52 protein-coding genes (2 of these 52 cut by a window edge) are annotated in these 55,989 nt (G+C 64.7%); 29 read left to right on the top strand and 23 right to left on the bottom strand.

The window, feature by feature from the left end:
• The 3 genes from ACWAT4_RS23765 to ACWAT4_RS23755 all read left to right on the top strand — a co-directional run.
• A protein-coding gene (locus ACWAT4_RS23765; protein ID WP_212425782.1) for a MaoC family dehydratase crosses the window boundary here: on the top strand, positions 1–446 show its 3' portion. 34 nt of this gene lie to the left of the window's left edge; 446 of the gene's 480 nt are visible here — the last part of the coding sequence; its start codon lies beyond the left edge, outside the window; the stop codon is at positions 444–446.
• Positions 447–672: 226 nt separating this feature from the next.
• Positions 673–1,590, top strand: a complete 918-nt coding sequence (locus ACWAT4_RS23760) for an SDR family NAD(P)-dependent oxidoreductase (RefSeq protein ID WP_212299278.1) — start codon at positions 673–675, stop codon at positions 1,588–1,590.
• Between the two features lie 234 nt (positions 1,591–1,824).
• Positions 1,825–3,003, top strand: coding sequence for a TIGR03862 family flavoprotein (locus ACWAT4_RS23755; RefSeq protein WP_449731251.1), 1,179 nt, complete (start codon positions 1,825–1,827; stop codon positions 3,001–3,003).
• 168 nt (positions 3,004–3,171) lie between these two features.
• On the opposite strand, the gene ACWAT4_RS23750 is transcribed toward ACWAT4_RS23755, so the two are convergent.
• The 3 genes from ACWAT4_RS23750 to ACWAT4_RS23740 form a co-directional block, all read right to left on the bottom strand.
• Positions 3,172–4,251, bottom strand: a complete 1,080-nt coding sequence (locus ACWAT4_RS23750; protein ID WP_449728203.1) for a D-TA family PLP-dependent enzyme — start codon at positions 4,249–4,251, stop codon at positions 3,172–3,174.
• Positions 4,252–4,315: 64 nt separating this feature from the next.
• Entirely contained in the window at positions 4,316–6,127 is a 1,812-nt protein-coding gene (locus ACWAT4_RS23745; protein ID WP_449728202.1) for an ABC-F family ATP-binding cassette domain-containing protein, read from the bottom strand.
• A 2-nt stretch (positions 6,128–6,129) separates the two neighbouring features.
• On the bottom strand, positions 6,130–6,621 hold the full coding sequence (locus ACWAT4_RS23740; RefSeq protein WP_212299282.1) for a YaiI/YqxD family protein: 492 nt from the start codon (positions 6,619–6,621) through the stop codon (positions 6,130–6,132).
• Between the two features lie 106 nt (positions 6,622–6,727).
• Between ACWAT4_RS23740 and ACWAT4_RS23735 the strand changes: the two genes are divergently transcribed.
• Positions 6,728–7,528: a hypothetical protein gene (locus tag ACWAT4_RS23735; protein WP_449728201.1), complete on the top strand. Its 801-nt coding sequence runs from the start codon at positions 6,728–6,730 to the stop codon at positions 7,526–7,528.
• A 100-nt stretch (positions 7,529–7,628) separates the two neighbouring features.
• On the opposite strand, the gene ACWAT4_RS23730 is transcribed toward ACWAT4_RS23735, so the two are convergent.
• Entirely contained in the window at positions 7,629–9,998 is a 2,370-nt protein-coding gene (locus ACWAT4_RS23730) for a xanthine dehydrogenase family protein molybdopterin-binding subunit (protein WP_449728200.1), read from the bottom strand.
• A gap of 208 nt (positions 9,999–10,206) precedes the next feature.
• On the opposite strand from ACWAT4_RS23730, the gene ACWAT4_RS23725 reads away from it, so the two are divergent.
• Both ACWAT4_RS23725 and ACWAT4_RS23720 read left to right on the top strand, forming a co-directional pair.
• Positions 10,207–11,280: a Ppx/GppA phosphatase family protein gene (locus ACWAT4_RS23725; RefSeq protein WP_212299285.1), complete on the top strand. Its 1,074-nt coding sequence runs from the start codon at positions 10,207–10,209 to the stop codon at positions 11,278–11,280.
• Between the two features lies 1 nt (position 11,281).
• Positions 11,282–11,971: an RlmE family RNA methyltransferase gene (locus ACWAT4_RS23720; protein ID WP_449728199.1), complete on the top strand. Its 690-nt coding sequence runs from the start codon at positions 11,282–11,284 to the stop codon at positions 11,969–11,971.
• Positions 11,972–12,034: 63 nt separating this feature from the next.
• Here the strand turns inward: ACWAT4_RS23720 and ACWAT4_RS23715 are convergent, their stop codons facing one another.
• Positions 12,035–13,525: an MFS transporter gene (locus ACWAT4_RS23715; RefSeq protein WP_449728198.1), complete on the bottom strand. Its 1,491-nt coding sequence runs from the start codon at positions 13,523–13,525 to the stop codon at positions 12,035–12,037.
• Between the two features lie 372 nt (positions 13,526–13,897).
• Between ACWAT4_RS23715 and guaB the strand changes: the two genes are divergently transcribed.
• Positions 13,898–15,391 (top strand): IMP dehydrogenase, encoded by a 1,494-nt coding sequence (gene guaB / locus ACWAT4_RS23710; protein WP_212299288.1) that lies wholly within the window; start codon positions 13,898–13,900, stop codon positions 15,389–15,391.
• A gap of 112 nt (positions 15,392–15,503) precedes the next feature.
• Here the strand turns inward: guaB and ACWAT4_RS23705 are convergent, their stop codons facing one another.
• Positions 15,504–17,633: a methyl-accepting chemotaxis protein gene (locus tag ACWAT4_RS23705; RefSeq protein WP_449728197.1), complete on the bottom strand. Its 2,130-nt coding sequence runs from the start codon at positions 17,631–17,633 to the stop codon at positions 15,504–15,506.
• Positions 17,634–17,768: 135 nt separating this feature from the next.
• On the opposite strand from ACWAT4_RS23705, the gene ACWAT4_RS23700 reads away from it, so the two are divergent.
• Together ACWAT4_RS23700 and ACWAT4_RS23695 are read left to right on the top strand one after the other, a co-directional pair.
• Positions 17,769–18,791 (top strand): NADP-dependent oxidoreductase, encoded by a 1,023-nt coding sequence (locus ACWAT4_RS23700; RefSeq protein WP_449728196.1) that lies wholly within the window; start codon positions 17,769–17,771, stop codon positions 18,789–18,791.
• A gap of 194 nt (positions 18,792–18,985) precedes the next feature.
• Positions 18,986–19,285, top strand: coding sequence for a hypothetical protein (locus ACWAT4_RS23695; RefSeq protein WP_449728195.1), 300 nt, complete (start codon positions 18,986–18,988; stop codon positions 19,283–19,285).
• Between the two features lie 6 nt (positions 19,286–19,291).
• Here ACWAT4_RS23695 and ACWAT4_RS23690 read toward each other — a convergent pair whose 3' ends face one another.
• The 3 genes from ACWAT4_RS23690 to ACWAT4_RS23680 all read right to left on the bottom strand — a co-directional run bounded on the left by ACWAT4_RS23690 (position 19,292) and on the right by ACWAT4_RS23680 (position 22,017).
• Positions 19,292–20,134 (bottom strand): metallophosphoesterase family protein, encoded by an 843-nt coding sequence (locus tag ACWAT4_RS23690; protein ID WP_449728194.1) that lies wholly within the window; start codon positions 20,132–20,134, stop codon positions 19,292–19,294.
• 68 nt (positions 20,135–20,202) lie between these two features.
• Complete coding sequence (locus ACWAT4_RS23685) at positions 20,203–20,820, bottom strand: acriflavin resistance protein (RefSeq protein WP_449728193.1); 618 nt, start codon at positions 20,818–20,820, stop codon at positions 20,203–20,205.
• Positions 20,821–21,021: 201 nt separating this feature from the next.
• Positions 21,022–22,017 (bottom strand): radical SAM protein, encoded by a 996-nt coding sequence (locus ACWAT4_RS23680; protein ID WP_449728192.1) that lies wholly within the window; start codon positions 22,015–22,017, stop codon positions 21,022–21,024.
• A gap of 129 nt (positions 22,018–22,146) precedes the next feature.
• Here ACWAT4_RS23680 and ACWAT4_RS23675 point away from each other — a divergent pair, with 129 nt between their 5' ends.
• From ACWAT4_RS23675 to ACWAT4_RS23665, 3 genes are read left to right on the top strand one after another with little or no spacing between them, the layout of a single operon-like run.
• A complete protein-coding gene (locus tag ACWAT4_RS23675; protein ID WP_449728191.1) occupies positions 22,147–22,812 on the top strand; it encodes an NUDIX hydrolase in 666 nt (221 codons plus the stop codon).
• A 47-nt stretch (positions 22,813–22,859) separates the two neighbouring features.
• Entirely contained in the window at positions 22,860–23,282 is a 423-nt protein-coding gene (locus tag ACWAT4_RS23670) for an MAPEG family protein (protein WP_212299295.1), read from the top strand.
• Positions 23,283–23,317: 35 nt separating this feature from the next.
• Complete coding sequence (locus tag ACWAT4_RS23665) at positions 23,318–24,619, top strand: RsmB/NOP family class I SAM-dependent RNA methyltransferase (RefSeq protein ID WP_449728190.1); 1,302 nt, start codon at positions 23,318–23,320, stop codon at positions 24,617–24,619.
• 155 nt (positions 24,620–24,774) lie between these two features.
• Here the strand turns inward: ACWAT4_RS23665 and ACWAT4_RS23660 are convergent, their stop codons facing one another.
• From ACWAT4_RS23660 to ACWAT4_RS23650, 3 genes are all read right to left on the bottom strand, one after another.
• Positions 24,775–24,984, bottom strand: a complete 210-nt coding sequence (locus ACWAT4_RS23660; RefSeq protein ID WP_027532363.1) for a cold-shock protein — start codon at positions 24,982–24,984, stop codon at positions 24,775–24,777.
• Between the two features lie 264 nt (positions 24,985–25,248).
• Positions 25,249–25,581 (bottom strand): DHCW motif cupin fold protein, encoded by a 333-nt coding sequence (locus ACWAT4_RS23655; protein WP_212427941.1) that lies wholly within the window; start codon positions 25,579–25,581, stop codon positions 25,249–25,251.
• Between the two features lie 158 nt (positions 25,582–25,739).
• Entirely contained in the window at positions 25,740–26,111 is a 372-nt protein-coding gene (locus tag ACWAT4_RS23650; protein WP_449728189.1) for a nuclear transport factor 2 family protein, read from the bottom strand.
• 150 nt (positions 26,112–26,261) lie between these two features.
• On the opposite strand from ACWAT4_RS23650, the gene guaA reads away from it, so the two are divergent.
• The 6 genes from guaA (at position 26,262) to ACWAT4_RS23620 (ending at position 32,509) form a co-directional block, all read left to right on the top strand.
• Complete coding sequence (gene guaA / locus ACWAT4_RS23645; protein ID WP_449731250.1) at positions 26,262–27,860, top strand: glutamine-hydrolyzing GMP synthase; 1,599 nt, start codon at positions 26,262–26,264, stop codon at positions 27,858–27,860.
• Positions 27,861–27,974: 114 nt separating this feature from the next.
• Positions 27,975–28,937 (top strand): ABC-three component system protein, encoded by a 963-nt coding sequence (locus ACWAT4_RS23640; protein WP_449728188.1) that lies wholly within the window; start codon positions 27,975–27,977, stop codon positions 28,935–28,937.
• Positions 28,924–29,172 (top strand): ABC-three component system middle component 8, encoded by a 249-nt coding sequence (locus ACWAT4_RS23635; RefSeq protein WP_449728187.1) that lies wholly within the window; start codon positions 28,924–28,926, stop codon positions 29,170–29,172. The genes ACWAT4_RS23640 and ACWAT4_RS23635 overlap by 14 nt, the downstream gene beginning before the upstream one ends.
• Complete coding sequence (locus ACWAT4_RS23630; protein ID WP_449728186.1) at positions 29,159–30,952, top strand: DUF2326 domain-containing protein; 1,794 nt, start codon at positions 29,159–29,161, stop codon at positions 30,950–30,952. Before ACWAT4_RS23635 ends, ACWAT4_RS23630 begins: the two co-directional genes overlap by 14 nt.
• A gap of 102 nt (positions 30,953–31,054) precedes the next feature.
• Positions 31,055–31,540, top strand: a complete 486-nt coding sequence (locus tag ACWAT4_RS23625; RefSeq protein ID WP_449728185.1) for a hypothetical protein — start codon at positions 31,055–31,057, stop codon at positions 31,538–31,540.
• Between the two features lie 87 nt (positions 31,541–31,627).
• Positions 31,628–32,509 carry an AraC family transcriptional regulator gene (locus ACWAT4_RS23620; RefSeq protein WP_449728184.1) on the top strand — a complete coding sequence of 294 codons (882 nt, stop codon included), beginning with the start codon at positions 31,628–31,630 and terminating at the stop codon, positions 32,507–32,509.
• A gap of 128 nt (positions 32,510–32,637) precedes the next feature.
• Here the strand turns inward: ACWAT4_RS23620 and ACWAT4_RS23615 are convergent, their stop codons facing one another.
• The gene (locus ACWAT4_RS23615; protein WP_449728183.1) at positions 32,638–33,135 is read right to left on the bottom strand and encodes a peptide deformylase; all 498 of its coding nucleotides are present in this window, start codon (positions 33,133–33,135) and stop codon (positions 32,638–32,640) included.
• A 10-nt stretch (positions 33,136–33,145) separates the two neighbouring features.
• A complete protein-coding gene (locus ACWAT4_RS23610; protein ID WP_449728182.1) occupies positions 33,146–33,622 on the bottom strand; it encodes an Lrp/AsnC family transcriptional regulator in 477 nt (158 codons plus the stop codon).
• A gap of 110 nt (positions 33,623–33,732) precedes the next feature.
• On the opposite strand from ACWAT4_RS23610, the gene ACWAT4_RS23605 reads away from it, so the two are divergent.
• Together ACWAT4_RS23605 and ACWAT4_RS23600 are read left to right on the top strand one after the other, a co-directional pair.
• Positions 33,733–34,266 carry an RBBP9/YdeN family alpha/beta hydrolase gene (locus ACWAT4_RS23605; protein WP_449728181.1) on the top strand — a complete coding sequence of 178 codons (534 nt, stop codon included), beginning with the start codon at positions 33,733–33,735 and terminating at the stop codon, positions 34,264–34,266.
• A gap of 109 nt (positions 34,267–34,375) precedes the next feature.
• Entirely contained in the window at positions 34,376–37,714 is a 3,339-nt protein-coding gene (locus ACWAT4_RS23600) for a DEAD/DEAH box helicase (protein ID WP_449728180.1), read from the top strand.
• A gap of 270 nt (positions 37,715–37,984) precedes the next feature.
• Here ACWAT4_RS23600 and ACWAT4_RS23595 read toward each other — a convergent pair whose 3' ends face one another.
• Complete coding sequence (locus tag ACWAT4_RS23595) at positions 37,985–38,299, bottom strand: hypothetical protein (RefSeq protein ID WP_212427950.1); 315 nt, start codon at positions 38,297–38,299, stop codon at positions 37,985–37,987.
• Positions 38,300–38,424: 125 nt separating this feature from the next.
• On the opposite strand from ACWAT4_RS23595, the gene ACWAT4_RS23590 reads away from it, so the two are divergent.
• The gene (locus ACWAT4_RS23590; RefSeq protein ID WP_449728179.1) at positions 38,425–38,835 is read left to right on the top strand and encodes a hypothetical protein; all 411 of its coding nucleotides are present in this window, start codon (positions 38,425–38,427) and stop codon (positions 38,833–38,835) included.
• A 238-nt stretch (positions 38,836–39,073) separates the two neighbouring features.
• Positions 39,074–40,300, top strand: a complete 1,227-nt coding sequence (locus ACWAT4_RS23585) for an MFS transporter (RefSeq protein ID WP_449728178.1) — start codon at positions 39,074–39,076, stop codon at positions 40,298–40,300.
• 6 nt (positions 40,301–40,306) lie between these two features.
• Here ACWAT4_RS23585 and ACWAT4_RS23580 read toward each other — a convergent pair whose 3' ends face one another.
• From ACWAT4_RS23580 to ACWAT4_RS23550, 7 genes are all read right to left on the bottom strand, one after another.
• Positions 40,307–41,185 carry a bifunctional helix-turn-helix transcriptional regulator/GNAT family N-acetyltransferase gene (locus ACWAT4_RS23580; RefSeq protein ID WP_212299309.1) on the bottom strand — a complete coding sequence of 293 codons (879 nt, stop codon included), beginning with the start codon at positions 41,183–41,185 and terminating at the stop codon, positions 40,307–40,309.
• Between the two features lie 124 nt (positions 41,186–41,309).
• Positions 41,310–42,491, bottom strand: coding sequence for a VWA domain-containing protein (locus ACWAT4_RS23575; RefSeq protein ID WP_449728177.1), 1,182 nt, complete (start codon positions 42,489–42,491; stop codon positions 41,310–41,312).
• Positions 42,488–44,713 (bottom strand): DUF5682 family protein, encoded by a 2,226-nt coding sequence (locus ACWAT4_RS23570; RefSeq protein ID WP_449728176.1) that lies wholly within the window; start codon positions 44,711–44,713, stop codon positions 42,488–42,490. Before ACWAT4_RS23570 ends, ACWAT4_RS23575 begins: the two co-directional genes overlap by 4 nt.
• A 4-nt stretch (positions 44,714–44,717) precedes the next feature.
• Positions 44,718–45,794: an ATP-binding protein gene (locus ACWAT4_RS23565; RefSeq protein WP_449728175.1), complete on the bottom strand. Its 1,077-nt coding sequence runs from the start codon at positions 45,792–45,794 to the stop codon at positions 44,718–44,720.
• A complete protein-coding gene (locus ACWAT4_RS23560) occupies positions 45,791–47,221 on the bottom strand; it encodes a DUF5691 domain-containing protein (RefSeq protein WP_449728174.1) in 1,431 nt (476 codons plus the stop codon). Before ACWAT4_RS23560 ends, ACWAT4_RS23565 begins: the two co-directional genes overlap by 4 nt.
• Positions 47,214–48,602, bottom strand: a complete 1,389-nt coding sequence (locus tag ACWAT4_RS23555) for an SWIM zinc finger family protein (protein ID WP_449728173.1) — start codon at positions 48,600–48,602, stop codon at positions 47,214–47,216. The genes ACWAT4_RS23560 and ACWAT4_RS23555 overlap by 8 nt, the downstream gene beginning before the upstream one ends.
• Before the next feature lie 98 nt (positions 48,603–48,700).
• The gene (locus ACWAT4_RS23550) at positions 48,701–49,075 is read right to left on the bottom strand and encodes an MmcQ/YjbR family DNA-binding protein (protein ID WP_449728172.1); all 375 of its coding nucleotides are present in this window, start codon (positions 49,073–49,075) and stop codon (positions 48,701–48,703) included.
• A 75-nt stretch (positions 49,076–49,150) separates the two neighbouring features.
• On the opposite strand from ACWAT4_RS23550, the gene ACWAT4_RS23545 reads away from it, so the two are divergent.
• From ACWAT4_RS23545 to ACWAT4_RS23515, 7 genes are all read left to right on the top strand, one after another.
• Positions 49,151–49,702, top strand: a complete 552-nt coding sequence (locus ACWAT4_RS23545; protein ID WP_449728171.1) for a carboxymuconolactone decarboxylase family protein — start codon at positions 49,151–49,153, stop codon at positions 49,700–49,702.
• A 112-nt stretch (positions 49,703–49,814) separates the two neighbouring features.
• Positions 49,815–50,441, top strand: a complete 627-nt coding sequence (locus tag ACWAT4_RS23540; RefSeq protein ID WP_449728170.1) for a PadR family transcriptional regulator — start codon at positions 49,815–49,817, stop codon at positions 50,439–50,441.
• 10 nt (positions 50,442–50,451) lie between these two features.
• Positions 50,452–51,096 carry an O-methyltransferase gene (locus ACWAT4_RS23535; protein WP_449728169.1) on the top strand — a complete coding sequence of 215 codons (645 nt, stop codon included), beginning with the start codon at positions 50,452–50,454 and terminating at the stop codon, positions 51,094–51,096.
• A gap of 178 nt (positions 51,097–51,274) precedes the next feature.
• A complete protein-coding gene (locus ACWAT4_RS23530) occupies positions 51,275–52,930 on the top strand; it encodes an acetolactate synthase large subunit (RefSeq protein ID WP_212299319.1) in 1,656 nt (551 codons plus the stop codon).
• 107 nt (positions 52,931–53,037) lie between these two features.
• Positions 53,038–54,864, top strand: coding sequence for a chloride channel protein (locus tag ACWAT4_RS23525; RefSeq protein ID WP_449728168.1), 1,827 nt, complete (start codon positions 53,038–53,040; stop codon positions 54,862–54,864).
• Between the two features lie 24 nt (positions 54,865–54,888).
• Positions 54,889–55,236 carry a Lin0512 family protein gene (locus ACWAT4_RS23520; RefSeq protein ID WP_212427962.1) on the top strand — a complete coding sequence of 116 codons (348 nt, stop codon included), beginning with the start codon at positions 54,889–54,891 and terminating at the stop codon, positions 55,234–55,236.
• A 4-nt stretch (positions 55,237–55,240) separates the two neighbouring features.
• A complete protein-coding gene (locus ACWAT4_RS23515) occupies positions 55,241–55,930 on the top strand; it encodes a GNAT family N-acetyltransferase (RefSeq protein ID WP_449728167.1) in 690 nt (229 codons plus the stop codon).
• 31 nt (positions 55,931–55,961) lie between these two features.
• Here ACWAT4_RS23515 and ACWAT4_RS23510 read toward each other — a convergent pair whose 3' ends face one another.
• On the bottom strand, positions 55,962–55,989 hold the 3' portion of the coding sequence (locus ACWAT4_RS23510; protein ID WP_212299323.1) for a hypothetical protein. It continues 521 nt past the right edge of the window; only the last 28 of its 549 coding nucleotides appear in the window; the start codon falls outside the window, past its right edge; its stop codon occupies positions 55,962–55,964.

The following is a 55,989-nucleotide window of genomic DNA, read 5'->3' as shown; positions in this document are numbered from 1 at the left end:
TCGAAGCCTATCAAGCCATGGTCGGCAAGGAGATCGGCGTCTCGTCCTGGCACCTGATCGACCAGCCTCGCATCGATACCTTTGCCGATGTGACCGACGATCGCCAGTTCATCCATGTCGATCCCGAAAGGGCGAAGACCGAGACGGCGTTCGGCACCACCATCGCGCATGGTTTCCTGACGATGTCGATGTTGTCGGTGATGTCCTACGAAGTGATGCCGGCGATTGCGGGCACCACGATGGGCGTCAATTACGGCTTCGACAAGCTGCGCTTCATCTCGCCGGTGCGCTCGGGCAGGCGCATCCGCGGCCGGTTTGTGCTCGCGGAAGCCAAGCTGCGCAAGGCAGGCGAATTGCAGTCGCGCACCAATGTGACGGTGGAGATCGAAGGCGAGGACAAGCCCGCGCTGGTCGCGGATTGGCTCGGTCTGATCTACTTCGCCTGAACTGGGCCGATTTGGCCGGGCTTGACCCGGCCAGCCATCGCTGCTCAAAAGCTGACGAATTTTCGCGGATTTTACCCTCTCCCCCTGTGGGAGAGGGTGGCTTCGCGGGACCGCGAAGCCGGGTGAGGGGTATCTCTCCACGAACTCGGCTGCCGAGAGATACCCCTCATCCGGCGCTCGCGCGCCACCTTCTCCCACAAGGGAAGAAGGAAGAAAGGAAACATAAATGGCAATCAGGTTCGACGGACGCGTCGCCATCGTCACAGGCGCGGGCAATGGTCTCGGCAAGGCACATGCGCTCGGCCTGGCGAGCCGCGGCGCGAAGGTCGTGGTCAACGATTTCGGCGGCGCGCGCGACGGCACCGGTGCTTCGCTTTCGCCGGCCGAAGCCGTGGTCGAGGAGATTCGTAAAGCGGGCGGCACGGCGATGGCCGACGGCGCCGACGTGTCGAATTTCGAACAGGTCACGGCCATGGTCGAGCGCGCCACCAAGGAATGGGGCAGCGTCGACATCATGTGCGCCAATGCCGGCATTCTGCGCGACAAGTCGTTCGGCAAGATGGAAGCGGCCGATTTCCAGAAGGTGCTCGATGTGCATCTCGTCGGCACCTTCTATTGCTGCAAGGCGGTCTGGGCCGGCATGCGCGACCGCAACTACGGCCGCATCGTGCTGACGACCTCGTCCTCCGGCCTCTACGGCAATTTCGGCCAGGCCAATTACGGCGCGGCCAAGTCCGGCATGGTCGGCCTGATGAACGTGCTCGCGGAAGAGGGCCGCAAGACCAACATCCGTGTCAACATCATCTCGCCGACAGCGGCGACCCGTATGACGGAAGAGCTCTTGCCGCCGCAGGCGCTGCAGCTGATGAAGCCGAATGCGATCACGCCGGCAGTCGAGTACATGCTGAGCGAGGACGCGCCGACCCGCACCATCATGGGTGCCGGTGCCGGTTCGTTTGCCGTGATCAAGATCCTGGAGAGCGAAGGCATCAACCTGCCGGAAGCCGAATGGACCCCGGATGCGATCGCCGCGCATTTCGCTGAGATCAGCGACATGTCGAAGGCCAGGGCGTTGCAGGGGGCGTTCGAGCAGACCCAGAAGTATGTCGCACAGGCCGCGGCGCGGGCGGGGATCAAGCTCTAGCAGCGCCGTCATTCCGGGGCATGCGTGGCGCAAGGCCGGAACCGTACTCTCCCCGTCGTGGCCGGGCTTGTCCCGGCCATCCGCGTGTTTGGGATTGCGCGTTTGGCTTTCGTGGATGCCCGGGACAAGTCCGGGCATGACGACCTATGTCGCAGAACCGGCCTGCTATAAATTCGTACGATGACCTCACTCGACACCCACATTGCCGTCATCGGTGCCGGTCCCGCCGGGTTGATGGCGGCGGAGGTGCTGGCGCAGGGCGGCGGCCGCGTCACCGTCTACGACGCGATGCCGTCCGCAGGCCGTAAATTCCTGATGGCGGGCAGGGGTGGGCTCAATCTCACCCATAGCGAGCCGTTGCCGGATTTCCTCGCCCGCTACCGTGAGGCGATGCCGCATCTGCGCGCCGCGGTCGAGGCGTTTCCGCCCGATGCGCTGCGCGACTGGAGCGCAGGCCTGGGACAGCTGACCTTCGTCGGCAGCAGCGGGCGGGTGTTTCCAAAAACGTTCAAGGCCTCGCCCTTGCTGCGCGCCTGGCTGCGGCGGCTCGATGCGGCCGGCGTGCAATTCGCGTTTCGGCATCGCTGGACGGGATGGAACGCGGACGGGCGGCTGCAGTTTCAAACGCCCGATGGTGGGCTTGCCATCGCCGCCGGCGCAACCGTGCTCGCGCTGGGTGGCGCGAGCTGGCCGCGGCTCGGCTCGGACGGCGCGTGGGTCGATTGCCTTGCCGCCGAGGGCATTGTCATCTCAAAGCTTCGCCCCGCGAACTCCGGCTTCACAGTCGCATGGTCCGACGTCTTCCGAGATCGCTTCGAGGGCCAGCCACTCAAGGGCGTGGCGCTAACGGTCGGTGCGCACACGGTGCGTGGCGAAGCCATGATCACCCGTAGCGGAATCGAGGGCGGCGCGATCTACGCGCTGTCGGCCGAATTGCGCGAGGCGGTGCTGGGGATCGGGCAGGCAACGCTGACAATCGCATTGCGGCCCGATCTCGATGCCGACGCGCTGACCGCGCGTCTGTCGGGCACGCGCGGCAAGCAGTCGCTGGCGAACTTCCTGCGCAAGGCGGCGCAAGTGTCGCCGGTCGGCATTGGCTTGATGCAGGAGGCGGCGATCGCATCCGGCCGGCCGTTGGTATCGTTCTCGCCGGCGGAGCTTGCGCATCTGGTCAACGCAATCCCGGTTCAGCTCACCGGTGTTGCTCCGATCGATCGCGCCATCTCGACCGCGGGCGGGATTTCGTTCGATGAGCTCGACGACCACTTCATGCTGCGCAAATTGCCCGGCGTATTTGCCGCAGGCGAGATGCTGGATTGGGAAGCCCCGACCGGCGGCTATCTGCTGCAGGCCTCGTTCGCGACGGGAGCGGCGGCGGGCAGGGGAGCGTTGCAGTGGCTGAAGCGCTTCTAGAATACCGTCGCCCTTCGAGGGCCGCTGAAGAGGCAGTCACCTCAGGGTGACGGCTACGAGGGAGCGCCGCCCTGAATACGTCGCAGAAAGAGCGCCGTCATGAGGTGCGAGTGGCGCGATGCAAAGCATCGCGCCGGCAGCCTCGAAGGATGCGCGGGCGTTGAACCGCTACCGCAGCTTCCCGCGCGCCGCCACCGGCAGCGTGCCGATGATCTCCTCGCCGCGGACCATCACCACCTCATCCATCATGTTGACGACGACGCAGACATGGTTCGGGACGATCCGGACGACGTCGCCGACGTTCGGCCGCGTGTTGCTGCGGGAGAGGTCGAGAAAGCCGTGCTCCTCGGCAAATTTCGCGATCTTGGCTTCGGGATGCTCCAGGATCAGGCCGTGGCCGTCGAGCCCACCGGTATCGGTCGTCAGCGTCTTCGAGCCGGCGTCCAGGATGCCGCGCTCGGGCGCGGCGCGGCTCACCACAGTCGAGTAGATCTGCAGCGCGCAGTCGTCCCAGGTGGCGGAGCCGGCTGCGACCTGCATGCGGTCGTTGTAAATGTAGGTGCCAAAGCGGTGCTCGGTGCCACCCTTGAGCTTGCCGATGTTGATGAGGTTCGGCGTGCCGCCGGTCGAGACGATCTTTGCGTCCAGCCCGTGTGCGCGCACGCCGGCAAGCGCCTCGTCAAAGAACTTCTGCGCATCGCCCCAGCCGGTCTCGGTGGGGTAGAGCATGAAGCCGGCGAACTGCAATCCCTTCGATCCCGCGATCTCGCGCGCCAGCGCAATCGCTTCCGCCGGCGTCTCGACGCCCGCGCGCTTGCGGCCCGTATCGCACTCGACCACGACGGAGAGCGGACGGCCGGATGCCGCGGCCGCCTTTGGCAGGCCGGCAACGACGGTCGAATTGTCGGCGGCCACCGTCATGTTGGCCTTGGCCTGCAGCGCGCCGAGGCGTGCCATCTTCTCTTCACCCAGCAGATTATAGCTGATCAGGATGTCGTCGATGCCGGCATTGGCCATGATCTCGGCCTCGCCGAGCTTCTGGCAGGTGATGCCCTTGGCGCCGGCCGCGACCTGCATTTTCGCAAGGGTCGGATTCTTGTGGGTCTTGATGTGCGGGCGGTTGGCAACGCCGGCATCATCGCAGGCCTTCTGGATCCGCGCGATGTTGCGCTCGACCTTATCCATGTCGATGACGGCGCAGGGCGTGCCGTATTCGCGGGCGATCTTGGCGGCGAGGATGGTTGTCATGGAAGTCTCTTAGTTGGCGCGCATTCTGATCGCAAAACCGGGACCCACTTTTGCGGAATGTGCGCTAGGCCTGTTCGATTTCTTCGCGGAGCATTTCAAGTTCGAGCCAGCGCTCTTCGGCGGCTGACAGTGCTTCATGCGCCTTGGCGATGGCGGCGGAGGCGTCGTCGAATTTCTTGCGATCTTTGGCATAGAGATTGGGATCGTCGAGCACGCGCTGCAGTTTGGCAATATCCGCCTGCAGCGTTTCCATCTTCCGCGGCAGCGTTTCCAGCGCGTGTTTTTCGTTGAAGCTCAGCTTCCGCTTGGATGTGGAGACGGGGGCGGAGGTGCGCTCCTCTTTCTTTTCCGCCACCGGCTGCGTCTTCGCCGTCTCGCGCTTCAAATCCGCACCGCGCTGCGCCAGCATGTCGCTGTAGCCGCCGGCATACTCGATCCACTTGCCGTTACCTTCGGGCGCGATCACGGAGGTGACGACGCGGTCGAGGAAATCGCGGTCATGGCTGATCAGGATGACCGTGCCGTCGTAGTCACCGAGCATCTCCTCGAGCACGTCGAGGGTCTCGAGATCGAGATCGTTGGTCGGCTCGTCCAGCACAAGGAGATTCGACGGCTTTGCCAGCGCACGCGCCAGCATCAGCCGGCCGCGCTCGCCGCCAGAGAGCACCTCCACGGGCGTGCCGCGCTGCTCCTGTGCGAACAAAAAGTCCTTCATGTAGCCGACCACATGCTTCGGCTTGCCGCCGACCATGATCTGGTCGCCACGGCCGCCGGTCAGCGCCTCGGCCAGCGTCGACTTGGGATCAAGGCTTTCGCGATGCTGGTCGAGCGTGGCCGTCTCCAGGTTCGCCCCGAGCCGCACGATGCCTGAATCCGGCTGCGCGCCGCCGGTCAGCAGATTGACCAGCGTGGTCTTGCCGGCCCCGTTCGGACCGATGATGCCGAGCCGGTCGCCGCGCTGGATGCGGGTGGAGAAATTGTCGACGATCACGCGATCGCCATAGGCCTTGGTGATGCCCTTCGCCTCGATCACCAGCTTGCCGGATTGCTCGGCCTCCGCGGCCGCCAGACTGGCGGTGCCCGCTGTGCCGCGATAATTGCGGCGCTGGTCGCGCAGCGCGTGCAGATTGGCGAGCCTCTTGACGTTGCGCTTGCGCCGGCCGGAAACGCCATGGCGCAGCCAGTGCTCCTCGTCGACGATCTTGCGGTCGAGCTTGTGCTGGTCGCGCTCTTCCTCCGCCAGCACCTCGTCGCGCCAGCTCTCGAACGAGGCAAAGCCGCGGTCGATCTGCTTGATCCTGCCGCGGTCGAGCCATGCGGTGGAGCGCGAGAGGTTGGTGAGGAAGCGGCGGTCGTGGCTGATGATGACCAGCGCGCTACGGCGGCGGTCGAGCTCCTGTTCCAGCCATTCGATGGTGGCGAGATCGAGATGGTTGGTCGGCTCGTCCAGCAGCAATATGTCGGGCGAGGGCGCGAGCACATAGGCCAGCGCCGCGCGACGGGCCTCGCCGCCGGAGAGGTGATGCGGGTTCTCCTCGCCGGTGAGGCCGAGCTGCTCCAGCAGATAGCGGGCCTGGTGCTGGTCGTCGCCGGGCGCGAGCCCGGACTCGACATAGGCAAGCGTAGTCTTGTGCTCGCCGAAGTCGGGCTCCTGCGGCAGATAGCGGACGGTGGCGCCGGGCTGCACGAAGCGCGTGCCGCCGTCGGGTTCGACGAGCCCGGCCGCGATCTTCAGCAGCGTCGACTTGCCGGAGCCGTTGCGGCCGATCAGGCAGACGCGCTCGGATGGTGCAACGTTGAGCTCGACACCCGACAGCAGCGGTGTGCCGCCGAAAGTGAGCTTGATGTCTTTGAGTTGGATCAGCGGCGGTGCCATGGTCAGCTCTGGCTCGTCGCAGCTTGATCGGCGCGGCGGCGCTGAATCCGGCGCAGCGTCTGGTCGAGCGCCGAGAGGAAGGCGGAGCGGTCGCGCGGCGCGAACGAGCGCGGGCCACCGGTGACTTCGCCGGCCGAGCGCAGATCCGTCATCAGATTGCGCACCGCCAGCGTCATGCCGATCGACTCCTCCGTAAACGGTTTGCCGTTCGGCGCGATCACGTCGGCGCCCGCTTTCACGCAGCGGCTCGCCAGCGGAATGTCGGAGGTGATGACCACGTCGCCTGGCTTGGCCCGCTCCGCGATCCAGTCGTCGGCCGCATCCATGCCGGAGCCGGCGGCGATGCGCTCGATCAGCGGGTCCTGCGGCACGCGGATAAAGTTGCCGGCGACCACGCTGACGGGCACGCCGTGGCGGAGCGCGACGCGGTAGATTTCGTCCTTCACCGGGCAGGCGTCGGCGTCGACATAGATGCGGGTGGGGATGTCAGTCATTCGCCGCGTGGTACCCCATTCGGGCCGCAAAGGCGAGGGGATTGACCGCTGTTCCCCGGGGCCTACGATCGGCCGTGAAACAACAAAAGCACAGGGAAGGCCCGTCATGCCGAACCGGCTCGAAACTTACCGCGTCGCGGCCTACAACACCGCAAAGCAGTCCGAAAACAAGATGCACGACGACACGGTGGCGCGCCGCTTCGGCTTTTCCGGTGGGCTGGTCCCCGGCGTCGATGTTTTCGCCTACATGATGCACGTGCCGGTGGCGCGCTGGGGCCGCGATTTCCTCAGCCGCGGGCTGGTCGAGGCGCGCTTCATCAAGCCGGTCTATGACGGCGAGACCGCCGATGTCGATGCAACCGAGCACAACGGCCTGCTGACGATCGAGGTGTTCAGTCGCACCGCACTGTGCGCTACGGGCACGGCGTCGCTGCCGGCGGCGGCGCCTGCGGTGTCGCTGAGCGACTACGTCCAAGTGGCTCCAGTTGCCGAGCGCAAGCCGGTGGGTCCGGCGACCTTTGAGGTCGGCAAATGGCTCGGCACGATACCGCGCCGCTGGGCCGGGCAGGACGGCGCCGATTATCTCGCTGATGTCCGGGAGGCCGATCCGATTTTCGCGCGCGAGGGGCTCGGCCATCCCGGCCTGATCCAGCGCGTCATGAACCGCGTGCTGGTCGACAACACGATTCTGGGCCCGTGGATCCATGTCGGCAGCCATATGCAGCTCCTGTCCGCCGCGCGCGCCGGAGACGAGATCGCCGCGCGGGCAAAAGTCACTGCGAATTACGAGAAGAAGGGCCACCGCTTCGTCGAGCTCGACGCACTCGTCGTCGCCAACGGCACGACGCCGATTGCACACTGCCAGCACACCGCGATCTACCAGCCGCGCGAGCAGGCGGCGGCGTAGCGGCCAGCACCGTCATTCCGGGGCGGTCCGCAGGACCGAACCTGGAATCTCAAGGTTCCGGGTTCGATGCTTTGCATCGCCCCGGAACGACGAACGCCGTTTACACCGCCCCCTTCGCGTCCTGGATCGCGCGCCACACGCGCTCCGGCGTCAGCGGCATGTCGATGTGCTTGATGCCGTAGTCCGAGAGCGCGTCGAGCACCGCGTTCACCACCGTCGACAGGCTGCCGGCACAGCCGGCTTCGCCGCAGCCCTTGCTGCCGAGCGGATTGGTCGTGGCCGGCACCGGGTGGTCACCGACCGTCATGCTGGGCACATCTTCCGCGCGAGGCAGAGCATAGTCCATCAGCGAGCCCGTGATCGGCTGGCCGCTCTCGTCGTAGCGGACGTGCTCCATCAGCGCCTGGCCGATGCCCTGCACGACGCCGCCATGAAGCTGGCCGGCGACCAGCAGCGGGTTGATCACCGTGCCGAAATCGTTGACCGCGCTGTAGCGCACAATCTGCACCACGCCGGTCTCGGGATCGATCTCGACCTCGGCGACGTGGCAGCCGTTCGGAAACGCTGACGGCACCGGCTCGCTGGTGTGGTCGACGTCGAGACTATCAGGCACGCCGTCCGGCACCTTGCCGTCATGCAGGCGCTTGGCGAGCTCCATGATGTCGATGCTGCGGTCGGTGCCGGCGATGGTAAAGCTGCCGTCCGCGAACTCGATGTCGGCCTCGGACGCCTCGAGCATGTGTGCGGCGGCGCGCTTGCCTTTTTCGATGACGAGCTTGGCAGCGCCCACGATCGCCATGCCGCTCGCAGTGATCGAGCGTGAGCCGCCGGTGCCGTTGCCGGTGTGGACGATGTCGCTGTCGCCCTGCACCAGCTTCACGCTCTCGAAGGGAACCCCCAACTGGGCGCACAGCACCTGGGCGAACGGCGTGGCGTGGCCCTGGCCGTAGTCGAGCGTGCCGGTGATGAGCTGCACGGTACCATCGGCATCGAACACGATTTTGCCGAGCTCGGGGCTTGGCGGCGCGGTGACCTCGAGATAGGAGCCGACCGCGATGCCGCGCAGCTTGCCGGCCTTCCTGCTCTCCTTCTTGCGCTTGGCGAAGTTCTCGTGGTCGGAGATGTCGAGCGCCTTGGCGAAGACGGCCTGAAAGTCGCCGCTGTCATAGGTGACGCCGGAGGAGGCCGCGAACGGCATCTGGTTCGGCTTGATGAAGTTGCGCTTGCGCATTGTCAGCCGGTTGATGCCCATCTCGTCGGCGGCGCGGTCGATCAGCCGCTCCATGTAGTAGTTGGCCTCGGGCCGGCCGGCGCCGCGATAGGCGCCCATCAGCGTGGTGTTGGTCAGCACCGTCTTGATGTCGATGCCCATCAGGGGCGTGCGGTAGACGCTGGAGAAGTTCTTGCCGGTGTTGAGCGAGAGCGGGCCGGGCGCAACGCCGGTGATGTAGGCGCCGAGATTACCGTAGCCCGAAAGCTTCGCCGCGAGGAAATGTCCCTCGGCGTCGAGCGCGAGCTCGGCATGGATCTTTTGCGCACGGCCGTGGCTGTCGGAGAGGAAGCTGGTCGAGCGCTCGTCGAGCCACTTCACCGGGCGTCCCAGCGCCTTCGCCGCGTACAGGATGCACATGTATTCGGGATAGTTGACGTTCTTCATGCCGAAGGAACCACCGACATTGGCGGTGAGGACGCGCACTTTCTCGTTCGGCACCTTGAGGTTCTTGGCAAGGTTGGCGCGGTTGCCCGCCACCCCCTGCGTCGGCATCTGGATGGTGTAGCGCTCGGTGGCCTTGTCGTAGGAGGCAAGTCCGACGCGCGGCTCCATCGACACCACGGCGACGCGGGTGTTCTCGATGTCGACCTTGGTGACATGGGCGGCGCTGGCGAAGGCCGCGTTGACCTTCTCCATGTCGCCATAATGATAGTCGAGCGCGACGTTGTTCGGGATGTGGTCGTAAAGTTGTGGCGCGCCGGGCTTGGTGGCCTCCTCGGGATCGGTCACCGCGGGCAGGGGCTCGATGTCGAGCTCGACGGCCTCGGCCGCATCGCGCGCCTGCGCCAGCGTGTCGGCCACCACGAAGGCGACGGGGTCGCCGACGAAGCGAACTTTGTCGGTGGCGAGTGGCTGGCGGTTGGTCTGGAGCAGGGGCGAGCCGTCGCGGCTCTTCAGCGGCAGGCCGCAGGTGAAAGGGCCATAGCCGGCGGCATCGAGGTCCTTGCCGGTCCACACGCCCAGCACGCCCGGCATCGCCTTGGCGGCATCGATGCCGATGCCGCGGATGATTCCATGGGCATGGGTCGAGCGAACGATCACGGCATAGGCCTGGCCGGGCAGGTTGAAATCGTCGGTGTAGCGGCCCTTACCGCGCACCAGCGTGTCGTCCTCCTTGCGGCGGACCGGCTGCCCGACGCCGTATTTTTGCAGTGCAATAGCGTTTTCGAGCGTCGAGGATTTCGTGTGTTCTTGCATGGAATGACCTGAAAAGCCGGCAATTGCGCGGTTTGTGGGCGCCTGGGGGACCGGATCCCCTGAGATAACCCACCGACCCGTTCACGACAACGCACGAATGGACATGGTCCTATGTGATGCGTTGTTGCGCATACCCGCCGCGCTGCTAATGTTTCAGGCGAAAAATCAATTCCAGACCGGCCCGACCGGCCGCGGAAAGACAGTTTGTATGAATGACCACACGCGGCTCCGCGACGGCCTTGCGCCGCACGGTGAGCTGGAGGGGTCGATGGTGGCGGTGGCGTTGGCCACTGAGCCCGCCGTCCCCGTGCAGGCGTCGGGAACCGGCGTTTATGCGGCGCTCGACCTCGGCACCAACAATTGCAGGCTCCTGATCGCCTGTCCGACCCACGACGGCTTTCGCGTGGTCGATTCCTTTTCGCGCATCATCCGGCTCGGCGAAGGCGTCTCGGCCACGGGGAACATCAGCGAGGCGGCGATCGATCGCGCCATCGCCGCGCTCAGCATCTGCCGGGACAAGATCAACTTACGGAAAGCGCGGCGGCTGCGGCTGATCGCGACCGAAGCCTGCCGCGCGGCCTCCAATGCGGAAGATTTCCGCAGCCGTGTCGCGGCCGAGACCGGCATCGAGCTCGAGGTGATCGACCGCGAGACGGAAGCCTCGCTCGCCATGCTCGGCTGCTCGCCGTTGGTCGATCCCCGGGGCAGAGGTGCCATCCTGTTCGATATCGGCGGCGGCTCGACCGAGCTGGTGCGGATCGAGCGCGACGCGCAAAATCCGGAGCCGCGCATCAAGGCGTGGATGTCGATTCCGTACGGCGTCGTCACGCTGGCCGAACAGTTCGGTGGCCGCGACGTGACGCCGGAGATCTATGCCGCGATGGAGCAGGAGGTCGCCAACCATGTCGCGCCTTTCGCGGAAACGCATGGCCGCGATCTCACCGACATGCATCTGCTCGGCACGTCGGGCACGGTGACCACGCTCGCCGGCATCCATCTCAATCTCGCGCGCTACGACCGCCGCCGCATCGACAGCATCTGGATGAACGACACCGACATCACCGCGACCGTCAACAAACTGCTTGGCATGAGCTACGAGGAGCGCGCGAACAATAACTGCATCAGCGTCGAGCGCGCCGATCTCGTGCTGGCCGGCTGCGCCATTCTCGATGCGATCCGCCGCGCCTTCCCGCTGCCGCGCCTGCGCGTCGCCGACCGCGGCCTGCGCGAGGGCATGCTGGTCGAGATGATGCGCGAGGACGGCGCGCTCAGGAGCTGGTGAGATGGCGAAAGACACCACCGGCCGCTTGCACGTCCAGGTCAAGACCGGCGGCAAGCGCAAGTTGTCGTCGAAGCTCTGGCTGGAGCGGCAGCTCAACGATCCCTACGTCGCCAAGGCCAAGGCGGCCGGCTATCGGTCGCGCGCGGCGTTCAAGCTGCTCGAGATCGACGACAAGTTCCGCCTGCTCAAGCCTGGCATGGCCGTGGTCGACCTCGGCGCCGCGCCCGGCGGCTGGAGCCAGATCGCAGCCAAGCGGGTCGGCTCGGTCGATGGCAAGGGCAAGGTCGTGGCGATCGATCTCTTGGAGATGCCGGAGATCCCCGGCGTCGACTTCACGCAGCTCGATTTCATGGACAATGACGCGCCCGACAAGCTCACCGCGATGTTGGGCGGTGGCGCCGATGTCGTGATGTCGGACATGGCCGCCAACACCACCGGCCATCGCAAGACCGACCAGCTCCGCATCGTCGGTCTGGTCGAGACCGCCGCCGCGTTCGCCTGCGACGTGCTCAAGCCCGGCGGCACGTTCCTGGCCAAGACGTTCCAGAGCGGCGCCGATGCCGATCTGCTCGCCCAGCTCAAGCGCGACTTTGCGACGGTGCGTCATGTGAAGCCCGCGGCGAGCCGGCAGGATTCGTCCGAGCGTTACGTGCTGGCGACGGGTTTTCGGGGCGAGGCGAAGGCGCAATAACTCCGCTGTCGTCCCGGTGAAGGCCGGGACGACGCCGAGTATGTTGCGCCGTTTGCGGAAAATTCACCCCAGCCGCTGATCGCGCATGTCCTGGGTATCTTCCGTCGCGACCTTGACGGCGGCGCTGGCGGCGCTTTTTGCGGCACCCTTGCGGCTCGCGATCTCCACCGCCTTGCGACCGGAGATCTCGTGGCCGGCATCGCTCGGCATCTGCCAGAAGAACCAGCTCGATGCCGCCGAGGTCAACGCCACCACGACGAAGGCGGGCGCGAACACGGTGGCGTCGATCTCGCTGACATGGCCGAACCACATCGTCGTCTCGACGCAAGCTGCGCCGACCGCGACGCCGGCGGAGATCGCGAGTTGCTGGTTGACGCTGACAAGCGTGGTGGCGCGGCTCATCTGGGCGCTCTCGACGTCGGCATAGGCCACCGTGTTGATCGCGGTGAACTCGAGCGAGCGGAAGAAGCCGCCGACGACCAGGATCACCAGGATGATGAGCAGCGGCGTCGTCACCGTGAACAGCGCGCACACGCCGAGGAAAAATGCAGAGACGATCGCGTTCACCGTCATCAGATTGCGGAAGCCGAAGGTGCGGATGATCCGCGCGGCCAGCGTCTTCATGCCCATCGCGCCGAGCGAGGAGCCGAAGGTGACCAGCCCGGAATGAAACGGTGACAGGCCGAAGCCGATCTGCATCAGCAGCGGCAGCAGGAAGGGCAGGGCGCCAATACCGAGCCGGAACAGGAATCCGCCCAACACGGCCGCGCGCAGCGTCGGCAGGTTGAGCAGCGAAAAGTCCAGCACCGGCGATCCCGTCCGCCGGGCATGAATGACGTAGAGCGTCATCGAGATCGCGCCGCCCGCAACCAGGGCTGCGACCGTGCTCCAGGGCAGCAGATTGAGGCCGGCCACGGAGAGACCGAACGCGATGCCGGCAAGGCCGAGCCCTGCGAGCACCATGCCGTAGAGATCGAACTTTTCCTGCGTCTCGCTCTTGATGGGATCGATGAACCGCAGCGCCATGAAGATGCCGAGCAGGCCGATCGGAATGTTGATCAGGAAGATCCAGTGCCACGACGCGTAGGTGGTGATGAAGCCGCCGAGCGGCGGGCCGATCACCGGACCGATCAGGGCAGGGACCGTCACCCAGGCCATTGCATTGACCAGAGCGCTCTTGTCGACCGAGCGGAGCAGCACGAGGCGCCCGACCGGCGTCATCATCGCGCCGCCCATGCCCTGGAGGATTCGCGCGAATACGAAGTTGGTGACCGAGGTCGAGAGCGCGCAGCCGACCGATCCGACCATGAACACGCCGACGGCGATCGCGAACACCATGCGCGCGCCGAACCTGTCAGCGGTCCAGCCGCTCGCCGGGATGAACACCGCGAGCGACAAGAGGTAGGAGGTGATCGCGAGCTTCAGCGTCAGCGGACTGGTGCCGATGTCGGCCGCGATCGCCGGCAGCGAGGTGGCGATCACCGTCGAGTCCATGTTCTCCATGAAGAGAGCGGTGGCCACGATCAGCGGGATGATGCGTTGCTTGTCGACCATGACGGTTTGGTAATGGAAACGGGGCCGAAGGGCGAGAATTGCGGCTTATCACCGCCGCTGGCGCCGGACCATTGTGGATCGGCGCATAGCACCTAAATCCTGTGCTCGCTCCTTCGTCATTTTCGGCCCCGCGGCTTCGTCGCGCCCCCGGGAATGACGGGGCCCGCCCGGCTATCCCGGCTGAATTTGCGTAAAAAGCCTGTGCATGGCTGGCCAGCGGTCCGATTTGCTTTGATTCGTCGCGCGGCCGTGCTATCGACCCGCGTCAACCCCACCGATGGGCTCCGATTCTCAAGGCGATGCCGCAAGGTACGCCGAGGGCGGCGCTCATCCATAGCTATTTGCGGCAGGGCCGCAGGAAGGAGTTGGCAAATGGCCACGGTGCAACTTCAAGGCATTCGCGAAGCCTTTACGTTCGACGACGTGCTGTTGAAGCCGGGCCTCTCGGACGTCATGCCGGGCGAGGTCGACATCCGTTCCCGCGTCACCCGCGCCATCCCGCTCAACATCCCGATCATGGCCTCGGCCATGGATACCGTCACCGAGGCCCGCATGGCGATCGCCATGGCGCAGGCCGGCGGCCTCGGCGTGATCCACCGCAATTTCGATCCCGAAGGGCAGGCCGCCCAGGTGCGGCAGGTCAAGCGGTACGAGTCGGGCATGGTGGTGAACCCGCTCACCATCAGCCCCGAGGCATCGCTCGACGACGCGCTCAAGCTGATGAGCGATCACGGCATCTCCGGCATTCCCGTCGTCACCGGTGCCGGCAAGTCCACGCCGGGCAAGCTGGTCGGCATCCTCACCAACCGCGACGTGCGTTTTGCCACCGACCGCCGGCAAAAAGTCTCCGAGTTGATGACGCATGAAGGCCTCGTCACGGTGCGCGAGAATGTCAGCCAGGACGAAGCGCGGCGCATGCTGCACCAGCATCGCATTGAGAAGCTGCTCGTCGTCGACGAGCAGTATCGCTGCGTCGGCCTGATCACGGTCAAGGACATGGAGAAGGCGGTCGCCCATCCGCTGGCCTGCAAGGACGCGCAGGGCCGCCTGCGTGTCGCCGCCGCCACCACGGTCGGCGACACCGGCTTTGAGCGCACTGAGCGCCTCATCGATGCCGGTGTCGACCTCGTCGTCGTCGATACCGCGCACGGCCATTCGCGCCACGTGCTGCATGCGGTCAACCGCATCAAGCGCCTGTCCAACTCGGTGCAGGTCGTCGCCGGCAACATCGCGACATCGGACGGTGCACAGGCGCTGATCGATGCGGGCGCGGACTGCATCAAGGTCGGCATCGGCCCAGGCTCGATCTGCACCACGCGCATCGTGGCTGGCGTCGGCGTGCCCCAGCTCACCGCGATCATGGATGCGGTGGAAGCGGCGAAGAAATCCGACATTCCCGTCATCGCCGACGGCGGCATCAAGTTCTCGGGCGACCTTGCCAAGGCGCTCGCTGCCGGTGCCGACATTGCGATGGTCGGCTCGCTGCTTGCCGGCACCGACGAGACGCCGGGCGAAGTGTTCCTCTGGCAGGGCCGTTCCTACAAGGCCTATCGCGGCATGGGCTCGGTCGGCGCGATGGCGCGGGGCTCGGCCGACCGCTACTTCCAGCAGGACATCAAGGATTCGCTCAAGCTCGTGCCTGAAGGCATCGAGGGCCAGGTGCCCTACAAGGGCCCGGTCGGCAACGTGATGCACCAGCTCGCCGGCGGCTTGCGCGCCGCGATGGGCTATGTCGGTGCAAAGGACATGAAGGAGCTGCACGAGAAGGCGCAGTTTGTCCGCATCACCGGCGCGGGCCTGCGCGAAAGCCACGTCCACGACGTGACCATCACACGCGAGAGCCCGAACTATCCCGGTGGCGGCTAAAGCATGATCCGGAAAGGTGCGAAGCGGTTTTCCGGAAAGATCATGCGTCTAAGAGAACCTAAATCGCGATGACCATTCCTCCAAATCTCATCGCGATTTAGTTTCGCGCGGTTCAAGCCGCGCGCACGGCCTCGAGAAATTTCCCGACCTCGAGCTTGAGGCGGCCCGAATCCGAGGCCAGCAATTGGGCGGCGGTCAGTACCTGGGACGAGGCCGAGCCGGTCTCGCTGGCGCCCTGCTGGACGTCGTTGATGTTGGCGGAGACCTGCTGGGTGCCGTGCGCCGCCTGCTGCACGTTTCGCGCGATTTCCTGCGTCGCTGCGCCCTGTTCCTCGACGGCCGCCGCAATCGTCGAGGAGATTTCCGACAGTCGCTCGATCGTCTCGCTGATCGCCTTGATGGCGCCGACGGATTCCTGCGTCGCCGCCTGGACGCTTCCGATCTGCTGATGGATTTCCTCGGTCGCCTTGGCGGTCTGCTGCGCCAGCGCCTTCACCTCCGAGGCGACCACTGCGAAGCCGCGGCCGGCATCGCCGGCGCGTGCGGCCTCGATGGTCGCGTTCAGCGCCAAAAGGTTGGTCTGGCCCGCGATCGAGTTGATGAGCTCGATGACGTCGCCGATCCGGCTTGCGGCCTGTGACAGTTCGCCGACGCGGTCATTGGTGCGGCGGGCCTGCTCGACGGCGTCGCCGGCCACGCGCGCGGATTCCTGGACCTGCCGGCTGATCTCGTTGACCGACGATGTGAGCTCTTCGGTCGCGGAGGCGACCGACTGCACGTTGGCGGATGCCTCCTCGGACGCCGCCGCGACGGCCGTCGTCAGCGTCTGCGAACGATCCGCATTGGTGTTCAAGGTACCGGCCGAACCTTCAAGCTCGGTCGCTGCCGACGACACCGTGCTGACGATCTCGCCGATCACGGTCTCGAAATCGCGCGTGATGATGTTGACGCGGCGGCCGCGCTCGATTTGCGCTTCGGCGTTACGTGCGGAATCTTCGTCGGCGAGCTTCTTTGCGACCAGCGCGTCCTTGAAGATCTGCAGCGCGCCAGCCATGGTGCCGATCTCGTCCTTGCGATGCCCGTCGGGGATTGCAACGGCGAGTTCGCCGTCGGCAAGCCGCAGCGTCGCGCCGGTCAGCCGCACCAGCGGACCGATCACCTGGCGCATCACGGCGATGACGACGGCGACCGAGGCGATCAGCACGACCAACAGGGCCCCCAGAGCCCAGATCAGCCGTGTCTGCGCCTGTGCGATCGCCGCGTCGTTGGCGTCGTGGGCAAAGGTCAAGGCGGCGTCGCGCAGACCGAGCACGCTGTTCAGGACGGGAGCGAGCCAGCGGGGCCATTCGGCCTCACCGATCGGGCTGGGACGACTTTCCCGGGCGGCCGCGACCATTTCTTGAAACCGCGGCTCGCCTTCGGTCATCAGTTTCGCACGCACCTGGTTGGTGACGTTGGCGAGCGCCGGCGCATCGCCGGCATTGTGGACACCCTGCTCGATCTGGGTCCAGATCAGCGCGACCTGACCGGTCAATTCAGTCACCTCGACGCGCTGGGCTGGCGACAAGGGTTGGTTGCGAGCGAAAAGGCCGAGCACGGCGGCACGCGCGCCATTGATGGTGCGCATGCTCTGCGCGCTCTGCGCCAGCGTCGCCGACGGCAGGAGGTTCTCGATGTCGCTGCCGGCGCGCGAGAGGTTGATCAAGGCTTCGCTCGTCGCCGCCGTGAGGGCATCGACGGAGCGCGCCAGACCGTCCACGATCGCCGTCTGGCTGTCGGCGGGGCGTTGCGACTTCGGCAGGACCGCGGCCTGGCGGCCGGCGCTGCGGGTCTTTTGCAACGTCTGCTCGGCGGCCTCGATCGACCGCGTCGGCAGCTCTGCCGCGCGAGTGGCCGCCTTGGCGGCGTTGATGGCGGCGTCGGTGTTGGCGATGGTCTTGTCGAGAGCCGACAGCTTTTCGGACGTGGCCGGCTCGGCCGGAGTCGCGACGGCGTACCAGGCGGTGCGTTCGACCGGAATGAGACTGTTGGCCTTCATCACCAGCTCGAAGGCGGTGAGCGAGCGCGCGGCGGCTTCCCGCTTGCGCAGATCACCCCATCCGCCCCAGGCGACCGCTCCGGCGAAGGCGACAGCGAGCAGGCTTGTGATCAGATTTCCGGCCAGGACGCGCCAGCGCAGGCTGAGACCGCCCTTCGCGCCGATCTTGGAGGAGGGAGCAGATGGCGGGGCAAGCTCTGGCACGAAAGGACTCTTCGATCATGGGAGGTCCTTACAATTTTAGATCGCAATCGCGACCAAAGCCTTAATCGACCGGGGGTTTGCTTCATCACGCCGCTCCTCCTAAATCATGCCGACAACCAATCCGGAGGAACCATCATGGCCCAAGCAAAACGCATCGTTCTCGCCGCGCGTCCCGTCGGCGAGCCTAAATCGTCCGATTTTCGTCTGGAGGAATTCGCTGTGCCAACGTCGGGCGCAGGCGAGATTCTGCTGCGCACGGTCTGGCTGTCGCTCGATCCTTATATGCGCGGGCGCATGAGCGAGGGGCCGTCCTATGCCGCGCCGGTGCCGGTCGGCGGCGTGATGGAGGGCGAGGCCGTGAGCGAGGTCGCGGCCTCCAACAATCCTGATTTCGCGGTCGGCGACATCGTGCGAATTCGTTCGGGCTGGCAGACGCATGCGGTCTCGAACGGCAAGGGCCTGATCAAGGTCGACCCCAAGCTCGGCCCGATCTCGACTTCGATCGGCGTGCTCGGCATGCCCGGTATGACCGCCTACACAGGCCTGCTCGACATCGGCAAGCCACAGGAAGGCGAGACGGTCGTCGTTGCCGGTGCCTCCGGCGCGGTCGGCTCGGCGGTCGGCCAGATCGCCAAGATCAAGGGTGCACGTGCGGTCGGCATCGCCGGCGGCAAGGACAAGTGCGATTACGTCGTGAAGGAACTCGGCTTCGATGCCTGCATCGACCATCGCGATCCCGATCTCGCGGCGAAGCTGAAGGACGCTTGCCCGAAAGGCATCGACGTCTATTTCGAGAATGTCGGCGGCGCCGTGTTCGAGGCGGTCTTCCCGCTGCTCAATCCATTCGCGCGTGTGCCGGTCTGCGGCCTGATCGCGCATTACAACGACACCGAGGCCAAGCCGCCGAAATGGGCCGCGTCGATGATGCGCGCGACGCTGACCAAGCGGCTGACCTTCCGCGGCTTCATCGTCTCCGATTTCGCCTCGCGCCATGGCGACTTCCTGCGCGACATGTCGGGATGGGTCCGCGACGGCAAGGTGAAGTACAAGGAGTTCGTCACTGAGGGCCTGGAGAGCGCCCCGGGCGCCTTCATCGGGCTCCTGAAGGGGGCCAATTTCGGCAAGCAGCTGGTCCGGGTCGGGCCGGATAAGGCGTAGCTGCCAGGCTTGGCGCGTCGCCCGCGGGCCTCGCGCGCCTTTGCGTTGCACCGACGCCACACCCCGGGGCGTCGGTGGTTAACAAAGAGTTACCTATTCGCCACACTTGCCCGCAAAAGGCGCAAGGTGTGACCGAGGGTTCATTGACGCCCGGTCGAAGGCATTGAATCATCGCGCATATTTAGGGTGTTGCGATGTTAGAGATCGGTATTTTCTGCGTAATCCTTCTGGCTGCCGGCTATTGGATGGCCATGTATGTCATGGGCCGCCACGACGACGTCATCCACGGCAAGTTCGTGCACAGCGAGGAGCAGGGCGAGTTTGCAGCCCCCGCCATGCCGACGCCTCCGCCACGCTTTCCCAAACGCCCGGTCAAGGCGGTCGAGCCCGCCAGGATTGTGCCCGCCGATGGTCCCGCCGCGAAGCCCGTGACCAGTGAAGCGTTGCAGTCGCTGCTGGCTGCAATCCAGCACGATCTCAAGAGCGTCGCCTGAGCGGAGCTAGTGCTCACCGCCCATCTGGGCGAACAGCTCTTCGATGTCGACATCGACCTGACCCGCGGCACGGATGTGACGGACTTCAATGCGGTCGGGGGCGAAGCGATACTCGACCAGCCCGACTTCCTTGATCGCGATCCGGTCCTGGCGCGCATCGTTGATCTTGAAGCCGACCGAGGGCGCCCAGACGTGCCGCGTGTGGTGAAACGTGAAGTCGCGGCGTTGATGCACGTGACCGCTGGCGATCAGGCGGAGATCGACGCGTCCGAACATTTCGATCAGCCGCGCACGCGCCGGCTGCGGCACGTAGCGGATCGAGGTCTCCGGCGTCTCGGGATCATCGGGCAGGTTGAGAAACAGCGGCTTGTGAATGAACAGCGCGACCGGCTTGCCGTTCACGCGCGCGATCTCCGAGGCGAGCCAGTCGAATTGCTCGGCTTCGAAGGCGAGCCCTGAATTCATCACCAGCGAGTTGAGGCCGATGAAGCGCCAGCCGGCGGCCTCGAACGACCAATGGTCGTCGCCGATGATGTCGCGGAATTGCTGGCGGTGGGCTTCAGTGATCGGCGGCTTCGGTGCAGGTCCGATCGCGGTGGGATTGTCGCCGATGTCGTGATTGCCGGGGATGTAACGACACGCGACGGGCAACGCATCGTGCAGGCGCTTGGCGAGCGCGACGTCGTCGCGGCTGGTGGGCCCGTCGAAGGAGACGTCACCGGTGTTGATGACGAGGTCAGGCCTGTCAGCGTCGATGTGCTCACTGACGCGATGAAAGTTCGCGATCAGGCCGGGAAAGCGCCGGCCGAGATGCGTGTCCGAAATCTGGGTGAGGCGAAATTCTGACATGCGCGAAGTATCGTCCGGCCAAACGTCGGAACGATGACGCGCGCGCAAAATCGGCGATGAAACAAAGTTTAAAGCACGCGATAGCGGATGGTGTAGGCGTCCTGCGGCGCGAGGTTGCCTGTCAGCGGCGAGGCGATGCGGTCGGCGAGATGCCAGGGGCCGAACTGCTCGGTGCGATGCGGCTCGGCGGGCAGGCGCAGGCGAAACTCGAACATGCCCTTGCCGGGCAGGTTCACGACCAGCACACGGTCGGCGGTGCGATGGTTGAGCGCGACCGCCCCGCGCAGCAGCGCCCGTCCGTCGGCGAGGTCACTGACGCCGTCGACCAAAGCGAGCGTCTGATTGCGGTCGGTATTCAGCTCGATCTGGGTATCGGCGGACACCGTCGCCAGCGTCTCGCGCGGCATGCGGATCTCGAACTCGACCGCGGGCTTGGACGGGTTGAGGCCGAGATAGGCGAGCGCGGCGTGGCGCATGTCGTAGGCGGCAAAGGCGAACAGGGCGATGGCGGCGAGCGTCGCCAGGCCATGCCTGACGATGTCGCGCCAGGTCCGGTAGCCCAGGCGGAAATACACCGTCATCGCCAGCGCGACCGCCAGCGCCGCCGCGATGCCTGAGAGCGCCGATAGCCAGATGCCGAGCTGGCCGTCCGCGGATTCGGTCCAAAGGCTGGACAGGGTGTTCATGGCGGCGTCTCGCCTTGCGATCAAACGGGTCGAAATCGCTTTGATGACTGGTGGTTGGTCGCAAGATCGGGAACGCTGGTTCAAGTCGCTCGCGGATGATTGCAGCCGCCGCAAACAATGCCGCCGGCGCCGTGGCGCCGACGGCAATTGCCGTGACTGTTCAAGCGTGTTGGCCTGGATCCTGCGGCGCCTTCTGAAGCGCTATTCTGCGGCCATCAGGACCGGCGCCTCGCGGCGTGAGAACTTGCCGCAGACCTGCGTGCTCAGGCAGTCGTCGCACTGCCGGGAGCGTGCGGCCTGCTGCAACAGGCGGAAGCGGGCGGGCAGGGCGGCGAGATCGGCGGCGCTTTGCAGGCTGCCGATGTCGATGCCGTAGTCCTGCGTCGTGAAGCTGCAGGGCGAGACCTGGCCCTTCTCGTCGACGAACAGAAAGCTCTGTCCGGGATCGCAATCGCTGACGGGCATGCGCTGACCTTGCGTGCTGGCCCGGATCCGCGCCAGATATTGCTCGCCGCCGATCAGCATCACGCTGCGTGACGCGAGGTGTTGGCGGATCGCCGGCAGGGCCTGTCCAAGCGCATCGACGTCGGCACCGGTGAGACGGTGCTGCGGATAGAACTCCGGCCGGTCGCGGCCGCCGAGCTGGTTGTAGGTGATCTCGGCGATGCCCCAGTCGGCAAGTTCTTCGCACAGCGCGGCGAACTCGCCGACATTCTGGTGCATCAGCACGATGTTGGCGCGCAGCTTCAGCCTTGAATCGAGCGCACGCGCTTCGGCCGCGAGCTGAGGGACCCAGCGGCGCAGCTTGTCGAAACCGCCGGCCCAGCCGCGCGAGGGATCGTGGAAGGCGGCAAGACCGTCGACGCTGATGGTCAGCTCCTTGTAGCTCTCGCACAGATGCCGGCGCAGCGCCGGGCTGCCAAGCGTCGTGCCGTTGGTGGTCGCGCTGACCTCGAGGCCAAGCCCGCGCACGGCGTGGGTCAGGGCTTGCAAGGGCTGCCAGCGCAGCGGCTCGCCGCCGAGCCAGCTCAGCAGAACGCGGTCGCCGGTTTGCGCCTGGTGCTCGGCCAGCACCGCGGCGAAGCGGAGGATATCGGCGGGCGCAGCCTGGCCGCGCGGAAAGCCGAGACGCTTGTCATAGGCGCAGAATCCGCAGGCGAGGTTGCAACTGTCCACGACACGCCAGACGACGATCATGTTGGCCTCTCTCTTTGCTTCAGTGTCTCAGGCGATGATTGCCATCGCCTTGACGAAAGCCTGGGTCTGGGGGAGATATATTGCAACTTGTTATTTGCAATTTGCTATTTGAATGGCTAGGATGGACCCATGGCCGCCGAGCTGATCCGCCCCATTCTCACCGTCGACGTCGTGCTGCTGACCCTGCACGACGACCGCATCCATGTCGTGCTCCAGGCGCGGGAAAAGGCCCCGCATGCCGGACGACTTGCGCTGGTCGGCGGCTATGTCCATCCCGAAGAGGACGACTCGACCCACGCCGCAGCGGTGCGCGTGCTGCGCGACAAGGCCGGGCTTTCGGTGCGCGTGCTGGAGCAGTTGATGACCTTTTCGGGCGGACAGCGCGATCCGCGCGGCTGGTCGGCGTCGATCGCCTATTACACGCTGCTGCCGCATGAGGATTTTGCCGCCCGGGGCGTGACGTCGCTGAAAATGCTGCCGCCCGCCGAGGCGAAGGGACTTCCGTTCGACCACGACGCCATCGTCGCCGCCGCGATCGAGCGCTGCCGCCGCCGCGCGGCCTATTCGTCGTTGCCGGCCTTTCTGCTGCCGCCGGAATTCACCCTGCCGGAGCTGCGGCGCGCCTATGAGGCCGCGCTCGGCCGCTCGCTCAACGACAGCGCCTTCCGTCGCAAGATCGACGAGCTCAGGCTGATCGAACAGGTGGCCGGTTCCGTCAGCAAGGCGTCCGCGCGGCCGGCGCAATTGTTTCGTTTGGCCAAGTCCGGCGTTGTCGAATTCGACCGCACCGTGTAGCGGTGATCGCCTCGCGCGCCGTTCGCGCCATTTTCGGGAAAGTTCCGATGTCCGTCCAAATGGTCCTGCTGCCAGTCTTCGTGCAGATCGGGCTCACCTTCGCGCTGCTGATCGGCATGGTGTTCGGGCGCCGGAATGCGCTGGTCTCGGGCGAGACCAAGATCCGCGACATTGCGCTGGGCGAGCCGAACTGGCCAAAGGGCGCCACGCAAATCGCCAATTGCTACCGCAACCAGTTCGAGTTGCCGGTGCTGTTCTACGCGCTGATCGCGCTGGCGCTGCCGCTTCGCCACGCCGATCTCTTCATCGTGCTGATGTCCTGGGTGTTCGTGGTGACGCGCTTTGCCCATGCCGGCGTGTTCGTCAGTTCGAACGATCTCGGCCGGCGCTCGTCGGTCTGGCTCGCCGGTGTCCTGGTGCTGCTGGCGATGTGGATCTATTTCGCACTTAAAATCCTGTTGCTGATCTAGGCGCTTGCTCGCCAATCTTGATCTGAAAGATTCAAATGACTCCCGCTGCCCGGCTGTCCGCAGCCATTGAAGTGATCAACACCATCGAGAAGGACCGCGTGCCTGCGGCCAAGGCGCTGAAGGAGTGGGGCACCGCGCACCGCTTTGCCGGCTCCGGCGACCGCGCCGCCATTGCCGGCCTGGTCTGGGACGTGCTGCGCCGCTTTTCCTCCAGCGCGTTCCTGATGGATTCCGATACCGCACGCGCGCGGCTGATCGGCATGCTGCGCCTCGAGCGGAACATGGATAGCGCAACCATGGGCGCCTTGTTCGACGGCAGCCGGTTCGCACCCGAGCCCCTGACCGAGGCCGAGCAGGCGGCGCTCAGCCATCGCTCGCTGAAAGATGCGCCCGCCGCCATCGCGGGCGACTATCCGGACTGGCTGGATTCCCACCTCGCAAAAGTGTTCGGCGAGGACCGCGTCGCCGAGGCGGCGGCGATGGCGAGCCGGGCGCCGCTCGATTTGCGCGTCAACACGCTAAAATCCAATCGCGACAAGGTGCTGAAGGCGCTTGCTCATCTTCATGCGAAACCGACGCCATGGTCGCCAAACGGCCTGCGCATCGAGCTTTCGGCCGATGCGCGCAATCCCGGCATCCAGGCCGAGGAGGATTTCATCAAGGGCGGCGTTGAGGTGCAGGATGAAGGATCGCAGCTTGCGGCGCTCTTCACCGCGGCAAAACCGGGCGAGCAGGTGATCGATCTCTGCGCCGGCGCCGGCGGCAAGACGCTGGCGCTGGCAGCGATGATGCAGGGCAAAGGCCGGCTGATCGCGACCGACAGCGACAAGCGCCAGCTTGTGCCCATCCACGAACGCCTGTCGCGCGCCGGTGTCCACAATGCCGATGTCCGCACGCCCAAGGGCGAGGTCGATCCACTGGCCGATATCCGCGCGACGGCCGATCTCGTCGTCATCGACGCGCCCTGCACGGGAACCGGAACCTGGCGCCGCAATCCCGACGCCAAATGGCGCATGCGGCCGGGTGCCCTGGAGATTCGCCTCAAGGATCAGGCCGAGGTGCTGGAGCGTGCGGTTCCGTTGGTGAAGACGGGCGGCCGCATCGCCTACATCACCTGCTCGGTCCTTGCGGAGGAGAACGGCGAGCAGGTGAGGGCGTTCGTCGCCGAGCATCCCGAGTTCACGGTGGTGCCGCCGGAGCAGACCGCCAGCGTGCTCTGGGACAAGGCCGAGGCGTTCGCAGAAGCTGCGCTGCAATCGCCCGAGGGCTGGCTCATGACCCCGCGCCGCACCGGAACGGATGGGTTCTTCGTGTCCGTTCTGAAGAAAGCGGGCTGAATTCGCTCCGCCGACATTCCGGGGCGCCCGCAGGGCGAGCCCGGAATGACGAGCGGGCAAACAAAAACCCCGCGAACCGGATCCCGGTCGCGGGGTCTTTCGAACTCTACGATCTGCCGGTACGTCCGCGGTCAGATCGCGAATTTCGCGGTCAACTAGCCGGCGCGGAGGTTGTCGGCCGAGGACTTGCCGCTGCGGCGGTCCGCAACGATGTCGAAGGAGACCTTCTGGCCCTCGTTGAGGGTGCTCAGACCGGCGCGCTCAACGGCGCTGATGTGAACGAAGACGTCCTTTGCGCCGTCATCCGGCTGGATGAAGCCAAAGCCCTTTTGGTTGTTGAACCACTTCACGGTGCCCATTGCCATAGTCATTTCCTTTCAATTGACGATGCACTCAGGGGGACAAATGCGCATTATCCGCGCCCACGTCCCGATTGGTCGATTTTGGAGAAATACCTGAAACGTGCTCGCCCATTGGAAATGAGACGGAGCGGCCCAGTCGTTCGGCCAAGGATCGATGTTCACAATCTAGCGATTTTTTGGGGCAACTTCAAGGCGGCACGCGCCCACAGCGAGCCCCTCGCATTTTGCTATTTTGCGCTGCACACCGCGCTCGGAAAGATAGTTCCGTCAATCCACGATGAAGAGCGTCGCGCCCATCGCGGTCGACGAACGATGCGCGGCATCGCCGAAATCCGAGACCTGATAGCTCATCCCCGGCGTGAGCTTGAACTTGCGTCCGTCGCGCAGTTCGCTGTCGAGCTCCCCCGCAAGCACGTAGAGCACGTGTCCGCGATCGCACCAGTGATCGGCGAGATAGCCCGGCGAATACTCCACCATCCGCACGCGCAACTCGCCGATGTTGAGCGTCCGCCACAGCGCGTGCCCGGTCTCGCCGGGATGCCTGGTGGCTTCGACCTTGCTCCAGTCGGTGACGGTGAAGGGCGAGGTGGGGAGTTTCATGGGGAGGGTCCTGTTTCAGCGCGGGCGGACGCAGTGTTAACGCACGTGTCCGCCCCAGTCTCCGTCATTGCGAGCGCAGCGAAGCAATCCAGCACTGCATCCGCGGAAGGATTCTGGATTGCTTTGCTTCGCTCGCAATGACGGGGAGAGAGCGGCACTCACTGCGGCAAATGATTCGCCGAGCCCTGCACGATCAGCCCAGCGTCGTTCACCCGCAGATATTCGCAGATCTTCCTGCCCCGCTCGTTCTCGTAAAACACCACCACGCTGTCCGGGCTCACGAACACGTCGATCAGCGCAAAGTGCAGCTCCGGCAGCAGGGCGAGCGCCTTGCCCCAATAAGCCCGCAGCGCGTCCTTGCCGCGCACCGTTCCGCTCGGATCGAATCCCATCATGGGAATGCGGTCCGAGGTCATCACCGTGGCCTCGTCGTAGAGCGTCAGCACGCGCTCGAGGTCGCGCGCGTTCCAGGCCTCGACCCAGGTCCGGCCGAGCGCGGCAAGCGTAGATGGCTGATGATGCTGTGACATGAGCGGTCTCCCTGATTGGCCCCGGTTTGGTGGGTGGGGCAAATTAGGTCAATAATACTTACCTATATGGATTTGTCCATGCCCAAAGAAGCATGTGGGCGCGCAGCGTGTGCGGTTGCGGGCCGGTCGCGCGTCGCGTATTTGCTGGCCATGACAGCAGCACAGAACGACCGCTCCGCGTCGACGCCTTCGGTGGCCTCGGCGCACGACAAGATTCTCATCGTCGACTTTGGCAGCCAGGTGACGCAGCTGATTGCGCGTCGTGTGCGCGAGGACGGCGTCTATTGCGAGATCGTCCCGTTCAACAAGGCCGAACAGGCCTTTTTGGAGATGAAGCCGAAAGCGGTGATTCTCTCCGGCGGCCCGGAGTCGGTGCATGAGGCCGGCTCGCCCCGCGCGCCGCAGCTGATCTTCGCCTCCGGCGTGCCGGTGATGGGCATCTGCTACGGCCAGATGACCATGGCCGAGCAGCTCGGCGGCACCGTCGAGGGCGGCCATCACCGCGAATTCGGCCGCGCCGATGTCGAGGTGAAGGCCGAGAGCAAGCTGTTCGAGGACGTCTGGTCGTCAGGCAGCAAGAACCAGGTCTGGATGAGCCATGGCGACCGCATCACCAAGATGCCGCCGGGCTTCTCAGTCGCCGGCACCTCGCCGAACGCGCCGTTCGCGATCATCCAGGACGAGACGCGCAAATATTACGGCCTGATGTTCCACCCCGAAGTGGTGCACACGCCCGATGGCGCCAAGCTGATCCGCAATTTCGTCCGCAAGATCGCCGGCCTCACCGGCGACTGGACCATGCGCGCCTTCCGCGAGGAGGAGATCGCGAAGATCCGCCAGCAGGTCGGCAAGGGCAAGGTGATCTGCGGCCTCTCCGGCGGTGTCGATTCCGCAGTCGCCGCCGTGCTGATCCACGAGGCCATCGGCGACCAGCTCACCTGCGTGTTCGTCGATCACGGCATGCTGCGCCTCGACGAGGCCAAGACGGTGGTCGACCTGTTCCGCCACCACTACAACATCCCGCTCGTGCACGTGGACGCATCGAAGCAATTCCTGGGCGAGCTCGAAGGCGTCACCGACCCGGAAGTGAAGCGCAAGACCATCGGCCGTCTCTTCATCGAGGTGTTCGAGCAGGAAGCCAAGAAGCTCGGCGGCGCCGACTTCTTGGCGCAAGGCACGCTCTATCCCGACGTGATCGAGAGCGTCTCCTTCACCGGCGGCCCCTCAGTCACCATCAAGTCGCACCACAATGTCGGCGGTCTGCCCGAGCGCATGAACATGAAGCTCGTCGAGCCCCTGCGCGAGCTGTTCAAGGACGAGGTGCGCAAGCTCGGCTACGAGCTCGGCCTTCCCGAAATCTTCGTCGGCCGCCACCCGTTCCCGGGCCCGGGCCTCGCCATCCGCTGCCCCGGCGACATCACGAAGGACAAGCTCGACATCCTGCGCAAGGCCGATGCCGTCTACATCGACCAGATCCGGAAAGCAGGCCTCTACGATGACATCTGGCAAGCCTTCGCCGTGCTGCTGCCCGTCAAGACCGTCGGCGTCATGGGCGACGGCCGCACCTACGACTACGTCGTGGGCCTCCGCGCCGTCACCTCCACCGACGGCATGACCGCGGACTTCTACCAGTTCGACATGAAATTCCTGGGCGAGACCGCCACGCGCATCATCAACGAGGTGAAGGGCGTGAACCGGGTGGTGTACGACGTGACGAGCAAGCCGCCGGGGACGATTGAGTGGGAGTAGGATGAAGCGGCAGAATGGTATAGCTCCCGCTCCATAGGCTCCTGTGCTAGAACCGAGTCTGCGCGCGTTGCGGCGGTCTCCTCATCGGGACCCGAACGCGCAAGGACGCCCGGCATGAAGTTCGCCTATGAGGACTTGAGTGACGATCAGTTCGAAACGCTGATCGTTCTGTTGTGCCAACGGCTGCTCGGCATGTCGGTCAAGGGGTTTGCCAAGGGCCCCGACGGCGGCCGCGATGCCAAGTTTGTTGGTACTGCCGAGCTTCATCCGAGCAAGGCCGCGCCGTGGACCGGGACGGTTGTTGTCCAAGCAAAACACACGAACGGGTACAATCGCCATTTTGGCGAGGCTGATTTTTACAGCTCCAAGTCCCAAGATTCGGTGATCGGGAAGGAGGTGCCGCGCATCGCAAACCTCCGGAAGAACAAGCAGCTCGATCACTACATGCTGTTCGCTAACCGACGTCTGGCTGGCAATGCCGATCAGACCATCACCCAGCATATCGCGAAAGAATGCGATCTGCCTGAAGGTTCGATCTATCTTTGCGGGCTCGAGCAGCTCGAGCTTTACATGAAGCAGTTTCCAGAGGTGCCAGCACTCGCTGATCTCGATCCGGTCGACTCCCCATTGATTGTGTCGCCTGATGAACTAGCTGTTGTTGTCGAGGCGATCGCCAGCCACGAGGCTGACCTGTCGGCAGTCCTAGACACCCCACCGGGCGAGCGAACCTCGTATGAGGCGAAGAATGCCCTCAACAACATGACGCCGGAGTATGCGACCGCTCTTCGCAAGCGATATCTCAAGGACACCGCGCAAATTCGGGCGTTTCTAGCCGCGCCGGAGAATTTGGAGATACTCAAGTCCTATGAGGTGGCGGCCGAGGAGTTCCAGATGAAGATTATCTCCAAGCGGAAGGACTTCCAGGACTTCGATGCGGTCATGGAGTATCTGCTTGATCTTCTGTTCCAGCGCGATGCGATTCTGCGCCAGAAGCAGCACAAGCGCCTAACCCGCGCCGTGCTGTTCTACATGTACTGGAATTGCGATATTGGGGAAGCCGCCGATGCTGAGACCTAGCAAACACGCGCATCCCGACCGCACTGTTGTCAATGTTGCGCTTTTGATGCTTACGCGGCTGCGTGCGCAGCGCCTATGCGAATACGACGCACTGCTCATCTTTGTCCGCAAAGCGGTTATTGGCGGTGACGTGCTGTTCCTGCCGTCGCTTAACTTTCTCTATCTGCTTGGGCTGATCGAATATCATCCTAAGACCGATGCAATTGAATACGTAGGACAGAATGAAGCCGTCTAAGCTTTATTCCAACCGGCCCACTGCGTTTGCCCCAGTTGAGCTCGAGCCTGAGCTCAATGTCGTGCTGGCTGAAATCCGTTTGCCCGAGAACCGCGATCGAGATACGCACAATCTTGGCAAAACAACATTTGGTCGTCTGCTCGATTTCGGCTTTCTTGCCGGCCGAGACGCCAAGTTTTTCCTGTTCAAGCACCTCGACCGCTTCGAGGAATTTATATTCTTCCTGGAGATTGAACTTCTCGACGGTGCCTATGTCACCGTCCGTCGCAGCGTTGCCGAGGCATCGAAGGTCGCCTTCAAGAAGCATGCGGCGCGTCATCAGGACTTCTCGACGTTGCCCGATCTGGAATGGGATCATTATGATGTCCCATTTGATCGCGCTAAGGAGCTACTCGACAGCTTACTCGATTGGCGGGCGCTAAAGCCGTGGGACTATCGTAAAGGACTCGGCTATTTTCTGCGTTCGCAGGACGACTTCCGGGACGTCTTCCAACTGCGGAAGTTTGCCAACTCGCACGCCGATTGGAAGCCGTTTCTGGCGCACGTTCTAGGGTTTGATGCCGAGCTGATCACCCAACATTACACTAAGGAGGATGAGCTCAAGGAGAAGGAGCAGAAAGCGACTACGATCCGCCAAGAGCTGGGGGGCGAGATCGAGGACGCTGGCAAGATCGACGGGCTCTTGCTGCTCAAGCGCCAAGAAGTGGACAAGAAGCAGCTACTTCTCGACGCTTTCGACTTCCGAAGCCAAGACAAGGCCGCCACCAAACAGCTCGTCGATCAGGTTGACGAGCGCATCGCTGCGCTAAATCAGCGGCGCTATTCGCTCACTCAAAATCGAAAGAAGATTATCACTTCGCTAGAGGCGGACCAGATCCTTTTTAATCCCGAGGATGCAAGCGAGCTGTTCCGCGAGGCCGGCGTGTATTTCGCCGGTCAGATTAAGCGTGATTTTCAGCAGTTAATTTCTTTTAATAAGGCAATTACCGACGAACGCAGGGGCTATCTGGTCGAAGAGCGCGCCGAGATCGAAGCCGAGCTGAAAGCAGTCAGCTCGGAGTTAAATACGCTTGGTAAACGTCGTTCTGAAATGCTCGCGTTTTTGAGCAGCACCGATTCTTTCGCGAAGTACAAGCGCCTTTCTAGCGAGATGGTAACGCTTCGCGCCGACATCGAGGGCCTAGAGCGGCAACGGGAGTTTGTGCACAAGCTTCAGCAGCTGCGGACCGACATCCGCACACTTGCTGAGGAAAAGACCCACCTGCAGGCGGCGATCGAGGCTGACGTCGAGGCTAAGAACGCCGATCGCGAGAGCCTCTTTTCGAAGATTCGGCTTTTCTTCAACGAGATCGTTGAAGACGTGATCGATCAAAAGGCGTTGCTCAGCGTGGTCGTCAACCAGTACGGGCATCTCGATTTCCGTGCCGAACTACTTGACGATGCGGGTATTGCGACCAGTGCCGACCGCGGATTCAGCTACAAAAAGCTGCTCTGCATCGCATTTGATTTGGCTCTGCTGCGCGCGCATCTCAGCGATGGCTTTCCACGATTTGCCTTCCACGACGGCCTATTCGAATCGCTTGACGATCGGAAGAAGGAAAATCTACTCGGCGTGATCCGTCGCTACACCGCGCTCGGATTGCAATCGATTATCACGCTCATTGACTCCGATTTGCCGCCGCGAGACGATGACAGTGCCGTGTTCGATCAGTCCGAAATCGTGCTGCTGCTCCATGACGAGGACGATACTGGCCGGCTCTTTAAGATGAAGCCTTGGTGATAGATAGTAGGCACATTAGGTCGGATTGATAGATATCCCTTTGCTCCACCCGTCCTTCGAACTCTGGCAAACAGGCAATGTCGATTGTAGCGGAGGGGTTGCATGGATGAGGACGACACGAAGAAGGAATTCGTTGAACGGGTACGGCGGCACTTTCAGGAGATCACGCCTCAACTGAATAGAGAAATGGCGATGATCGCAGAATTGTCATGGGAAGAGGAGACGAGCTTCCTGCTGATTGAATACGACGCGTCACAGTTTAGCGAAGAATTTTTTGTGGCAATGTGGGAGATGGATGCCGATGGCGAACCTGTCGACCGGGAGGGGCACTGGTTTCTCAAGGGCCGGACGGTCGTCGTTCCCTCCGAAATTTACGATGATGAGAAATACGAGGTGATTGAACCGGGGGAAACGGCTTCAGAGCTTCTGGAGCAATGGTTCGCCCAAGCGTGGCGTGCCCATGGACCTAAGGCACCTCCGGCGTACATCGGCCACCACGACGACTATTTCAAGACCGATCTGGCCACCAGCGGCCAGGTGAACTGGGACAGCATCCTGGCGCGAGCAAAGGCTGGGCTCGCCTCATAGTCTCGACGACAATGTCCCAAACCGCAAGATCGGTCGAGCGCACCACCGCCATCCCGGCCTAACTCGAGCCGCCACGGAGGAGGGACGATGACGGCGGCACTGCAAAACTATCAGACCCGGATGCGGCGCGTGCTGGACCATATCGACCGGCATCTCGACGCGGATCTGGATCTGGACAGCTTGAGCGCTGTCGCGGCGTTCTCGAAATTCCATTTCCACCGGCAGTTCATGGCGACCTTCGGGCTATCAGTGCATCGCTATGTCCAGCTGGCCCGCATGAAGCGCGCGTCGCATCAGCTGGCCTATAACGACGCCCTTGATGTCACCGACATCGCGATGGATGCCGGCTACGACGCACCTGACGCCTTCGCCCGCGCTTTTCGGCAACGGTTCGGGCAGTCGCCGTCGTCGTTCCGGAAATCGCCGGACTGGGAGCCGTGGCTTGCGGCCTTCGGGCCTCTCGACATTGCGAGGAGCAAGCTCATGCAGACAAGCTTTACCAGTGACGACGTGACGATCCGCGATGTGCCCACGACCAGGGTGGCAATCATGGAGCATCGGGGGAGCCCCGAGACGCTCGGTGATACGATCCGGCGGTTTATCGCTTGGCGCAAGGCCGCCGGCCTGCACCCCAGGACAAGTCCGACCTTCAATGTCTGGCATTCCGAGGGTCGGCCTGCGCAGCAGGACGAATATCACATCGACCTTTGCGTCGGCACCGACCAGCCGATCGAGGCGAACGGCGAAGCGATCAAGGCCGGCGAGATCCCCGGCGGACGCTGCGCGGTGCTGCGCATCGTCGGTTTCACCGACAATCTGGAGCCCGCCGCGCTCTATCTCTATCGCGACTGGCTTCCTGCCAGCGGTGAGGAAGCACGCGACTTCCCGATCTATTGCCAGCGGCTGAGCCTGTTTCCGGAAGTGCCGGAACATGAGGCTGTCGCGGAGGTCTTCCTGCCGCTGAAGTAGTGCGCGGCCGTAGGGCGGATTAGCCCGCGGCTGCGCGAAGCGCAGTCCGCCGGCGTAATCCGCCATCTCTCAACGCGTCCCGCTCAAGATGGCGGATTGCGCTTCGCTAATCCGCCCTACGGAGCCGATCACTCCCGCGCCATCTTCTCGAACTTCTTCACCAGCCGCTCGCGCTTCAGCCGCGACAGCCGCTGGATCCAGAACATGCCGTCGAGCTGATCGATCTCGTGCTGATGGCAGACGGCGCGCAGGCCATCGGACTCCTCGGTCTGCAAATTGCCGTCGAGATCGTGGTAGCTGATCCGCACGCGGGCGTGGCGCTGCACCTCGTCGGTAACGCCGGGCATCGAGACGCTGCCTTCCTTGTGGAGGATCATCTCGGGCGAGGCCCATTCGATCTCAGGATTGACGTAGGTCTGCGCGCCCACTTTCGGATCGAGCTCGAGCACGACGAGCCGCAGGGGCACGCCGATATGCGGCGCCGTGATGCCGATGCCGGGCGCAGCGCGCATCGTCTCCATCAGGTCGGCGGCCAGCGCGCGCAAGCCGTCGTCAAAGACGGTGACGGGGCGGGCCGGCATCGCGAGCCGGCGGTCGGGATAGCGGACGATGGGACGAATGGGCATGAGTCGCGTGCTAGCTCCTCTGAATCAGTTCTCGCCCGATACGCTTCACGGGTTCGCTCCGCAGCACGATGGCGGTCGTGACCGAACCATACCGAGCAATCGCATCGACGATGCTCTCGAGCTCCGCCGGCGAGGGCACGATCACCTTGAGGTGGAAGCAATCCTCTCCTGTCAGCCTCAGGACTTCGATGATCTCAGGCATCTCCGCAAATTGCTTCAGGCACGCCTTGATGTGTTCATGCGTCGTCCGCAGGCGGATGATCGCCATCATCTTGAGACCGACCGCGGCCGGATCGATGACGGCGCGATAGGCGCTGATGATCCCGCGCTCCTCCAGTCGCTTCAGGCGTTCCGAGGTGGCCGGCTGGGACAGGCCGACCTTTCGCCCCAGTTCCGAGACGCTGATGCGGCCATCATCCTGCAGCGTTTCGATGATCGCAATGTCGGTCGGATCGAGGACGGGCTGAAAATCCTGGCTTCGCGTCATGGCCTTTGATCTATCGGAATTGTGCGGCTCTTTCCGATGAATGCCAATTCCGTTTGCGCTTGTAAATCGCCATGCTCCGCTGGAACGTAGCGAAACATGAAAGGTCGAGCGTGACGGAATTCATCCATTTGCCAGGCATCGGCAACTCCGGCGAAGCGCATTGGCAGAGCCGTTGGGAGCTGGCCGACCCTGCCATCCGCCGTTTTGGTCCGGCCAGCTGGGATCAACCCGATCTGGTCGATTGGATCGCAGCCCTGGACCGCGCCGTCGGCGCGACGAAGACGCCACCGGTGCTGGTGGCCCACAGCCTTGCCTGCCTGCTCGTCGCGCATTGGCAAAAACAAAACCACGCGCCGGTGAAGGGCGCGCTTCTGGTCGCCGTTCCCGATCCGCAATCCCCGGCGTTCCCGACCGAGGCCGCGGCGTTCGCGCCCGCGCCGGAGGAACGCTTCCGCTTTCCCTCGATGATCGTGGCCAGCACCAATGACCCCTACGCGTCTCTGTCTTACGTGCAGGCGAGAGCAGGGCAGTGGGGCAGCGACCTCGTCGACATCGGCGCGAAGGGCCACATCAATGGTGCGAGCAATCTCGGCGACTGGCCGGAGGGACGTCGGTTTCTCATGGAATTTCATGCGCGGCTCTAGTTGAAGGTGGTTTGCAGATGCTCCCGCGTGGCGCCCCGGATCTGTGGCGAACGTGCGACTACAATCCCCCGGTCGAGACGGCTATGCTACAACCCAGGCAATCTGGGTCGTGGAATCGCTGCAAGTGCTCTCGGACGTTCTCAAGCGCAAGGAAATCTACAGTTACTTCAGCCGCTCGGCGATGGAGAAGGCGCACGCCTATCAGGCGCAGGGCCGCGTCTCGGCGGTGAATGTCAGCGATGACCTGACCTACGTCAGCTCCCAGGTGCGAGGCAGCGAGTCCAGGAAATATCGCGTCGACATCCAGCTGGAGTTCGACCACGGCGGGCTCACCGACATTGACGGTGATTGCAGTTGTTCGATGGCCTTCAATTGCAAGCATGTCGCTGCGACCTTGCTCGAAGCACTGAGCGACAAGGAGCCGTCGGAGTTGGCCTCCGTGCCACCTCCGCAGGCAGCCAAGCCTGGGAAGGTGCAAGCGCCGTCGACGCCGCCGGTTCTGGGCTTTGAGGTCACCACCTGGATCGACACGGTCGGCCGTGCGGCGCGGAGCAGCGATTACGCTGCGGACGAGAGTCCGCGATTGCTGTATTGCCTGGACCCGTCGGACGACCCGATGCCCTATCTTGAGATTTCCCTACGATCGGTCCAGTTGCGCAAGGGTGGAGCGTATGCCGACAACTACAGTAGTCCCAGTCCTTACGACTTCAAGCCGGAACGGGCGCCAAAATATTTTCGGGACGTCGACGTCGACATTATGACGGAGATATCCGGCCGTTTGCGCAACTACCATACGCAGGGGCCGCATCCGGAAGAGCTATTGCGCCGGATTGTCGCGACGGGTCGCGCATTCTGGCTTGACCACAAGCGGGCGCCGCTGAGCTGGGGCGAAACGCGTGAAGGCCGGATCGAATGGCGCCCGGGGCACGGCAAGGGCGTTGCGCCACATCTCATCGTATCGGGGGCGATCGCGTTGAATGCCGAACCGCCGGTCTATGTCGACGAAGCCAGCGGTGTGATCGGGCCGGTGCAACTCGGCCTGCCGCCTCGGCTCGCCTGCCAGTTCCTGGCTGCACCATCCATTCCCCGCGCGCAGCTCGAAGAGGTGTCGCGCCGCCTGAGCCAGAGGCTGCCCGAGCTTCACCACGGCCTGCTGCCGGTGCCGCCGGTGGCTGCGGTGCCGATCGACGAGGATCCGCGTCCCGTGCTGCGGCTGAAGCTCGGACATGTCGGCGCAAGTTACTATTACTATCACAGCAGGCGTGAGCAGCCCGGCCCCACCGGTGTGGCCAGCCTCGGCTTCCGCTACGCCGGGTTCGAGATCGACACGACCCAGCGTGCGAGCCGGCTGGAACTGTTTCAAGGCGGGCAGGTCTATGCGATCACACGCCGCCAAGGGAAGGAAAGACAGGCGCGCAAGCGCCTCGCCGACGTCGGTCTCATCGATGCGAGGTCGGCGCTTCCGACGCTCGACTACCGCCATGCTGCGGATTTGACGCTGAGCGACCAGCGCGGCTGGTTCGATTTTCTCGCGTTGCACGCCGAGCAACTGCGATCGGATGGTTTCGAGATCCTGATTGACGACGATTTTCCGTTCCGGCTCGCGGAATCGTCGGGCGATTTCGACGCGGCCCTGGAGTCCAGCGGCATCGACTGGTTCGAACTGGCGCTCGGCATCGAGATCGACGGCGAGCGACGCGATCTCGCGCCGCTCCTGGCAGCACTGGTTTCGGCGCCTGGCTTCACTCCCGCGTTGCTGACTCAACTCGCGGACAAGGGCGATCGTTTCCTTCTGCCGCTCGCCGACGGCCGGCACGTCGCACTGGCTGCCGATCGCTTCCTGCCGCTCGTGCTGGCGCTGCATGGCCTGCACATGAGCGGCGCTTTCGCGGACGCCTCCGGAAAGATCAGACTGTCGCGCGCGGACGTCGTTCCGCTGCTCGGCGTCGAGAATGAGCGCTTCGCCTTTCAGGGGGCTGACAGTCTTCGCCGCCTCGCGGGCTTGCTTCAGGCGCGAGGGTTGACCGCGCCGGAATTGCCGCCGACCTTTCGCGCCACGCTCCGGCCCTATCAGGCGCAAGGCGTGGCATGGCTGGATCTGCTCCGAGAAAGCGGGTTGGGCGGGATTCTCGCCGACGACATGGGGCTGGGCAAGACCGTCCAGATCCTGGCCTTGATGGCGCTGGAGAAAGCGCGAGGTCACCTCGCCAATCCCGTGCTGGTCGTCGCGCCGACCAGCCTGATGACGAATTGGTTTGTCGAAGCGCAGAAGTTTGCGCCGGATCTGAAAGTCCTCGTGCTGCACGGCGCAGATCGCAAGCTCAAGTTTCCTGCCATCGCAGAGCACGATCTGGTCCTCACCACCTATCCCTTGATCGCGAGGGACCGCGAAGTCGTGCTGGCGCGCGAGTGGCATATGGCCGTGCTGGACGAGGCGCAGACGGTCAAGAATCCCGATGCCGCCACCACGCGATGGCTGCGCGAGACGAAGGCGCAGCATCGCTTCTGTCTCACGGGCACGCCGATGGAAAATCATCTCGGCGAACTCTGGTCGATCATGAGCTTCGTCAACCCCGGCTATCTCGGGGACAAGGCGGCATTTTCGCGTCAGTGGCGCACGCCGATCGAAAAGCGTGCCGACACGGTGCGGACCGCGGCGCTGGCACGGCGTGTCAAGCCCTTCTTGTTGCGGCGTACCAAGACGGAGGTGGCGACCGAGCTGCCTGCCAAAAGCGAAATGGTGGAGAGCATCGCGCTGGAAGGGCCGCAGCGCGATCTCTACGATTCGATACGGCTCGCGATGTCGCGGAAGGTTCGCGAGGCCATCGCAAAGCGCGGCCTTGCCAAGAGCCACATCGTGGTGCTCGAGGCTCTGCTCCGGATGCGCCAGGCCTGTTGCGATCCGGCGTTGCTGAAACTGGACGATGGGGTCGAGCGGCCGTCAGCCAAGCTCGATCGCCTGATCGACATGGTGGGCGAACTTCTGAGCGAAGGACGCAAGATCATCATCTTCTCGCAATTCACCTCGATGCTCGATCTGATCCGCAAGCGCTTCGACACGGGAGGCTTGCGCTATAGTGTGCTCACCGGTCAGACCAAGGATCGAAAGGCGGCGATTGAAGCCTTTCAGGGCGGCACGGCCGAGATCTTCCTGGTCAGCCTGAAGGCGGGCGGCGTCGGCCTCAACCTCACCGCCGCCGATACCGTCATCATTTTCGATCCCTGGTGGAACCCCGCTGTCGAGGAACAGGCGATCGACCGGGCCTATCGCATCGGGCAGGACAAGGCCGTCTTCGTTTACAGGCTGGTGGCCACCGGGACGATCGAGGAAAAGATGGACGAGCTCAAAGCCAGAAAGCGCGCGCTCGCCGATGGCCTGTTCGACCGCGACGGTGGGATCGCGTCGGCCTTCACGGAGAGCGATGTGAAGGCGCTATTCGACGCGTAGCCCGGCGCAGAGTGGCAGGCGCGCCGGTGCGTGCCGAAAAAATCGGGGCGCTGTCTGCTTTCGCCGTTCCCATTTGTCTTCCAGATGGCACGACTGGGAGATCGGCGAGGACTCCGGAGCAAAGCATGTCGCGTTCTATTGGCGAATGACCCTTCCGGCCCTGAAGCGGACCGTAGAGGAAGCGCGGGACCAGCCGTGAGCCGGAGGCCGCGATCCTGCGTGTCCAGACCCGGGAGATGAAGCCATCCTGCCGTGTCTTGCCGCGGTTGCTCAATGCTCATCCTCGGATAGCCGGGAAGCTCCGTCGCTGGTGTATCCACGCCAGAGCAACCAGGCGGCGACGCCGGACCAGGCTGCAAACAGTCGCTCGACGAAGTTCACGAAGGTCAGGTCGTTCGACGCTGCGCCGGCCGACGCGCCAAGCAAGGATTGCAGTCCGAACAGCGCGGCGACGCCGATCACAACGTGGCCGACCACCACGATCAATATCGTAGCCAGGCTGGCGCCGACGCCGATCGCCCCCAGCGTCTTTGGAATCGCGGGGCGATGCAGGAACGCGACCGACCAAAACAGCATCGAGGCCATGAGCAACGCCGAGTAGGCCAGGAGGTATCGACCATCCATCCCTGAAGCGACCCCGAGGATCGTGCCGAACTTGGAGCCAACCGAAAATGAGAAGCACACGAAGGCGGCCCGATTGAGTGGTTTGGATGCGCGACGTCAAGATGCTCCCGTTCGCGCGTGGCCTGATCGATCACATCCAGGAGCAGCGACGGCTGTTCCGCGCTATCGTCGGCCGACGGAGCGGCATCGTCGTGCAAGCGCGCTTCCGGATGATGGTTCATGAGCTCGTCGCGGAGGATCTGGCGCGGTTCCGTTACACCGATTGGCGAGGCGATGCAGCTAGCCACTATGTGACCGGGGCCCTGGTCCAGGTTCTCGCCTGGTGGGTCGATGCAAAATCGTCAGTTCCAGCGGACGTGATTGAAGCGTTCCTGATCGAGGCCACGATGAACGCCCTCTCAGGGACCGATGGGCGAAATCGCTTTGTTTCCTCAGCGGCGGACGGCGTACCCCAAATCCGATCCGGCGTGCGGCGTCGACGTCAAGGTGGCGATTGAGCTCACCGCGAGCGCTTGGTGAGGCGTCGTGGATCGGCTCCTTGCGCGACCGCTCCTGGCCTCCCGTCATCCACCTCGTAAGTCATTGATCCGGCTGCGCCCGGCTACTGTGCATGGGGTTGTTTTCCGACTTTCTTGTTGGCAGACGGAAAGCATGTGACAAAAATGACCGGACACTTGTCGGCCAGCCCTGTTCCCATTCGTCTTCCACTTGAGACAGACCTGACGGGAGACAAGGATGACTTCTTCCTCTTATCGCTGGGTGATCGTCGCCGCCGGCGGCTTGCTCGGCTGCGTTGCGATCGGCGGCATGTTTTCGCTGCCGGTGTTCCTGCAACCGATCGCCAAGGACACCGGCTGGTCGGTGACCGGGATCTCCAGCGCGATGACGATCGGCTTCCTGGCGATGGCCTTCACCAGCATGGCCTGGGGCACGCTGACGGATAAGTTCGGCCCGCTGCCGGTGGTGCTGACGGGATCGACCGTGCTGGCGCTCAGCCTGTTCGCGGCGAGCCACGCGACCTCGCTGATCGTGTTCCAGGTCGTGTTTGGCCTGCTGGTTGGCGCGTCCTGCGCCGCGATCTTCGCGCCGATGATGGCGACCGTCACCGGGTGGTTCGACACTCATCGGGGCCTCGCGGTGTCGCTGGTGTCGGCCGGCATGGGCGTGGCGCCGATGACGATGGCGCCGTTCGCGGCCTGGCTGGTTTCCAACCATGACTGGCGCACCGCGATGCAGATCGTGGCGCTGGTGGTCGCCGTCATCATGATCCCGGTCGCGCTCCTGGTCCGCCGCCCGCCGGCGCTGGCGCATTCGCCGGTCGCGGCCGCGGGTCCGAGCGGTCCGCAATCCGAGATGACGGTGGGCGAGGCATTGCGCTCACCGCAATTCCTGATCCTGCTCGCCACCAATTTCTTCTGCTGCGCCACCCATTCCGGCCCGATCATCCATACCGTCAGCTATGCCGTGAGCTGCGGCATCCCGCTGATCTCCGCAGTGACGATCTACAGCGTCGAGGGACTGGCCGGCCTCGGCGGCCGCATCGCCTTCGGCCTGATGGGCGATCGCCTGGGCGCCAAGCGCGTGCTGGTCTCGGGGCTGCTCGCGCAAGCCTTCGGTGCGCTCGCCTATGTCTTCGCCCATCAGCTCACGACCTTCTACATGGTCGCGACGGTGTTCGGCTTCATCTATGCCGGCACCATGCCGCTCTATGCCGTGATCATCCGCGAAAACTTTCCACTCAAGATGATGGGCACCGTGATCGGCGGCACGGCGATGGCCGGCAGCCTCGGCATGGCGACCGGTCCGCTCGCCGGCGGCCTGATCTACGACGCGTTCTCCAGCTACGCCTGGCTCTATATCGGCTCCTGGGCGATGGGTGTCGGTGCGTTCCTGATGGCGATGACGTTCCGCCCGTTCCCGAAGCCGCAAACCGAGCCTGCGCCGGCGCCGGTGGCGGCATGACGAGGTCTACGCCCGGATCTGCTTCTCGAAGAACAGATCCGGGTAGGGGTCGTCGTTGAAGCGGGGAATCTCGCGCCAGCCGGTGGTGCGATAGAGCCGGCCGGCCTCCGGCAGCGCGCTGTTGGTGTCGAGCCGCAAGAGCGCAATGCCGAGCATGCGCGCGGCATCCTCGGCGGCGTCCATCAGGCGCTTGCCGAGCCCCAATCCGCGGGCGGACGGCGCGACCCACAGCCGCTTGATCTCGGCATAGCCGTGGTCGGTTCCTTTCAACCCGACGCAGCCGATCGGCAGCGCGTCCGACATCGCCACGATGAAGCTGCCGCGCGGGCGGCGCATGTCCTTGGCGTCAGGGTCGCGTGACAGCGAGACGTCAAAACCCTGTTTGAAGCGGCGGCCGAGCTCGGCGTAATATTCACCGAGGCAATAGCGCGCCTCGTCGCTGCGCGGATCCATGTCGCCGAGCGCGATCCGCTCGCGCGTCAGCGCGGAGGCGATCAGGTCCATCGCCGCGAGCAGCGCCTCGGCTTGCGAGTTGCGGGCGAGGAAGCTTTCGGCTTGCGTGTTCGATAGCGCTTCATAGGCGGCGAATTCGCGCTTGCCCGTGCGTGTCAGGCTCGCAACGCGGCGCCGCGCATCATCTTCATGAGCTTGCGTCTCGATCAGGCCTTCGTCCTCCAGGCTGCGCAACAGCCGGCTCATCAGACCGGAATCGAGGCCGAGATAGTCGCGGATCTCGCCTACGTCGGAGCGTCCGTGTCCGATTGCATTGAGCACGCGCGCCGCCCCAAGCGGCCGGCCGCGCCCGAGGAAGGAGGTATCGAGTGCGCCGACGGCGGAGGTCACGGCACGGTTGAAACGGCGGACGCGGGAGACCGGATCGAGCATTGTCTGACTCTAGTCAGATATAAGGTCGTCGTCAATCGCCTCCAAAACCGCCAGCTGACGTGTCTTCCTCGACTGGATCGGCCGTATCTTCGGCGAGGCGAAGCTCTCGTCGGATTCAAGGCATTCAGGCTTCGGGCCGGATCAGCTTGATATCCTGGTCGGCGGCCCAATCGGCGACGTCCTCGCGCTTCAGCGCGGTTGCCATCAGATCGGGAAACTGGTCCGGGGTGCAGGCAAAGACGGGGATGCCGAGGCTCGCAACCCTTGCCGATAGCTCGGTGTCGTAGGAGGGGCGGCCGGTGTCGGTCAGGGCCAGAAGCACGATCACATTGATCCCGCGCGTTACCAGTCGGGCCAGCCGGTCGACCAGCGCATCCGCATTGCCGCCTTCATAGAGATCGGTGATCAGGATCAGATGCGCCTTTGAGGGCCGCTCGATGCGGTCCTCGCAATAGGCGACGGCGCTGTTGATGTCGGTGCCACCGCCGAGCTGGACGCCGAACAGCACCTCGACGGGATCGGCGAGCTCCTCGGTCAGGTCCACGATCGCGGTGTCGAAACAGACGAGCTTGGTCGCGACAACAGGAAGCGAGGCCATCACCGCCGCAAAGATCGAGGCGTAGACGACGGACGTCGCCATCGATCCAGACTGGTCGACGCACAGAATGACTTCCTCGAGATCGACGATGCGACGCTGCTGGCGCAGGAAGCCGATCAACCGTTCCGGCACCACGGTGCGATGCTCCGGCTGATAGTGGCGCAGATTGGCCTTGATGGTGCGCGGCCAGTCGATGTCGGCAAAGCGCGGGCGGTTGGTCCGCAGCGAGCGGTTCAGCGCGCCGCGGACTGCGTCCGTTGTGCGCCGCTCGAGCCGCTCCATCAGCTCGGCCACCACCTTGGCGATCACGATCCGCGCGGTATCCTTGGTCTTCTCCGGCATCACGCCGCGCAGTGCGACCAGATCGGCGATCAGGTTTACGTCGGCTTCGACGGTTGCGAGGAATTCGGGCTCGAGCAGCATCTGGCGCAACCCCTTGCGCTCGAAGGCGTCTTTCTGGATCACCTGAACCACGGGGGCAGGGAAGAACTCCCTGATGTCGCCAAGCCACTTCGCGACACGCGGTGCCGAGCCGCCGAGACCGCCGCGCCCCTTCTTCGGCGCGTCGTCGCCATTGCCGTATAGTGCCGTCAAGGCCGCGGACATGCGGCGGTCGCTGTCGGACAGTGCGGTGGCGCCTTCCTCATCCTCTGCGTCAACGCCGAGGGCCAGCGTCCAGCGGCGATTGCGCTCGTCGGTCTCGCTCATCGGGGGACTCCGGCATTGAGCAGCGCGATCACGCGCGCCTCGTGCTGCGGCCAGATGGCGGCGGCATCCGGGATGAGCCGATATCCCTTCGCGCCACCGGCGTTCCGCGCAAACAACGCGTCCATCAGCCGCCTGCGCTCGTTCCGGTCCAAGGCCGAGAAGACACGGCGGAACAGCGGCAGGCTGGCGGTAAAGGCCTCATCGTCGAGTGACAGTAGCCAGCCATCCACGGCGCCGCGCAATGCCGCATCGTGAATCAGGCGCTGGCCCGCACCCTCAAAGAAGCCCTCGAAGAAACCCGCTGCCGCGGCAACCGGCGTGCCCGGCGACAGCATCCGCGCCAACAGGTTGGACGTCTGATCGACGGCCAACAACTCGGCCTCGTAGAGCAGCCGCGCTGCGGTGCCGGCGATCAGCATTGTGGTCTGATCGTCGTGCAGCAGGGCCGTCAGCGCCTCGCGCCATTTGGCGACGATTTCGGTTTCGAGCTGGGCAAGCTGGATCGCGGAATCACCGGCGAGGATCGCACCGCGCAGCTTGGCGGCCGCCGGCACATCCAGATTGCGCGCGGCGTAGGGCAAAGCGAGTGCGGCCTGCACGACGATCCGGGGCATCAAGGCCGCCAGATGCTCAACGGTGCCGGCGCGCGCCTCGCCATAGCGCAGGATGTCGGCCATCGGCGGTATCGCGTCGAGCAGAGCTTGACCGTCGCTGGTGAGAGCCGCCTTGGTCTCGAGCGCAGCGATGCCGGATTCGGTGGCGCGCGGCAGATCGGCGATCATGGCGTCGCGCACGAGGCCCGCCAGCGCGCCGAGCTCGGTCTCCTTGCCCATTGCCTCGATCAGGCGGCTGGCGGCAGCTTCCATGATGGTCGAGCCATAGAGCAGGTTCTCGACCAGCCGCACCGCGAATTCCGGCTCCCAGCGCAATTGCCAGTTCTCGCGGAACGTTCCACGGCTGCGGCCCGCATCCGTCAGGCGTCCCCAGGGCACGTCGAGCGCGTTGAGCCGGTGCAGCAGCGTCGAACGCATCAACCCGCTCTCGCTGCGCAAATCGAGCGTCAGCGGCCGTTCGAGCGCTTCCGGCTTCAGCCGCGTCGCCTTCTGCTGGCGCTGAAGGTCTTCCAGCAGCGGCGCCAGCGGCGTCGCCGACGGAATCGATCCGACGCCCGCACCGACCAGCAACTCGGCGGCGACATCGTTCCACATCGCGCGCTCGCCGTTGCAGAGGCAGGCGATCGCCGCTTCGCGCAACTCCTCGAAGCCGGGCGAGGGCCGCTCGCGCAGTGCCGCGAGCGCCACGCCGAGACGTTGCGCCTCGATTACCGAGGCGGTCGAGACGAAATGACCGCGCTCGCGCAGCACACGCGTCACCTTGGCGAGCCAAAGCGCGGCGCGATCGCCCTCGCGCGTCTCCCAGAGATGCGCGCACCAGCCGGGCGCGACGACGCCTGCGCCATAGCCGCTCGCGCGTGCCAGGCGCGGGGCAGTCCACGGCGCCCATGTGGCCTTGATCTTTGCCTTCGGCCGGCCCTTGAGCAATTCGCGGTCGGCCGCAAGGCTGCGACGCTCCGCGAGCGCCGGCACATGCCAGGCGCCGCAGACCACGGCGATCGCACCATCGCACTCCTTCGCTGCCTTGGCGATCTCGATCCGCATATGGGCTTCGCGCGCAGCCTCGCGGGCGGTGAGCAGCTTTGCCTCGGCGCGCAGTGCCGTCATCGCATCGGCAACGGCAGTGAAAACCGGCCCCGATGCGGGATTTTCCTCGATGACGTCGGACCACCAGGATTCGCCGTCGTCATAACCGGCGGCGGTCGCGAGCGCCCCGATCGGATCATAGCTGATGGGATCGTCGTCGGCCTTCGTCGCGATCTCTTCCGCGATCTCGCTCGCAGCGACGCCGAGCCGGTCGGATGCCGGCAAGTCGATGAATCGCGATGCTGCGCCGTGGCGCACCGCCCAGCGTGTGGCCTGATATTCCGGCGAATACTCGGCAAAGGGAAAGAAGCTCGCATTGGCCGGATTGTCTTCGGCATAGGTGAGCAGCGCCACCGGCGTCACCATCTCGGGGTCGGCGAGCATGGGCAGCAGCTCGGATGCATCCGACGGCCCTTCGATCAACACCATGATCGGCATCAGCGCATCGAGCGCTTCCACCAGCCGCCGCGCCGATCCCGGCCCATGATGCCGGATACCGAACAGATGGATGTCGCCGGCCATGATGTCAAATCAGATCGGTCAGCGAAGCATAGTAGCCTTCGAAGCCGCGCTTCTTCTTCAGCACGGTCTCGAGATATTCGCCGAGCACGGCCGTGTCCTGCACGGGGTCCTTCACCACTGCGCCGATCATGTTGCTGGCGAGCGTTTCCGGGGTCAGCTTGCCTTCGTTGAAGAAGGTCGCCTGGCTGATGCCGCCGACCATCACTGCGATCGCCTCGGCGGTCGAGAGACCGCCGGAGGGAGATTTTAGCGCGACCTTGCCGTCCTCGGTCGAGCCCGAGCGGAGCTCGCGGAAGATCGCGACCACCCGCGCCACTTCGTCGGCCACGTTCTTTGGTGCTGGAAGATCGAGGTTCTGCGCCATTTCGCTGACACGCTTGACGACGATCGACACTTCCTCCTCGGCGCTGTCGGGCAGTGGCAGGACGACGACGTTGAAGCGGCGCTTGAGCGCGGAGGATAGTTCGTTGACACCTTTGTCGCGATTGTTGGCGGTCGCGATGATGTTGAAGCCGCGCTGCGCATAGACCGCGGTGTTGAGCTCCGGGATCGGCATCATCTTCTCGGACAGCACGGTGATCAGGGTATCCTGCACGTCGCTGCCCATGCGCGTCAGCTCCTCGAAGCGGCAGAGCTTGCCGCCCTCCATCGCGCGCATCAGCGGTGTTGCGACCAGCGCGTCACGGCTCGGTCCGTGGGCGAGCAGCTGGGCATAGTTCCAGCCGTAGCGGATCTGGTTCTCGTCGGTCCCGGCCGTGCACTGGATCACGAGCGTGGAGTCGCCGGTGATGCCGGCGGCAAGATGCTCGGAGACCCACGATTTCGCCGTGCCGGGCACGCCGAGCAGCAGCAGCGCGCGATCGGTCGCAAGCGTCGCGACCGCTGTCTCGATCAGTCGTTTGTCGCCGACATATTTCGGCGTGACCACCGTGCCATCGACTGCCTTGCCGCCCATCAGATAGGTCACGACCTGACGCGGCGAGAGGGCCCAGCCGGGCGGGCGATGGCCGTCGCCTGCCGCGAGTGCCTTCAGCTCGGCCGCAAAGCTGTCCTCGGCGGGCAACCGCAGTTTCTCGCTCATGGTTTCTCTCCATTATCGTCCAACGCGGCGTTGAGCCGCAGCATGTCGAGGCGCGGGTCGCCTTGCAGCAGGCCCGCAGCCGTCAGGCGCTGCAAGGTCTGCTGCGCCGCCGTGCGCGAGGCGAGCAGGCCCAGAGCCTGAAATTCTGCAACATGGTCCGACGGCTTCGCGTCGTCGCGCCGAAGCTCGGCCAGTAGCTTGGCGCCGGCGGGCGCCGACAGCAGATCGTCCAGGCGCGCGGCCGCGCCGGCGATCACCTGTGCCATGTCGAAGCCGATGCCGTGCGCGCGCAGGCCAGCCGACGCAAACCTGGCTCGGTCGGCGGGTGTAAGGCGCGGTGCGAGCGCCACGATGAGACCGGTCGCGTCGTGCTCGCTGACGATCCCGGCTGCCTGCGCAAGCTGGGCGTCGGTGCCGGTCTCCAAAATCAATTTGATCAGCCCGGTGTCGGCCGCGGGGTCCACGTTCCAGTCCCAGGCATCGATCAAATCCTGCGGGCCAAAGCCGAGCGCGCCCGAGAACGACATCAGATCGGTGCCGTCGAGCAGGGCTTTTCGGCGCTGCCACTGCGCCGGTGTCTTCGGAGTCTCGATCTGGACCACGCGGGAGCGACGCAGCAGCCCCTTCGTCTTGACCGAGAAGTAGCCGGCGAGCTCCGCGATATCTTCTCCTGCGGCGGGACCATGGCCGAGGCGCGCCAGCATGGATGTTGCGAGCGCTTTCACCTTCGGTGCGCGATCGTTCGCCGCCAGACCTTCGAGAAAGGCAACGTCATCACCGGACAACCGCTCCGACAGCAGGGACAACAGGCGCAACCGCGCATCGGCGCTCTCGCTGCCGAGCCTTGCTTCGAGCAGCGCGCGCGCCGCCGACGGATCGCGCCGCCTCAGTGCGATCAACGCGGCCTTGCGTGCGGCCGGCCAAAAGTCCTCCCAGTTTTCTGCTGTGAGCTGGTCGCCGGCCTGTCGCCGGGTCGTCTCGCCGGATGCGGTGGATGCGCTCCAGTCGCGCCACGCGGCATAGATATCGGGCGCGTCCTCGTCGCTTGCGTCCGGTATCCAGTCGGCGGGATGTGTCGTCCAGCCGCGCGCGGCGAGGAAGTGGATGAATTCGGTTCTGGAAGCTCCGTCCTTGCTCGTCGCAAGGATCCGCCGCACCAACGGTCGCAATGCCTCGTGCACGGTCGGCAGTCCGAGCGTTGGAATGTCGGGTAGCACGCGCAGCACAGGCGGCGGTTCGGCCGTCACGATCGCGCCGAGGAACTGGCCCGACAGCGCGAGTAGTCGCAACTCGGCCTCGACGGGATCGTCGCCGAGCTCGGTGCGCCAGAAGGACGCGACAGGGGCGGCGGTCGAGCCCATGGTCCAGCGCGTCACGACTGCGCCCATCGCCTCGAAGATCGTTTCGGCACCGGCGGTTTCAGTCATGGCCGCCGATCCGTCCCCAAGGGGACTGTGCGGCAAGGATCGCGAGCCTGTTGCCCGACCAGATCGCGGCGGTGCGCATCAGCTCCGTGCCGGCCAGCAAGCCCTCCGCGTTGCCTGTGACCGGCAGCGTGGCCGTGCCGTCGGCTGCTCGCCACCATGTGCCCCCTGAATCGTCTCGTGCGATCCGCCCCCGAGGCAGCAGCAGGGGAATCTCGACGATCCAGGGTTCTGCGAGCAGAGGGCGTGTCAACGCTTCGCCCAGCGCCATATCAGGCGCGGGCCATTCGGAGTTAAGCATCGCCTCGGCGGCGTCACGCCGGACGAGCAGGGCGCGGAGTGGCTGTTGCGACGGATAAAAGACGAGCTCGCCCTGAAAGCGCTCGCCGGGCGCAAACACCGAACCGCGCCGTCCGGCGCTTGCGGGAAAAAAGTCGAGCAGCATCGCGAAGCGCGGACCGCTTGCAGCGAGATTGAGCAGCCACGTGGTTTGCGATACCAGGCCGTCGCGCCGCGTCTGCACCTGCTCGGCGAGCACCTCCCATTGCGCGTTCACGCGCAACGCCTGCGGATCGGCCAGCACTGTCTCGCGTGTCTCGGTCGTCGCGACGACGCGGCGGATCTCGGCATCGCGCGGCGTGGCGCGGAAGGCGCGCGCAAGCAGCACCAGCTTGCCGAGTTCGACGACCGCGCCGCTAGGCCGATCGCCCGCGGCCAGCGCGAGCAGACGGGACGGCAGTTCGTCGATCCGTCCGGCCAGCACCGCGGCCTTGCCGTCGACCAGACGTGCCGCGATGCGCCGGCATCGCGCTGTGGCATCGTCGATGAAGCCCGATAATCCCATGCGGAGCTGATCGCCAATCCATTGCTCCAGCGCATCCAGCGCATCGAGGATGGCGCGCTCGGTCTCTTCGTTTCGTTTAGCCGACTGCGCCTCGCGTCGCGCTGCATCCTTCGGATCCTCGACGACCTCGGGCTCGACGGCCCGTGCGGCGCGCACATCCTTCTCACCGGCCGGAGCGGCGGTGCTTGCCGGCTTCGCGGCGGACGTGCCGCGCCGGCGCCCCAGCCAGTCGCTGACCCAGGCTGGCGTGTCGGCGGGCGCGAACGGCACGATGGCTTCTGCATTGAGCCACAACAGGCCGAGCACGTGCTTGCAGGGGAATTTGCGCGACGGACAGGTGCACTTGTTGCCGAGGTTGCGGAGGTCGGCCATCACGCGATAGGGATTGGCGCCGGAGCCCGCGCATTCGCCCCAGATCAGTGCGCCGTCCGGGCTGCTGCCGACGCTCGACCATTTGGCCGGCTTGGCAAGGCCGGCAGCCGCCTTGAGAGAGGATTGATCGGTAGCGAGTTGCTCGACCGCCTTCAGATCAATCGCCACGCCGGCTTCCCAATTCGAATCCAGGATGGTCAGTATATCGGGGCAGGATGAAAGCTCAATGTCGCCGCGCGCCGCCGACCGGCTGCACGCGGAGATCGTCATTCGAGCCCGGTTTCCGGCGACGCAAGCCCAAGCTGCTTGCGAGCCTTGCGCGTGAGTTTTGCCACGATCAACGCATGCCCCTGGGCGAGATAGGCCGTCAGCTCCGCGTCCGGCAACGCGTTGTTGCTGACGAGCTGCACCCATTTGGCCCGCGCAAGATAAGGCGCGGGCCGCGCCAGCCCGTGTTCGATCAGCATGGAATAGGCCAGGTTCGAGACCTTGAACATGTAGCCGCCGGTATCAGCCGTATAACCGCCGCTCAGCGCGAACATCTTGCCGCCGACCTTGAACACAGAGGTGCCTTCCCATTGCACCACCTTGGTGGCGGCGGGCAGGCGCAAGCAGCGTGTTTCGAACGTTCTAGGTGTCATGCGTTTGCGATCGCAAGGTAGCGGACGGGCCGGCCCCTATGGCAGCATGCGTCGTCCAACAAGGGATGACATGCCATGTCGCGCGTTTCGATCAAGACCAGGGGCGATCTGCCGGAAGCACTGCGACCTCTGTGGGACAAGATGACGACCTATGGTGCGTTCGAGAACCAGGCCGGTGTGATGGCGCATCGCGCGCCGATCTTCAAGCACATGTGGTCTTTGCTGGTCGATCTCGCCAGCGAAGGCATGATCTCGAAGCGGCATCTCGAGCTGGCGCTGGTCACGGTGTCCTTGCTCAACAAATGCGACTATTGCGTTTCCCACCACGCGCCAAAGCTTGCGGTGCAGGGCGTGTCGGAGGAGGGCACTGCGCGCCTTGTCGACTTCAAGGATCATCCGGAGCTCGATGAGCTCGACAAGCTCGTCGTCGAATATGCGATCGCCGTCACCAACAACTGGAACAGGACGCGGGACGAGAACTTTGCCCGTCTGCGCGTCCATTTCTCGGAAGCACAGATCGTCGAGCTGACTTGGCGCATCGCGCTGTGCGGTGCGTTCAACCGCTTCAACGACATCCTTCAGCTCGAGGTCGAGCGGGGCGTGCCCACAAGCGAAGCCGCCGAGTAGCACGGCGGCGCGGTAGTGAGTCCCGGCCGGCAAGCGATCACGGATCCATGATTTGAATCCTTATTATCGCAAATTATATCGTAAGATAGGTTTTAAGAAGGAGACGTAAGATATGTTTAGCAAGCACCGAGAGCACAGAGACTTCCATTTTGGCCACTTCGCCCATTTTGGCATGGGCCGGCACGGCGGGCGGCATCGCTTCGGCCGGGGCGGGCATGGCTTTTTCGGGCGCGGCGGCGACGACTTTCCGGGCGCCCGGCGCCTCGCCTCGCAGGACCTCCAGCTCGTGATCCTGGCTCTGCTCGCCGAGAAGCCGGCGCATGGCTACGAGCTGATCAAGATCATCGAGGAGCGTTCGGAGGGATTTTATACGCCGAGCCCCGGAGTGATCTATCCGGCGCTGACCTATCTCGAAGAGGTCGGCCACACGAACGTCGCGCAGGACGGCGGCCGCAAGCTCTATAGCATCACGCCGCAGGGCGAGGCACATCTCGCCGAGCAGCGCGGGACGGCCGATGCGATCCTGCAGGCGCTGTCTCGGATCGGACGCCGCATGGACGAGGTGCGCGAGGCCTTTGCCGGCGTCAGCGATCTCGATGCCGATGCTTCCGACGAGCTGCACCGCGCCCGCCACAATCTCAAGCGCGCGCTGCGCAGCAAGCACGGCAGCGACTCCGCCGAGGCGCGTCGCATCGCCGGGATCCTGGAGCGCGCGGCTGCGGAAATCCTCGGGAAGTGAAGGGGGCCGCATGTCCGATCGGCCGCACAGTCCGATTCAAGATCCGCGCGTCAACGCCGTGATCGCGCGCCTGCAGGGCGCGCGGTCGCGGCCGTCCGGCGGCGGTCCGCGCAGCTCGTTCAACAGCCGCGATCCTCACACCTATGCCGAACAGGGCTTTTCGATCCATCCCGAGCAGGGTGAGTTGATCTACCTGCTGTGCCGCGGCTTGCGCGCCACCCGCGTCGCGGAGTTCGCGACCTCGGTCGGCATGTCGACGCTCTATTTCGCGGCTGCCGTCCGCGATAATGGCGGTGGCACCGTGATCGGCTCGGAGATCGTGCCCGCCAAGGTCGAAGCCGCCAGGCGCAATCTCGCTGTTGCCGGCCTGGCCGACTATGCCGAGATCCGCGAAGGCGACGCACGCAAGACGCTGCGCGACCTCGGTGGCCCCGTCGACTTCGTGCTGATCGACGGCTGGCCGGGGGAGGGCCGTCCCTCGCTGGCGCGCGAGGTGATCGAGATCGTCGCGCCGCAACTGCTCGTCGGCGGCTACGTCATGAACGACAATGCCGAGCCCGACTATCTCGCTTTCATCCGCGATCCCAACAACGGCTTCGTCTCGATGACGCTGCCGCTCAAGGGCGGCACGGAGCTGTCGTTGAAGGTGAGGTGAGGTCCTCCGCCCACAACGCCTTGCGTCGGCGTGCCATCGTTGAACGATGGATACGAAGAATAGTCGTGCACCCTCGCAAGCCGCCTGCATTGTGAGTTGTGCCTGAACGCCACGCGGTTACGATGCGCGCCGAGTTCCTGCTGTGTGCGGGAGCGGACATCGTCACTGGAGAGGCGACATGAGCGAGCAGGAACGCAAAGTCAAAGGATCGGACCTGTTCGTTGCGGCGCTGGAGAACGAAGGCGTCGACCGCATCTTCGGCGTGCCCGGCGAGGAAAACCTCGATCTTGTCGAATCGCTGCGCACCTCCAAGATCGAGCTGGTTCTGACCCGCCACGAGCAGGCCGCCGCCTTCATGGCGGCGACCCATGGCCGGCTCACCGGCAAGCCGGGCATCTGTCTCTCCACGCTCGGTCCGGGCGCACTCAATCTGTCGACCGGCGCGGCGTACGCCCATCTCGGCGCGATGCCGATGATCCTCATCACCGGCCAGAAGCCGATCATGAGCAGCCGGCAGGCCCGCTTCCAGATCGTGGACGTGGTCGCGACCATGAAGCCGCTGACGAAACTGTCGCGGCAGATCGTCAGCGCCTCCTCGATTCCGACCGTGGTGCGCGACGCCTTCCGCGTGGCGATGGAGGAGCGGCCTGGTCCGGTGCATCTCGAATTGCCCGAAGACATCGCGGGCGACGAGGTGGTCGCCGTTCCCGTGATCCCGATCCATCCGATCGAGATTCCCGTCGCACATCGCGCCGCGCTCGATCGCGCCGCCGAGATGATCCTGGCCGCAAAGCGTCCGCTGGTGATGATGGGGGCCGCGACCAGCCGCCCGCGCTCGACCCACGGCATCGCAAGTTTCGTGCGGCGGACCGGCATTCCGTTCTTCACCACGCAGATGGGCAAGGGCACCGTGCCGGGCGGCACCAATCTCTACATGGGCACCGCGGCGCTATCCGAGCGCGACTATGTACACGATGCCATCGACGCCGCCGATCTGATCGTGGCGATCGGCCATGATCCGATCGAGAAGCCGCCCTTCATCATGGGCCCGTCGGGGCCGAAGGTCATTCACGTCAGCTACACCTCGGCGAGTGTCGAACTAGTGTATTTCCCCGACGCCGAGGTGATCGGCGACGTCGGCCCGAGCCTCGAGCTTCTGGCCGACCGGCTCGAAGGCAAGCTGCCGCAGGCCGCGACGTTGTTGCCGCTGCGCGAAGAAATCCTCAACCACATCGCCGACCGCGCCACCGAGACACGCTGGCCGCCGACGCCGCAGCGCATCGTGCACGACATCCGTCAGGTCATTCCGGAGAACGGCATCGTCGCGCTCGACAACGGCATGTACAAGATCTGGTTCGCTCGCAATTACCGCACCCGCGTCGCCAACACGCTGCTGCTCGACAATGCGCTGGCGACGATGGGTGCCGGCTTGCCGTCGGCGATGATGGCCGCGATGCTCTATTCCGATCGCCGTGTGCTCGCGGTCGCCGGCGACGGCGGCTTCATGATGAACAGCCAGGAGCTGGAGACTGCCGTTCGCCTCAAGCTCAATCTCGTCGTGCTGGTGCTGGAGGACAACGCTTACGGCATGATCCGCTGGAAGCAGGCCGTCGATTACTTTGCCGATTATGGCATGACCTTCGGCAATCCCGACTTTGCACTCTATGCCAAAGCCTATGGCGCCAAGGGTCACCGTATCGATAACATCGACAGCTTTGGCCCGACGCTCGATGCCGCTTTCAAGGAGGGCGGCGTGCACCTGGTCTCGATCCCGATCGACTATTCCGAGAACGTGCGGGTGCTGGTCGACGAGCTGCGCGCGCGGCAGAAATAGGAGAAAATTCTCGAAAATTGCCGGGAGGGTCATACCTGCCATTCCTTGATATATATCGTTCTACGATATATTGCAGGCGCGAAGAATCCTCCCGACCAGAGATATCCATGCGCCAGCCCCCCGACATGACCGGCGGCCTCCCGCGTCCTCGCGGCAAGCCCGGAGATTTTACCGCCGATCGCCGCGTGTTGGTCCTGATCGGCATGGCGCTGCTGGTCGGCAGCCTCGGCGCCGGGGCCGCCTGGGTGCTGTTGAAGCTGATCGCGCTGGTGACCAATCTGGTCTGGTTCGGTCATGTCAGCACTGAGAACGTCTCGCTGGCGAATGCCCATCGGGGGATCTGGATGGTGCTGGCGCCGGCGCTTGGCGGTCTCGTGATCGGTCTGATGGCGCGGTTCGGGTCGGAGAAGATCCGGGGCCACGGCATCCCCGAGGCGATCGAGGCGATCCTGATCGGCGGCAGCCGGATGCAGCCGAAGGTCGCGATCCTGAAGCCGCTGTCCTCGGCGGTGTCGATCGGCAGCGGAGGTCCGTTCGGCGCCGAGGGGCCAATCATCATGACGGGCGGCGCGATCGGATCGATCTTCGCCCAGTGCTTCCATCTCACCGCGGCCGAACGCAAGACGCTGCTGGTCGCGGGCGCTGCCGCCGGCATGACGGCGATCTTCGGCACGCCGATTGCGGCGGTGCTGCTCGCGGTCGAGCTGCTGCTGTTCGAATGGAAGCCGCGCAGCTTCCTCCCCGTCGTGACGGGAGCGGTGATTTCGGCGGCGTGGCGGCCACTGCTGTTCGGGACCGGTCCGCTGTTTCCATTCGCGGACCGGCCGGATTTGCCCTGGTGGGGCCTCGCGGCGGCGATCGGCGTCGGCATCGTCGCCGGCCTGCAATCCGGATTGATGACGCGGCTGCTCTACGCCATCGAAGACCTGTTCGATCATCTGCCGATGCATTGGATGTGGTGGCCGATGCTGGGCGGCCTCGTCGTCGGCCTCGGCGGGCTGATCGATCCCAGCGCGCTCGGCGTCGGCTATGACGTCATTGCGGATCTCCTCTCCGGCCACATGGTGCGCGACGAGGCGATCCGGCTCTTGCTGGTGAAGTCCGTGATCTGGGTGGTCGCGCTGAGCTCGGGCACGTCGGGCGGCGTGCTGGCGCCGCTGCTCATCCTCGGCGGCACCGCCGGCTGGATGGAGGGGCTGGTGCTGCCCGGTGGCGCATCGTTCTGGGCGCTGGTCGGCATGGCCGCCATGATGGGCGGCACGATGCGCTCACCGCTGACCGGCGTGATGTTCGCGATCGAGCTCACCGGCAATATCGACATGCTTCTGCCGTTGCTGGCGGCGACTGGCGCGGCGCATGCCGTCACCGTGCTGTTGCTCAAGCGCTCGATCCTGACCGAAAAGATCGCGCGCCGCGGCCAGCACATCACCCGTGAATATGCGATCGACCCGTTCGAACTGATGCGTACGGCTGATGTCATGGTCACGGATGTCGACACGCTGCCGGCCGACATGTCCATCGACGCGGCGGTGACTTTCTTCACCTCGGACCAGCGTCGTCATAAATCCTATCCGGTCGTCGCGGCCGATGGACGTCTGACCGGCATGGTGACGCGCGCCGACGTGCTGCGCTGGCGCACCGAGGGCGATCATCAGGCCGCAACGCTCGATGACGTCGTGTCGGACAGCTCCAGCGTGGTGGCGCATCCCGACGACGTTCTGGGGCGGGTTGCGGACCTCATGGTTGCCTCCGATCTCGGCCGGCTGCCGGTGGTCGATCGCGCCAGCCATCGCGTGGTCGGCCTGGTCGCTCGCAAGGATTTGCTGCGAATTCGCGCGGTCGTGAACGCGCAGGAGGAGGACCGCAACGCATATTTCCTGCGCGAAAAGGCGCTTGTGCCGGAGGCACGGATCGCGGAAGGTCAGTCCCTCTGAACTCCAGCAGCGACAGGAATGAGCATGACTCGCGTTCGTTGTGTTACCGAGATGGGGATGGGCGTCGACGTCCACGGCAGGGATGCCACCAAGGCGGCGAAGCGCGCGGTGTCGGATGCCATCCGCCATTCGAGCCTCGGTTTCTTCCGGATGATCAACAAGACCGCGAATGACATGTTCGTCGATGTCACGATTGGCGTGCCCTATCCCGAGGCGGTGGACAAGGAGGCGGTCGCCAAGGAGCTTCCTTACGGCACCGTGACCGTCACCGCGGTCAAGGGCGGGCTGGAGATTCCCTCGGCCACGGAAGTGGCCAATGACCCCATCCTCATCGCCAATGCCGCTGTCATCGTCAGCTTCGACAAGGAATGAGTCGATGTCCGACGATGAGGCTCTGCTGGATCGTCCGATCTGGAGCGCGCTGACGACGAGCCATAAGCATCTGGCGGAAGGCGGCCCGCGCGCGCTGCGCTATCCCGTGGACATGACGCCGTTCGCGGACATGATCGACATGTCGGCGGCAAGCTTTGCCGCGCTCGGCGATCTCGTGTCGCCCTCGCAGGTTGTCGCGCTGTTCACGCCGGACCCGGTTGATGTCCCGGCCGGATTCAAGGTTGTGCTCGCCGAGAGCGGCGATCAGATGATCGGCTCGCCCGCCGACAGCCCATTGCGCGATGCCGAGATCGTCACGCTCGGTCCGGCCGACGTTCCCGCGATGATGGCGCTCACGGCGCTGACCAAGCCCGGGCCGTTCGCTGCGCGGACGCACGAGCTCGGCACGTTCCTCGGCATCCGCGCCGGCGGCGAATTGGTCGCGATGACCGGCGAGCGCATGAAGCCGGGCAAGTTCGTCGAGATGACGGCCGTCTGCGTCCATCCCGACTATCGCGGGCGCGGCTACGCGCAGGCGTTGCTCGCAGCCGTCGCGCGCCGGATCGAGGCGCGCGGTGAAATTCCGTTCCTGCATGTGTTTTCGAACAACACCTCTGCCATCGCTCTCTACGAGCGCCAGGGCATGCGCCTCCGCCGCCGCCTTCACGTGACGGCGTTCATGAAACAGGAATGACGGCCCGGCGGTGCGCGCCGGGCCGCTGGGCTCAAGTCGTGTAATCGACCAGCAGCGCG

The sequence above is a fragment of the Bradyrhizobium sp. T-1 genome (assembly GCF_053592855.1).
This window is presented reverse-complemented; position numbering and strand designations above follow the sequence as displayed.

Bases quoted from the DNA above. Each gene is read 5' to 3' on its own strand.
- ACWAT4_RS23715 (WP_449728198.1), bottom strand. From the start codon at position 13,525: ATGGTCGACAAGCAACGCATCATCCCGCTGATCGTGGCCACCGCTCTC.
- ACWAT4_RS23520 (WP_212427962.1), top strand. From the start codon at position 54,889: ATGACTCGCGTTCGTTGTGTTACCGAGATGGGGATGGGCGTCGACGTC.
- ACWAT4_RS23550 (WP_449728172.1), bottom strand. From the start codon at position 49,075: ATGACACCTAGAACGTTCGAAACACGCTGCTTGCGCCTGCCCGCCGCC.
- ACWAT4_RS23580 (WP_212299309.1), bottom strand. From the start codon at position 41,185: ATGCTCGATCCGGTCTCCCGCGTCCGCCGTTTCAACCGTGCCGTGACC.
- ACWAT4_RS23740 (WP_212299282.1), bottom strand. From the start codon at position 6,621: ATGACTGACATCCCCACCCGCATCTATGTCGACGCCGACGCCTGCCCG.
- ACWAT4_RS23760 (WP_212299278.1), top strand. From the start codon at position 673: ATGGCAATCAGGTTCGACGGACGCGTCGCCATCGTCACAGGCGCGGGC.
- ACWAT4_RS23720 (WP_449728199.1), top strand. From the start codon at position 11,282: ATGGCGAAAGACACCACCGGCCGCTTGCACGTCCAGGTCAAGACCGGC.
- ACWAT4_RS23675 (WP_449728191.1), top strand. From the start codon at position 22,147: ATGGCCGCCGAGCTGATCCGCCCCATTCTCACCGTCGACGTCGTGCTG.
- ACWAT4_RS23680 (WP_449728192.1), bottom strand. From the start codon at position 22,017: ATGATCGTCGTCTGGCGTGTCGTGGACAGTTGCAACCTCGCCTGCGGA.
- ACWAT4_RS23670 (WP_212299295.1), top strand. From the start codon at position 22,860: ATGTCCGTCCAAATGGTCCTGCTGCCAGTCTTCGTGCAGATCGGGCTC.
- ACWAT4_RS23515 (WP_449728167.1), top strand. From the start codon at position 55,241: ATGTCCGACGATGAGGCTCTGCTGGATCGTCCGATCTGGAGCGCGCTG.
- ACWAT4_RS23650 (WP_449728189.1), bottom strand. From the start codon at position 26,111: ATGTCACAGCATCATCAGCCATCTACGCTTGCCGCGCTCGGCCGGACC.
- ACWAT4_RS23735 (WP_449728201.1), top strand. From the start codon at position 6,728: ATGCCGAACCGGCTCGAAACTTACCGCGTCGCGGCCTACAACACCGCA.
- guaB (WP_212299288.1), top strand. From the start codon at position 13,898: ATGGCCACGGTGCAACTTCAAGGCATTCGCGAAGCCTTTACGTTCGAC.
- ACWAT4_RS23540 (WP_449728170.1), top strand. From the start codon at position 49,815: ATGTTTAGCAAGCACCGAGAGCACAGAGACTTCCATTTTGGCCACTTC.
- ACWAT4_RS23725 (WP_212299285.1), top strand. From the start codon at position 10,207: ATGAATGACCACACGCGGCTCCGCGACGGCCTTGCGCCGCACGGTGAG.
- ACWAT4_RS23530 (WP_212299319.1), top strand. From the start codon at position 51,275: ATGAGCGAGCAGGAACGCAAAGTCAAAGGATCGGACCTGTTCGTTGCG.
- ACWAT4_RS23565 (WP_449728175.1), bottom strand. From the start codon at position 45,794: ATGAGCGAGAAACTGCGGTTGCCCGCCGAGGACAGCTTTGCGGCCGAG.
- ACWAT4_RS23610 (WP_449728182.1), bottom strand. From the start codon at position 33,622: ATGACGCGAAGCCAGGATTTTCAGCCCGTCCTCGATCCGACCGACATT.
- ACWAT4_RS23640 (WP_449728188.1), top strand. From the start codon at position 27,975: ATGAAGTTCGCCTATGAGGACTTGAGTGACGATCAGTTCGAAACGCTG.
- ACWAT4_RS23655 (WP_212427941.1), bottom strand. From the start codon at position 25,581: ATGAAACTCCCCACCTCGCCCTTCACCGTCACCGACTGGAGCAAGGTC.
- ACWAT4_RS23745 (WP_449728202.1), bottom strand. From the start codon at position 6,127: ATGGCACCGCCGCTGATCCAACTCAAAGACATCAAGCTCACTTTCGGC.
- ACWAT4_RS23595 (WP_212427950.1), bottom strand. From the start codon at position 38,299: ATGGCCTCGATGCTGTTTTGGTCGGTCGCGTTCCTGCATCGCCCCGCG.
- ACWAT4_RS23685 (WP_449728193.1), bottom strand. From the start codon at position 20,820: ATGAACACCCTGTCCAGCCTTTGGACCGAATCCGCGGACGGCCAGCTC.
- ACWAT4_RS23625 (WP_449728185.1), top strand. From the start codon at position 31,055: ATGGATGAGGACGACACGAAGAAGGAATTCGTTGAACGGGTACGGCGG.
- ACWAT4_RS23665 (WP_449728190.1), top strand. From the start codon at position 23,318: ATGACTCCCGCTGCCCGGCTGTCCGCAGCCATTGAAGTGATCAACACC.
- ACWAT4_RS23700 (WP_449728196.1), top strand. From the start codon at position 17,769: ATGGCCCAAGCAAAACGCATCGTTCTCGCCGCGCGTCCCGTCGGCGAG.
- ACWAT4_RS23585 (WP_449728178.1), top strand. From the start codon at position 39,074: ATGACTTCTTCCTCTTATCGCTGGGTGATCGTCGCCGCCGGCGGCTTG.
- ACWAT4_RS23635 (WP_449728187.1), top strand. From the start codon at position 28,924: ATGCTGAGACCTAGCAAACACGCGCATCCCGACCGCACTGTTGTCAAT.
- ACWAT4_RS23590 (WP_449728179.1), top strand. From the start codon at position 38,425: ATGCGCGACGTCAAGATGCTCCCGTTCGCGCGTGGCCTGATCGATCAC.
- ACWAT4_RS23695 (WP_449728195.1), top strand. From the start codon at position 18,986: ATGTTAGAGATCGGTATTTTCTGCGTAATCCTTCTGGCTGCCGGCTAT.
- ACWAT4_RS23690 (WP_449728194.1), bottom strand. From the start codon at position 20,134: ATGTCAGAATTTCGCCTCACCCAGATTTCGGACACGCATCTCGGCCGG.
- ACWAT4_RS23730 (WP_449728200.1), bottom strand. From the start codon at position 9,998: ATGCAAGAACACACGAAATCCTCGACGCTCGAAAACGCTATTGCACTG.
- ACWAT4_RS23525 (WP_449728168.1), top strand. From the start codon at position 53,038: ATGCGCCAGCCCCCCGACATGACCGGCGGCCTCCCGCGTCCTCGCGGC.
- ACWAT4_RS23535 (WP_449728169.1), top strand. From the start codon at position 50,452: ATGTCCGATCGGCCGCACAGTCCGATTCAAGATCCGCGCGTCAACGCC.
- guaA (WP_449731250.1), top strand. From the start codon at position 26,262: ATGACAGCAGCACAGAACGACCGCTCCGCGTCGACGCCTTCGGTGGCC.
- ACWAT4_RS23630 (WP_449728186.1), top strand. From the start codon at position 29,159: ATGAAGCCGTCTAAGCTTTATTCCAACCGGCCCACTGCGTTTGCCCCA.
- ACWAT4_RS23560 (WP_449728174.1), bottom strand. From the start codon at position 47,221: ATGACTGAAACCGCCGGTGCCGAAACGATCTTCGAGGCGATGGGCGCA.
- ACWAT4_RS23660 (WP_027532363.1), bottom strand. From the start codon at position 24,984: ATGGCAATGGGCACCGTGAAGTGGTTCAACAACCAAAAGGGCTTTGGC.
- ACWAT4_RS23620 (WP_449728184.1), top strand. From the start codon at position 31,628: ATGACGGCGGCACTGCAAAACTATCAGACCCGGATGCGGCGCGTGCTG.
- ACWAT4_RS23545 (WP_449728171.1), top strand. From the start codon at position 49,151: ATGTCGCGCGTTTCGATCAAGACCAGGGGCGATCTGCCGGAAGCACTG.
- ACWAT4_RS23750 (WP_449728203.1), bottom strand. From the start codon at position 4,251: ATGACAACCATCCTCGCCGCCAAGATCGCCCGCGAATACGGCACGCCC.
- ACWAT4_RS23570 (WP_449728176.1), bottom strand. From the start codon at position 44,713: ATGGCCGGCGACATCCATCTGTTCGGTATCCGGCATCATGGGCCGGGA.
- ACWAT4_RS23755 (WP_449731251.1), top strand. From the start codon at position 1,825: ATGGCGGCGGAGGTGCTGGCGCAGGGCGGCGGCCGCGTCACCGTCTAC.
- ACWAT4_RS23575 (WP_449728177.1), bottom strand. From the start codon at position 42,491: ATGAGCGAGACCGACGAGCGCAATCGCCGCTGGACGCTGGCCCTCGGC.
- ACWAT4_RS23615 (WP_449728183.1), bottom strand. From the start codon at position 33,135: ATGCCCATTCGTCCCATCGTCCGCTATCCCGACCGCCGGCTCGCGATG.